This is a genomic window from Modicisalibacter tunisiensis (assembly GCF_020148005.1).
Taxonomy (GTDB): domain Bacteria; phylum Pseudomonadota; class Gammaproteobacteria; order Pseudomonadales; family Halomonadaceae; genus Modicisalibacter; species Modicisalibacter tunisiensis.
On record NZ_JAGXFD010000001.1, the window covers coordinates 67,682 to 122,249 of the forward strand.

At 68.6% G+C, this 54,568-nt stretch carries 54 protein-coding genes and 1 riboswitch (2 of these 55 cut by a window edge); of the genes, 19 read left to right on the top strand and 35 right to left on the bottom strand.

All coding sequences use genetic code 11. From position 1 onward, the window contains the following. From KGQ91_RS00305 to glyA, 6 genes are all read right to left on the bottom strand, one after another. Nucleotides 1–1,224, bottom strand: the 5' portion of a protein-coding gene (locus tag KGQ91_RS00305; protein ID WP_224419957.1) for a TolC family outer membrane protein. The gene continues 339 nt to the left of window position 1, outside the view; only the first 1,224 of its 1,563 coding nucleotides appear in the window; the start codon lies at nt 1,222–1,224; the stop codon falls past the left edge of the window. A gap of 2 nt (nt 1,225–1,226) precedes the next feature. After that, entirely contained in the window at nt 1,227–2,603 is a 1,377-nt protein-coding gene (locus KGQ91_RS00310) for an HlyD family type I secretion periplasmic adaptor subunit (protein WP_224419958.1), read from the bottom strand. A gap of 2 nt (nt 2,604–2,605) precedes the next feature. Then, on the bottom strand, nt 2,606–4,384 hold the full coding sequence (locus tag KGQ91_RS00315) for a type I secretion system permease/ATPase (protein WP_224419959.1): 1,779 nt from the start codon (nt 4,382–4,384) through the stop codon (nt 2,606–2,608). Between the two features lie 568 nt (nt 4,385–4,952). Beyond that, nucleotides 4,953–5,258, bottom strand: a complete 306-nt coding sequence (locus KGQ91_RS00320) for a nucleotidyltransferase domain-containing protein (protein ID WP_224416707.1) — start codon at nt 5,256–5,258, stop codon at nt 4,953–4,955. Next, nucleotides 5,258–5,662 carry a nucleotidyltransferase substrate binding protein gene (locus tag KGQ91_RS00325; RefSeq protein WP_163650754.1) on the bottom strand — a complete coding sequence of 135 codons (405 nt, stop codon included), beginning with the start codon at nt 5,660–5,662 and terminating at the stop codon, nt 5,258–5,260. Before KGQ91_RS00325 ends, KGQ91_RS00320 begins: the two co-directional genes overlap by 1 nt. A gap of 112 nt (nt 5,663–5,774) precedes the next feature. After that, a complete protein-coding gene (gene glyA, locus KGQ91_RS00330) occupies nt 5,775–7,037 on the bottom strand; it encodes a serine hydroxymethyltransferase (protein ID WP_224421362.1) in 1,263 nt (420 codons plus the stop codon). A 333-nt stretch (nt 7,038–7,370) separates the two neighbouring features. On the opposite strand from glyA, the gene KGQ91_RS00335 reads away from it, so the two are divergent. Together KGQ91_RS00335 and KGQ91_RS00340 are read left to right on the top strand one after the other, a co-directional pair. After that, nucleotides 7,371–7,610 carry an antitoxin gene (locus KGQ91_RS00335; protein WP_163650753.1) on the top strand — a complete coding sequence of 80 codons (240 nt, stop codon included), beginning with the start codon at nt 7,371–7,373 and terminating at the stop codon, nt 7,608–7,610. After that, entirely contained in the window at nt 7,607–8,026 is a 420-nt protein-coding gene (locus KGQ91_RS00340) for a type II toxin-antitoxin system VapC family toxin (protein ID WP_224419960.1), read from the top strand. The genes KGQ91_RS00335 and KGQ91_RS00340 overlap by 4 nt, the downstream gene beginning before the upstream one ends. 141 nt (nt 8,027–8,167) lie before the next feature. Here the strand turns inward: KGQ91_RS00340 and KGQ91_RS00345 are convergent, their stop codons facing one another. After that, entirely contained in the window at nt 8,168–10,705 is a 2,538-nt protein-coding gene (locus KGQ91_RS00345) for an ABC transporter permease (protein WP_224419961.1), read from the bottom strand. Next, a complete protein-coding gene (locus KGQ91_RS00350) occupies nt 10,702–11,430 on the bottom strand; it encodes an ABC transporter ATP-binding protein (protein ID WP_224419962.1) in 729 nt (242 codons plus the stop codon). The genes KGQ91_RS00345 and KGQ91_RS00350 overlap by 4 nt, the downstream gene beginning before the upstream one ends. A 31-nt stretch (nt 11,431–11,461) precedes the next feature. On the opposite strand from KGQ91_RS00350, the gene KGQ91_RS00355 reads away from it, so the two are divergent. Further along, nucleotides 11,462–12,118 carry an arylesterase gene (locus KGQ91_RS00355; protein ID WP_377172356.1) on the top strand — a complete coding sequence of 219 codons (657 nt, stop codon included), beginning with the start codon at nt 11,462–11,464 and terminating at the stop codon, nt 12,116–12,118. Nucleotides 12,119–12,414: 296 nt separating this feature from the next. Here the strand turns inward: KGQ91_RS00355 and KGQ91_RS00360 are convergent, their stop codons facing one another. Together KGQ91_RS00360 and KGQ91_RS00365 are read right to left on the bottom strand one after the other, a co-directional pair. Continuing rightward, nucleotides 12,415–12,903, bottom strand: a complete 489-nt coding sequence (locus KGQ91_RS00360) for an REP-associated tyrosine transposase (protein ID WP_224419963.1) — start codon at nt 12,901–12,903, stop codon at nt 12,415–12,417. 280 nt (nt 12,904–13,183) lie between these two features. Further along, a complete protein-coding gene (locus tag KGQ91_RS00365) occupies nt 13,184–14,071 on the bottom strand; it encodes a DMT family transporter (protein WP_224419964.1) in 888 nt (295 codons plus the stop codon). 119 nt (nt 14,072–14,190) lie between these two features. Here KGQ91_RS00365 and KGQ91_RS00370 point away from each other — a divergent pair, with 119 nt between their 5' ends. Further along, complete coding sequence (locus KGQ91_RS00370) at nt 14,191–15,192, top strand: zinc transporter ZntB (protein ID WP_224416701.1); 1,002 nt, start codon at nt 14,191–14,193, stop codon at nt 15,190–15,192. 227 nt (nt 15,193–15,419) lie between these two features. Here KGQ91_RS00370 and KGQ91_RS00375 read toward each other — a convergent pair whose 3' ends face one another. Next, entirely contained in the window at nt 15,420–15,689 is a 270-nt protein-coding gene (locus KGQ91_RS00375) for an Rdx family protein (protein ID WP_224419965.1), read from the bottom strand. A gap of 106 nt (nt 15,690–15,795) precedes the next feature. Here KGQ91_RS00375 and KGQ91_RS00380 point away from each other — a divergent pair, with 106 nt between their 5' ends. The 4 genes from KGQ91_RS00380 (at nt 15,796) to ettA (ending at nt 19,918) form a co-directional block, all read left to right on the top strand. Continuing rightward, nucleotides 15,796–17,112, top strand: a complete 1,317-nt coding sequence (locus tag KGQ91_RS00380; RefSeq protein WP_224419966.1) for an MFS transporter — start codon at nt 15,796–15,798, stop codon at nt 17,110–17,112. 99 nt (nt 17,113–17,211) lie between these two features. Next, nucleotides 17,212–17,646: a PAS domain-containing protein gene (locus KGQ91_RS00385; RefSeq protein ID WP_224419967.1), complete on the top strand. Its 435-nt coding sequence runs from the start codon at nt 17,212–17,214 to the stop codon at nt 17,644–17,646. Between the two features lie 134 nt (nt 17,647–17,780). Next, complete coding sequence (locus tag KGQ91_RS00390) at nt 17,781–17,981, top strand: PA3496 family putative envelope integrity protein (protein WP_224419968.1); 201 nt, start codon at nt 17,781–17,783, stop codon at nt 17,979–17,981. Between the two features lie 275 nt (nt 17,982–18,256). Further along, complete coding sequence (ettA, locus tag KGQ91_RS00395; RefSeq protein ID WP_224419969.1) at nt 18,257–19,918, top strand: energy-dependent translational throttle protein EttA; 1,662 nt, start codon at nt 18,257–18,259, stop codon at nt 19,916–19,918. An 84-nt stretch (nt 19,919–20,002) separates the two neighbouring features. Here the strand turns inward: ettA and KGQ91_RS00400 are convergent, their stop codons facing one another. From KGQ91_RS00400 to ftsB, 13 genes are all read right to left on the bottom strand, one after another. After that, entirely contained in the window at nt 20,003–20,158 is a 156-nt protein-coding gene (locus KGQ91_RS00400; protein ID WP_224419970.1) for a DUF1328 domain-containing protein, read from the bottom strand. A gap of 119 nt (nt 20,159–20,277) precedes the next feature. Then, nucleotides 20,278–21,192 (bottom strand): LpxL/LpxP family Kdo(2)-lipid IV(A) lauroyl/palmitoleoyl acyltransferase, encoded by a 915-nt coding sequence (lpxL, locus tag KGQ91_RS00405; protein WP_224419971.1) that lies wholly within the window; start codon nt 21,190–21,192, stop codon nt 20,278–20,280. A 291-nt stretch (nt 21,193–21,483) separates the two neighbouring features. After that, on the bottom strand, nt 21,484–22,584 hold the full coding sequence (gene alr / locus KGQ91_RS00410) for an alanine racemase (RefSeq protein WP_224419972.1): 1,101 nt from the start codon (nt 22,582–22,584) through the stop codon (nt 21,484–21,486). A 130-nt stretch (nt 22,585–22,714) separates the two neighbouring features. Further along, complete coding sequence (locus tag KGQ91_RS00415) at nt 22,715–24,184, bottom strand: TolC family outer membrane protein (RefSeq protein WP_224419973.1); 1,470 nt, start codon at nt 24,182–24,184, stop codon at nt 22,715–22,717. 156 nt (nt 24,185–24,340) lie between these two features. Further along, nucleotides 24,341–25,315 carry an RNA polymerase sigma factor RpoS gene (rpoS, locus tag KGQ91_RS00420; protein ID WP_224419974.1) on the bottom strand — a complete coding sequence of 325 codons (975 nt, stop codon included), beginning with the start codon at nt 25,313–25,315 and terminating at the stop codon, nt 24,341–24,343. A 156-nt stretch (nt 25,316–25,471) separates the two neighbouring features. Continuing rightward, a complete protein-coding gene (locus KGQ91_RS00425) occupies nt 25,472–26,656 on the bottom strand; it encodes a peptidoglycan DD-metalloendopeptidase family protein (protein ID WP_224419975.1) in 1,185 nt (394 codons plus the stop codon). 4 nt (nt 26,657–26,660) lie between these two features. Beyond that, on the bottom strand, nt 26,661–27,590 hold the full coding sequence (locus KGQ91_RS00430; protein WP_163649170.1) for a DUF368 domain-containing protein: 930 nt from the start codon (nt 27,588–27,590) through the stop codon (nt 26,661–26,663). A 69-nt stretch (nt 27,591–27,659) separates the two neighbouring features. Continuing rightward, on the bottom strand, nt 27,660–28,355 hold the full coding sequence (locus tag KGQ91_RS00435; RefSeq protein ID WP_224419976.1) for a protein-L-isoaspartate(D-aspartate) O-methyltransferase: 696 nt from the start codon (nt 28,353–28,355) through the stop codon (nt 27,660–27,662). Continuing rightward, the gene (gene surE / locus KGQ91_RS00440) at nt 28,312–29,067 is read right to left on the bottom strand and encodes a 5'/3'-nucleotidase SurE (RefSeq protein ID WP_224419977.1); all 756 of its coding nucleotides are present in this window, start codon (nt 29,065–29,067) and stop codon (nt 28,312–28,314) included. Before surE ends, KGQ91_RS00435 begins: the two co-directional genes overlap by 44 nt. Before the next feature lie 24 nt (nt 29,068–29,091). Further along, the gene (gene truD / locus KGQ91_RS00445; protein WP_224419978.1) at nt 29,092–30,150 is read right to left on the bottom strand and encodes a tRNA pseudouridine(13) synthase TruD; all 1,059 of its coding nucleotides are present in this window, start codon (nt 30,148–30,150) and stop codon (nt 29,092–29,094) included. Next, entirely contained in the window at nt 30,147–30,632 is a 486-nt protein-coding gene (gene ispF, locus KGQ91_RS00450) for a 2-C-methyl-D-erythritol 2,4-cyclodiphosphate synthase (RefSeq protein WP_318010294.1), read from the bottom strand. The genes truD and ispF overlap by 4 nt, the downstream gene beginning before the upstream one ends. After that, nucleotides 30,632–31,354: a 2-C-methyl-D-erythritol 4-phosphate cytidylyltransferase gene (gene ispD, locus KGQ91_RS00455; RefSeq protein ID WP_224419980.1), complete on the bottom strand. Its 723-nt coding sequence runs from the start codon at nt 31,352–31,354 to the stop codon at nt 30,632–30,634. Before ispD ends, ispF begins: the two co-directional genes overlap by 1 nt. Next, a complete protein-coding gene (ftsB, locus tag KGQ91_RS00460) occupies nt 31,351–31,686 on the bottom strand; it encodes a cell division protein FtsB (RefSeq protein WP_224419981.1) in 336 nt (111 codons plus the stop codon). The genes ispD and ftsB overlap by 4 nt, the downstream gene beginning before the upstream one ends. Nucleotides 31,687–31,792: 106 nt before the next feature. On the opposite strand from ftsB, the gene KGQ91_RS00465 reads away from it, so the two are divergent. Next, nucleotides 31,793–32,104, top strand: a complete 312-nt coding sequence (locus KGQ91_RS00465; RefSeq protein ID WP_224419982.1) for a YqfO family protein — start codon at nt 31,793–31,795, stop codon at nt 32,102–32,104. Nucleotides 32,105–32,296: 192 nt separating this feature from the next. Here the strand turns inward: KGQ91_RS00465 and KGQ91_RS00470 are convergent, their stop codons facing one another. Continuing rightward, a complete protein-coding gene (locus tag KGQ91_RS00470; protein WP_224419983.1) occupies nt 32,297–32,854 on the bottom strand; it encodes an NUDIX hydrolase in 558 nt (185 codons plus the stop codon). Between the two features lie 76 nt (nt 32,855–32,930). On the opposite strand from KGQ91_RS00470, the gene KGQ91_RS00475 reads away from it, so the two are divergent. After that, nucleotides 32,931–33,566, top strand: a complete 636-nt coding sequence (locus tag KGQ91_RS00475; RefSeq protein WP_224419984.1) for a CoA pyrophosphatase — start codon at nt 32,931–32,933, stop codon at nt 33,564–33,566. A gap of 69 nt (nt 33,567–33,635) precedes the next feature. Continuing rightward, a complete protein-coding gene (locus tag KGQ91_RS00480) occupies nt 33,636–34,274 on the top strand; it encodes a 2OG-Fe(II) oxygenase (protein WP_224416681.1) in 639 nt (212 codons plus the stop codon). Nucleotides 34,275–34,322: 48 nt separating this feature from the next. Here the strand turns inward: KGQ91_RS00480 and KGQ91_RS00485 are convergent, their stop codons facing one another. Both KGQ91_RS00485 and KGQ91_RS00490 read right to left on the bottom strand, forming a co-directional pair. Next, nucleotides 34,323–35,108: an enoyl-CoA hydratase-related protein gene (locus KGQ91_RS00485; RefSeq protein WP_224416680.1), complete on the bottom strand. Its 786-nt coding sequence runs from the start codon at nt 35,106–35,108 to the stop codon at nt 34,323–34,325. A gap of 88 nt (nt 35,109–35,196) precedes the next feature. Continuing rightward, nucleotides 35,197–36,591, bottom strand: a complete 1,395-nt coding sequence (locus KGQ91_RS00490; RefSeq protein ID WP_224416679.1) for an MFS transporter — start codon at nt 36,589–36,591, stop codon at nt 35,197–35,199. A gap of 269 nt (nt 36,592–36,860) precedes the next feature. Here KGQ91_RS00490 and KGQ91_RS00495 point away from each other — a divergent pair, with 269 nt between their 5' ends. From KGQ91_RS00495 to KGQ91_RS00515, 5 genes are all read left to right on the top strand, one after another. Continuing rightward, the gene (locus KGQ91_RS00495) at nt 36,861–37,241 is read left to right on the top strand and encodes a VOC family protein (protein ID WP_224416678.1); all 381 of its coding nucleotides are present in this window, start codon (nt 36,861–36,863) and stop codon (nt 37,239–37,241) included. 21 nt (nt 37,242–37,262) lie between these two features. After that, nucleotides 37,263–37,625: a DUF4870 family protein gene (locus tag KGQ91_RS00500; protein WP_224416677.1), complete on the top strand. Its 363-nt coding sequence runs from the start codon at nt 37,263–37,265 to the stop codon at nt 37,623–37,625. A 73-nt stretch (nt 37,626–37,698) separates the two neighbouring features. Next, on the top strand, nt 37,699–38,631 hold the full coding sequence (locus tag KGQ91_RS00505) for a lysophospholipid acyltransferase family protein (RefSeq protein WP_224416676.1): 933 nt from the start codon (nt 37,699–37,701) through the stop codon (nt 38,629–38,631). Nucleotides 38,632–38,698: 67 nt separating this feature from the next. Next, entirely contained in the window at nt 38,699–39,910 is a 1,212-nt protein-coding gene (locus tag KGQ91_RS00510) for a PQQ-dependent sugar dehydrogenase (protein ID WP_224416675.1), read from the top strand. 2 nt (nt 39,911–39,912) lie between these two features. Beyond that, the gene (locus KGQ91_RS00515) at nt 39,913–40,431 is read left to right on the top strand and encodes a methylated-DNA--[protein]-cysteine S-methyltransferase (RefSeq protein ID WP_224416674.1); all 519 of its coding nucleotides are present in this window, start codon (nt 39,913–39,915) and stop codon (nt 40,429–40,431) included. Here KGQ91_RS00515 and KGQ91_RS00520 read toward each other — a convergent pair. Then, entirely contained in the window at nt 40,422–41,348 is a 927-nt protein-coding gene (locus KGQ91_RS00520) for a DMT family transporter (protein ID WP_163649186.1), read from the bottom strand. The genes KGQ91_RS00515 and KGQ91_RS00520 overlap by 10 nt on opposite strands. A 150-nt stretch (nt 41,349–41,498) precedes the next feature. Then, nucleotides 41,499–41,619, top strand: a riboswitch (TPP riboswitch). Between the two features lie 71 nt (nt 41,620–41,690). Between KGQ91_RS00520 and thiC the strand changes: the two genes are divergently transcribed. After that, nucleotides 41,691–43,592, top strand: a complete 1,902-nt coding sequence (thiC, locus tag KGQ91_RS00525; RefSeq protein WP_224416673.1) for a phosphomethylpyrimidine synthase ThiC — start codon at nt 41,691–41,693, stop codon at nt 43,590–43,592. A gap of 221 nt (nt 43,593–43,813) precedes the next feature. Here thiC and KGQ91_RS00530 read toward each other — a convergent pair whose 3' ends face one another. Next, nucleotides 43,814–46,366 carry a heavy metal translocating P-type ATPase gene (locus KGQ91_RS00530; RefSeq protein ID WP_224419985.1) on the bottom strand — a complete coding sequence of 851 codons (2,553 nt, stop codon included), beginning with the start codon at nt 46,364–46,366 and terminating at the stop codon, nt 43,814–43,816. A gap of 156 nt (nt 46,367–46,522) precedes the next feature. Between KGQ91_RS00530 and KGQ91_RS00535 the strand changes: the two genes are divergently transcribed. Beyond that, entirely contained in the window at nt 46,523–47,575 is a 1,053-nt protein-coding gene (locus KGQ91_RS00535; RefSeq protein WP_224419986.1) for a L,D-transpeptidase family protein, read from the top strand. On the opposite strand, the gene KGQ91_RS00540 is transcribed toward KGQ91_RS00535, so the two are convergent. Then, nucleotides 47,542–48,465: a DMT family transporter gene (locus KGQ91_RS00540; protein ID WP_163649188.1), complete on the bottom strand. Its 924-nt coding sequence runs from the start codon at nt 48,463–48,465 to the stop codon at nt 47,542–47,544. The genes KGQ91_RS00535 and KGQ91_RS00540 overlap by 34 nt on opposite strands. A gap of 178 nt (nt 48,466–48,643) precedes the next feature. Between KGQ91_RS00540 and KGQ91_RS00545 the strand changes: the two genes are divergently transcribed. Continuing rightward, entirely contained in the window at nt 48,644–49,768 is a 1,125-nt protein-coding gene (locus KGQ91_RS00545; RefSeq protein ID WP_163649189.1) for an aminotransferase class V-fold PLP-dependent enzyme, read from the top strand. Nucleotides 49,769–49,888: 120 nt separating this feature from the next. Here KGQ91_RS00545 and cyoE read toward each other — a convergent pair whose 3' ends face one another. The 5 genes in view from cyoE to cyoA are tightly spaced (at most 13 nt apart) and all read right to left on the bottom strand, a layout consistent with a single transcriptional unit that may run on beyond the window. Further along, on the bottom strand, nt 49,889–50,776 hold the full coding sequence (gene cyoE / locus KGQ91_RS00550; protein WP_163649190.1) for a heme o synthase: 888 nt from the start codon (nt 50,774–50,776) through the stop codon (nt 49,889–49,891). Between the two features lie 13 nt (nt 50,777–50,789). Next, nucleotides 50,790–51,116, bottom strand: coding sequence for a cytochrome o ubiquinol oxidase subunit IV (gene cyoD, locus KGQ91_RS00555; RefSeq protein WP_163649191.1), 327 nt, complete (start codon nt 51,114–51,116; stop codon nt 50,790–50,792). Between the two features lies 1 nt (nt 51,117). After that, nucleotides 51,118–51,732 carry a cytochrome o ubiquinol oxidase subunit III gene (locus KGQ91_RS00560; RefSeq protein WP_163649192.1) on the bottom strand — a complete coding sequence of 205 codons (615 nt, stop codon included), beginning with the start codon at nt 51,730–51,732 and terminating at the stop codon, nt 51,118–51,120. A 1-nt stretch (nt 51,733) separates the two neighbouring features. After that, a complete protein-coding gene (gene cyoB / locus KGQ91_RS00565) occupies nt 51,734–53,713 on the bottom strand; it encodes a cytochrome o ubiquinol oxidase subunit I (RefSeq protein ID WP_224419987.1) in 1,980 nt (659 codons plus the stop codon). Nucleotides 53,714–53,717: 4 nt separating this feature from the next. Beyond that, nucleotides 53,718–54,568 carry the 3' portion of a ubiquinol oxidase subunit II gene (gene cyoA, locus KGQ91_RS00570; RefSeq protein WP_224419988.1) on the bottom strand. The gene runs 67 nt beyond the window's last position, so 851 of the gene's 918 nt are visible here — the last part of the coding sequence; its start codon lies beyond the right edge, outside the window; it ends in the stop codon at nt 53,718–53,720.

A 54,568-nucleotide genomic window follows, 5' to 3' on the forward strand; every position in this document is an offset into this window, starting at 1 on the left:
GCTGGCCCGGGCGGAGAGCTCGCCCTGGCGAACGCTGGCGGAGGTGTAGCCGCCCTGGTAGATCGGCACGTCGAGCTGCACGCTGGCCGAGGCGTCGCGGCTTTCGCGGAAGGGGTCGTTGGAGGAACGGTCCGAGTAGGACAGGTTGAGGTTGAGCTCGGGGTAGTGCCCGGCGGCACGCACGCCGGTCTCGGCCTCGGCGACCTTCTGCTGCTGCTTGCCCAGCTTGACCTCGACGTTGTTCGCGGTGCGCGAAAGCCAGTCGTCCGCCGTGCCCCAGTCGCTGGGCAGGTCGACCGTGGCGAGATCGCCCAGGGCCGAGCCGTCGAAGCGCGGAGACTGGCCGGTCAGGCGCTCCAGCGCGCTCAGGGCGTTGTCGAGCTCGTTTTCGGCCTGCAGCGTGTCGGAGACCGCCTGGTCGAGCCGCGAGCGGGCCTCGAGCAGGTTGATGCGGTCCCCCACCCCCAGGTCGTAGGCGCGCTGGGCCTGCTTGACCTGCAGCTCGAGCGACTTCCGCTTGGCGTCCAGCAGCCCCAGCTTGCGCGAGGCGAGGAAGGCGTCCAGATAGGACTTGGCGACGTTCAGCGCCAGGTCGCGCTCGCCCACGGCGACCTTGAGCTCGGCAGCGGCGCTCTGCGCCTCGGCCTTGCCGACCTTGCGCCAGCGCTCGAGGCTGAACAGCGGCTGGGTCAGCTGCAGCTGCCAGGTCTGGTCGCGGGTGACCCCCTTGTAACGGGCCTCGTAGTCGCTGCCGACGCGGCTGAGCTCGTTGTCGGGGTTGTAGGCCGGGTTGTCGGTGTAGTAGTTGTCCGACTGCTGGTAGATGTAGCCCGCGCTGGCCTGGACCTGCGGCTTGAGCCCGGCCTCGGCCATGGGCACGTTCTGCTGGCTGGCCTCGGCCTCGTAGCGCTGGCTGGCGAGCTTGGCGTCGTTGTCCAGCGCGGCCTTGAACAGCGCCGGCAGCGACGGCAAAGGCTCGGCGGAAGCCGCTTCGCCGGGTGCCGCGACACCGGAAGCCGTGGCCTGAGAAGCGGGATTACCCAGCATCGAGTCGGCGGGGGCGGCGTCGGTCTCGCCGCCGGTCGGCGTGGCGGCTGACGCGCCGTCCATCGCCGGCAGCCGGTCGGTCCAGTCGGCGGCGCTGCCTGCCGCCTGGGCCCAGGCCAGCTGCCCGCACAGCGGCAGGGCCAGCAGCAGCGGGCCGGTCATCTTGCGCTTGGCCATCGTCACTCCTCCTGCATGGCGCGGGCCAGCATGTCGGTGATCGGCTTGACCACGTAACTGGCGAAGGTGCGTTCCCCGGTGCGGATCATGACCTCGGCGGGCATGCCGGCGAGCAGCTGCATGTTCTCGGTCATCTCGCGCTTGCCCTCGGGGGTGACCTTGACCCGGGCCTTGTAGTAGCTGGCGCCGGTGGCCTCGTCCTGGAAGGTGTCGGCGCTGACGTTGATCACTTCGCCCTTGATGACGTTGGTCAGCCGCTGGTTGAAGGCGCTGAAGCGGATCTCGGCGTACTGCCCGGGGTAGATGTTGTCGATGTCCTTGCTGGGAATGCGCGCCTCGACGACGAAGTCGTCACCGGCGGGCACGATGTTCATGATCGGCTCGCCCGGCTTGATGACCGCGCCCACGGTGTGCACCTTCATGCCCACCACGGTGCCGGTGACCGGCGCGGTGACGGTGGTGCGCTTGACCTGGTCGGCGAGCGCGGTGATGCGCTCCTCGGCATCGGCGATGTTGGCCTGGGCCTGGCGCAGCTGCTCGCCGACTTCCTTCTGGAACTCCTGCTGCTTGACCTGCTTCTGCACCTTGTTCTCGCTGATCTGCGACTTGAGCTTGGCGATCTGCGCATGATGCTGGGCGTTCTCGCCCTGGAACTGCAGCACCTGGCGCTCCAGCTCGCGCAGGCGCTGGTTGTCGCCCAGCCCTTCCTTGAACAGCGAGCGGTAGTCGTCGGCCTCGCCCTTCAGCGACGTGATGCGCGAGCGGTTGACGCCGATCAGGTTCTGCAGGCCGTCGATCTGCTCGCGCATCTGCTGGCTCTGTTCGTCGAGCGCGGCGAGGGTGCCGTCGAGCGACTCGCGGCGCGCCTGGAACAGCGCCCGCTGCACGGCGAGCACTTCCTTGACCCTTGGGGCGTCGCTGGCGAGCAGCTCGTCGGGGAAGCTCAGGCTGTCGGCCCCCTTCTGCTCGGCCAGCAGCCGCACCTCAGCGGCGCGGTTGATCAGGTACTGCGAGCGGGCGATCTCGAGCTGCGAGCGCGCCTGAGTCTTGTCGAGCACCAGCAGGGTGTCGCCGGCCTCGACGTGATCGCCGTCCTGTACCGGGATCTTCTTGACGATGCCGCCTTCCAGGTGCTGGACGGTCTTCTTGAAGGACTCGACCGACACCGAACCGGGTGCCACCACCGAGACGGCCAGGTCGGCGGTGGCCGCCCAGCCGCCGAAGCCGCCGAAGGCGACCAGCAGGATGATCAGCCCGAGCCGCTTGTAGAAACGGTCGCTGATAGGCAGCTTGGCCCCGGGAGCAGCGCTGCCGCCCGGGTAGGTCTGCGACTGCCGGGACGGCGTGATGTCGATACTGCGTGAAATGTCGCCTGCCATGATCAGTCCTGCTCCCGGGATTGCGCGTCGTTGCCCTGCCCCTGGCCGCCCTGCACGGCGGCCAGCCGGCCGTTGCTTCTGGTGCTGCCGACCCGGGCCTTGCCGGGCTTGGCGAACTGGGCCAGTACCTGGTCACGGGGGCCGAACATGCTGACCTGGCCCTCCTTGAGCACCAGCAGCTTGTCGACGTGCTTGAGCACGCTCTGGCGGTGGCTGATCACGAACAGGGTGACGCCCTCGGCCTTGAGCTGGGCGATGGCGTCGCCCAGCGCCCGTTCGCCGCTGTCGTCGAGGTTGGAGTTGGGCTCGTCGAGCACCACCAGCACCGGGTCGCCGTAGAGGGCGCGGGCCAGGCCGACGCGCTGGCGCTGGCCACCGGAGAGCGCGCCGCTGGCGGCGCCGATGGCGGTGTCGTAGCCGTTGGGCAGTTGCAGGATCATCTCGTGGACCCCGGCCTTGCGGGCGGCGGCAACCACCTTCTCGGCGTCGACCTCGCCGAAGCGGGCGATGTTCTCGCTGATGGTGCCGTCGAACAGTTCGATGTCCTGGGGCAGATAGCCGATGTGCGGGCCGAGCTCGTCACGATTCCACTGGGTGATGTCGGCGCCGTCGAGGCGCACGCTGCCGACCTGCGGCGGCCAGATGCCCAGCAGCACCCGGGCCAGGGTCGACTTGCCGGCGGCACTGGGGCCGATGATGCCGATGTGCTCGCCGCTGGCCACCGTGAAATTGATGCCGCGGATGGTCGCCATGCGCACCCCGGGCGGTGCCGCGGCGACGGTCTCGATGGCGACGTTGCCTTCGGGCGCGGGCAGCGACATGCGGCGATTCTCGTCGGGAATCTGGGTGAGCAGTTCGTTGAGCCGCTGGTAGGCGCCCCGCGAGCTGACGAAGCCCTTCCAGCTGCCGATCATCTGGTCGATCGGCGCCAGTGCCCGGCCCATGAGGATCGAGCCGGCGATCATCATGCCCGGGGTCAGGTCGCCCTTGAGCACCAGCAGCGCGCCCAGCCCCAGGATCATCGACTGGAACAGCATGCGCAGCACCTTGGAGGCGTTGGTCAGGGCGCCGGCCCGGTCGCTGGCCCGCGACTGCTTGGCCAGGAACTCGTGGTGCTTCGCCGCCCAGCGGCCCATGATGCCGGGCAGCATGCCCATGGCGTGCAGGACTTCCGAGTTGCGCAGGTTGGAGTTGGCCAGGTTCTGGGCCTTGATGTGGTCGCTGTTGGCGTCGGCCAGAATCGACTTGGTGGCCTTCTCGTTGGCGATGGCCAGCGACAGCAGGATGATGCCGGCCACGGTGGCGAAGGCCCCCAGCCAGGGGTGGAACAGGTAGAGCACGGCCAGGTAGATGGGCACCCAGGGGGCATCGAAGAAGGCGAACAGGCCGTTGCCGGTGAGGAACTGGCGCAGGTTGGTCAGGTCGCTGAGCGGCTGGGCGGTCTGCTGGCCCTGGGTGAGCACGCTGCGCCGGAACATGGCGCTGTAGAGGCGCTCGTTGACCAGGGTATCGAGCCGGTTGCCGACGCGGATCAGGATCCGCGAGCGAACCAGCTCCAGCAGGCCCATGACGGCGAACAGGAAGACCACCACCAGGGTCAGCATGAACAGGGTGTCCTCGCTGCGCGAGGCGATGACGCGGTCGTAGACCTGCAACATGTAGAGCGGGGGGACCAGCATCAGAAGATTGATGAACATGCTGAAGAACCCCACCGTGACAAACGAGCCCCGACAGGCCTTCAGGGCGCGCTGCAGGTCGGTGGCTTCTGGACGGCTGGCCATGCGTGCACTCACTCGATCGTTGGGTGACAGGGGTGAAGATCGCTCGGACGTCCGGTGTCGCTCGGCGAGGGCGCCAAGCATAACAGATCGTGACACGCGAGCATGAGAGGAACCCCAAAATAGAACGAGGCGCCGCGATGCGGCGCCTCGATCAGGTACGGAAAACGGCGCTTGTTCGCCGCTTGGCTCAGGCCTGAACGCGCCACCGAGGCAGCGCCGTCGGGGATGAATCCCCTCCCACAAGACAGCCCAGCCACCGGCCCGCCTGAATAGCCGTGGGAGCGACTTCAGTCGCGATAAGCCAACTACCGGGTCGCCGCTGTCGGGGATGAATCCCCTCCCACAAGACAGCCCAGCCACCAGCCCGCCCGGCTTGCTGAATAGCCGTGGGAGCGACTTCAGTCGCGATAAGCCAACTACCGGGTCGCCGCCGTCGGGGATGAATCCCCTCCCACAAGGGATGCTCCAGGGGCACCGCTATCGGGGATAACTCCCTCCCTCAGGATGGGGACGCCTGCAGCGGAGAACCGGGATTTGTGTGGGAGCGACTTCAGTCGCGATGAGCCGGTCACCGGGCCACCGCATCATCGAATCGCTGCCCCACCCGCGCGATATGCTCGCGCAGGGCCTCGCTGTCGATGTCCCGATAGCGGATCACATCGAAGAGGTAGGGGGTGTTGAGCGCGTCCAGCCGGTCCAGGAGGCGCAGCACGTCACTCTCGGAAACGTCGCCGTAAAGTACCAGGTCGATATCCGAACCGGGCCGACAGGTTCCCTTGGCTCGTGATCCGTAGATCACGGTCTTCTCCAGGCCCGGGCAGGCGGCGAGGGCACCCCGGATGGCCTCGATCGTGCTCTCCGGCAGGCCGAACATCAGCGGTACCGCTCCATGGTCTGGCGAAACTGCTTCAGGGCCGGGTAATAGCGCTCGACGATCTTGCGGAACTCGGTTTCCAGAATGCTGTGACGATACGCGTGGACCGTGTGGTTGCGAGTCTCGATCATGTCCATCCACACCTGTCCGTCTTCCAGCAGGCCGACGTTGAAGGCATGACGAGCCGCACTGCGCGACCCTGTGACATTCTGAATGCCTTCGTGTTCGAGGTAGTCCTTCATGACCTTCCAGGCAAGCTCGTGAGTGAACTCGAAGCGCTGGATGACGCCTTCCTTGATGATGTCCAGCGTCGTGTCGCCATACGCCTCGACCGCCTGCTCCAATTGGGAAAAAGCATTGCCGTAGTTGTCGAAACGCTGCTGCCAGCGAATATCCTCCCCCATCGCCATCTCCTTTCCGGAAGGTCCGCAACAAGCAGGCAGGCCATGCCTCTTTCGAGGACATGGCCCGCCAGCGTCACTATCGCTTCATGCCATTACAGGCAGCGATACACTCTCAACGATACACCGGCAGCCGCGCGCAGACGGCCTCGACCCTGGCCTTGACGTCGGCCTCGGCCTGGGCGGAATCGCCCTGCTGCATGGCGTCAAGGATGTCGCAGATCCAGCCGGCCAGGTCGCGGCACTCGGTCTCGCCGAAGCCGCGGGTGGTCACCGCCGGGGTGCCGATACGCAGGCCGGAGGTGACGAACGGGCTCTGCGGGTCGCCCGGCACGGCGTTCTTGTTGACGGTGATGTGGGCGCGGCCCAGCGCGGCGTCCGCGTCCTTGCCGGTCAGCCCCTGCTTGATCAGCGAGAGCAGGAAGAGGTGATCCTCGGTGCCGCCGGAGACCACGTCGTAGCCGCGCTCGAGGAACACGCCGGCCATCGCCTGGGCGTTGGCGACCACCTGCTGCTGGTAGGTCTTGAACTCGGGCGCCATGGCCTCCTTGAAGCAGATCGCCTTGGCGGCGATGACGTGCTCCAGCGGGCCGCCCTGGATGCCCGGGAAGACCGCGGACTGCAGCTTCTTCTCGATGTCGGCGTTGCCCTCGGCGGAGAGGATCAGGCCGCCGCGCGGGCCGCGCAGGGTCTTGTGGGTGGTGGTGGTGACCACATGGGCATGGGGCAGCGGGCTCGGGTAGACGCCGGCGGCGACCAGGCCGGCGATGTGCGCCATGTCGACCAGCAGGTAGGCGCCCACCTCGTCGGCGATTTCGCGGAACCTGGCCCAGTCGATGATCTGGGAGTAGGCGGAGAAGCCGGCGATGATCATCTTCGGCTGATGCTCGCGGGCCAGCTTGGCGACGTCGTCGTAGTCGATGCGGCCGCTGTCGTCGATGCCGTACTGCACGGCGTTGTAGTGCTTGCCCGAGAAGTTGGGCCTGGCGCCGTGGGTCAGATGGCCGCCGGCATCGAGGCTCATGCCCAGCACGGTGTCGCCCGGCTTGACCAGCGCCTGGAAGACCGCACCGTTGGCCTGCGAGCCGGAGTGCGGCTGGACGTTGGCGTAGGTGGCGTTGAACAGCTCCCTGGCGTAGTCGATGGCCAGCTGCTCGACCACGTCGACGTACTCGCAGCCGCCGTAGTAGCGCTTGCCGGGATAGCCTTCCGCATACTTGTTGGTCAGCTGGCTGCCCTGAGCCTCCATGACGCGGGGGCTGGCATAGTTCTCGGAAGCGATCAGCTCGATGTGCGCTTCCTGACGCGCGCTCTCCTTCTGCATCGCATCGAACAGGGCATCATCGAAACCGGCAATCTGCATGTCACGGCTGAACATCGGCGTAGAGTCCTCGAGTCGAGAGGTGAAACGAACCGGCATGATACTCCACCCCCCGGAGGCTTTCACATGAAAGGGGGTCATGCCTGCCCGAGAATTTCTCACCTCGGGTTTAGTCAGACTGAAGCCTGGGGCATTCCTTGTGGGAGGGAATTCATCCCCGACAGCGGTGCCTCGGTGCCGGGTTTCATCGCGACTGAAGTCGCTCCCACACCAATCCCTGTTCTTCGGTGCAGTCATCCCCGACGGCGGTGGCCGATTCAGTGTCAGCCTGGCCATTGCCCTGCCGAAGACATATGCTCAGGCATAGGCCAACAAGGAGACGAGGATATCATGTCAACCGAACGCCATGTCCGCCTGTTCCGCAACGGCCGCAACCAGGCCCTGCGCATCCCGCGCGAGTTCGAGTTCGCCGGCAATGAGGCCATCATGCGCCGCGAGGGCGATACCCTGATCATCGAGCCGGTCAGGAAGCCCGGCTTGCTGAGCACCCTGAAACGGCTCGACCCCGTCGATGAGCCGCTGGGTGATGTCGATGAAGGCATGCTGCCACTCGATGATGTCGATTTATGAGCACCGGCGGCTACCTGCTGGATACCAACATCGTTTCCGCACTCGTGCGCGACCCGCATGGCCCCGTTATGGAGCGGATCGCCGCCGTGGGCGAGGAAGCCGTCGCAACCAGTATCATCGTCGCGGCGGAGTTGCGCTTCGGCGCAAGAAAGCGAGGCTCCGAGCGCCTGACACGCCAGGTGGAAATCCTGCTCGAGGTACTCGACGTGCATCCCTTCGAGCCCCCGGCCGATCGCCATTACGCCCGCCTGCGTCGGCAACTGGAACGAGCCGGGACGCCGATCGGCCCCAACGACATGCTGATCGCCGCTCAGGCATTGGCGGAACAGCGCGTCCTGGTCACCGCCAATGAGGGGGAATTTCGCCGGTTCAAAGGGCTCGAGGTAGAAAACTGGCTGGCTGAAGCCCCGCGTTGACGACGGGACGGCGCGGCAAGCCTTCTCGGGAAAGGGGATTCATCCCCGACGGCGGCGGCCCGGTGGCCGGCTCATCGCGACTGACGTCGCTCCCACAAGAAGCCGCTCCCATCATGGATAGCGTCATATGGCGTCCGGTGGTCATCCCTCCCCCAGCAGCCCCAGGCTGGTCACGGGCGCCTGGCGGCGCACGCCCCGGGACAGCCCGTGGCCGATCGCGCCGATCAGCAGCGCCCCGCCGAGGGGCAGCACCAGCCACAGCAGGCCGTGCAGGCGCGGCGGCAGGGCCAGCCAGTGGTAGAGGCCGAAGGCGGCAAGCTCGGTGAGCAACGCGGCCATCAGCCCGCTGGTCAGCCCCAGCAGGGCGAATTCCACGCCCTGCACCCGCGAGATCAGCCGGCCGCCGGCGCCGAAGACCCGCAGCAGGCCGCTTTCGTGGGCGCGCTGGGCGTGGCTGGCGGTCAGGGCGGCATAGAGCACGCTGACCCCGGCCAGCAGCACGAAGGCCAGCACCAGCTCCACCGCGCGGGTCACCTGGTCGAGCAGCTCGCGCACCCGGCCGAGGATGGCGTCGACGTTGAGCAGCGAGACGCCCGGATAGGCACGCACCAGCCTGGCCAGCACATCGCCGTGGGCGGCGGCATCGAGGTGGAAGGCGGTGAGGTAGCTGTGGCCGTAGCGCTCCAGCACCCCGGGCGGGAAGATGACGTAGAAGTTGGGGCGGAAGCTGTCCCAGTCGAGGTCGCGCAGGCTGGTGATGCGCCCGGTGACCCGCTCGCTGCCGATGGTGAAGCTCAGGGTGTCGCCGAGCCCCACGCCGAGCCGCGCGGCGAGCCCGCTTTCCAGCGAGATCGGCACCGGGCCGTCGCCACCCGCCTGTCCGGCGTCGGCGGCGAACCACTCGCCGGCCACCACGCGGTTGCCCTCGGGCACCTCGGTCTGCCAGGTCAGGTTGAGCTCGCGGCGCAGGGCGTTGTCGCCGCGGCTGTCTTCCGGCACCGCGGCCTCCGGCGAGCGCCCGTCGATGGCGGTGATCCGCCCGCGCACCATCGGGTAGAGCGCGGTGCGGGTGTCGGCGACGGCGTCGAGCAGCTCGACGAAGCCCTCGCGCTCGGCGGGCTGGATGTTGATGGCGAAGAAGTTGGGCGTGTCGGCGGGCAGCTGGGTCTGCCAGGTGGTCAGCAGATCGCCGCGCACCAGGGTGATGATCGCCATCGCCGCGAAGGTCACGGCGAAGGCCAGCAGCTGGCCGAGGCTGGCCCGGCGGCGACGCGCCAGCTGGCTGCCGCCCAGGCGCACCGCACGCACCCAGCCGCCCTGCCGCTCGCCGCCGCCGAATGCCTTCACCGCCCGCAGCATCAGCCCCAGCAGCAGCCAGCCCAGCCCCCACAGCAGCGCCAGCGCGACCAGCCCGCCGACCAGCAGCGTGGCGGCCAGCGCCGGATCGCCGGAGTAGAGCCACAGCAGCGCGCCGAACACCAGGCCGGCCACGGCCACCACCAGCCAGGCGGCGGCCGGCAGCGGGTCGAGCTCGCGGCGCAGCACCTTGAGCGCGCTGACCCGCTTCAGGCGCAGCAGGGTCGGCCCGGCGAAGCCGACCAGCACGGCCAGCGCGGTGAGCACCCCGAGCAGCAGCGGCAGCACCCCGGGCGGCGGCAGCTCCAGCGGCAGGAAGCGGGACAGCAGCGCCAGCAGCGCGGCCTGCCCGGCCATGCCCAGCAGCGCCCCGGCCACCGAGGCGGCCAGCGCCAGCCACAGCAGCTGCCAGGCGAACAGGGTCGCCAGCTTACGCTGCGAGGCGCCGAAGCAGCGCAGCAGCGCGGCGGTATCCAGGTGGCGGTCGACGTAGCGCCGCGTGGCCATCGCCACCGCCACCCCGGCCAGCAGCACCGCCGCCAGCCCGGCCAGGCTCAGGTACTTGTCGGCGCGCTCCAGGGCACTGCCCAGCTGAGGGCGGTCGTCGCGCACGTCCACCACCCGGACCCCCTGCGCCGCCAGCCGCTCGAGGGTAGCCGACACCGCCGCCACCGCGCCGGGCGGTCCCTTGGCGAGCAGCTCGTACTCGATGCGCGAGCCGGGGCGCACCAGGCCGGTGGCCTCGAGATCCGTCCGGCGCATCATCAGCCGCGGGCTGAAGGCCGAGAACCCCGCACTCTGGTCGGGCTCGCGCTCGATCAGCCCGGTCACGGCCAGCTCGCTGGCGCCGACCCGGACCGTCTCGCCGAGCGTCACGTCGAGCAGCTGCGCCAGGCGCGGGGCGATCCACACGCCGCCCGGCTCGGGGCCGCGGGCCAGCGCCTCGACGCCGTCGCCGCGATCGACCCGCACCTCGCCGTAGAGCGGATAGGCGGCATCGACCACCTTGAGGCTGGCCAGCTGGAAGGCATCACTGCGACTGACCATCGACACCATGTCGACCTGGTCGGAGAGCGTCAGGCCGGCCTCGCGCAGGCTCGCGCGCAGGGCGTCGTCGAACGGCTCGCCCTGCTCGAGCTTGATGTCGCCGCCGGTGAGCTGCCCGGCCTGGCGGGTCAGCCCCCGGTCCAGCCGGTCGAGGAAGAAGCCGATCATGGTCGTGGCGGCCACGGCCAGGGCCAGGGCGACGAACAGCGCGCGCACGTCGCCGGCCCGCAGGTCGCGGCGCAGCCCCTTGAGCGAGAGCGCCAGCCAGTGGGTCATGCCTGCACCTCGTCGGGTCGCAGCGCGATCAGTCGCCCGGCGTCCAGGCGCAGGCAGCGGTCGCAGCGCCGCGCCAGGTGCGGGTCGTGGGTGACCAGCACCAGGGTGGTGCCGGCCTCGCGGTTGAGCGCGAACAGCAGGTCGATGATCGCCCCGCCGGTGTCGCGGTCGAGGTTGCCGGTGGGCTCGTCGGCGAACACCAGTTCCGGCTCGGTGACGAAGGCCCGCGCCACGGCGACCCGCTGCTGCTCGCCGCCGGAGAGCTGCTTGGGCAGATGATCGAGCCGCTCGCCGAGGCCGACCCGGGCCAGCCACTCGCGTGCCCGCTGCGGATGATCGCGGCCCGGCACCAGCTCCAGCGGCAGCAGCACGTTCTCCAGGGCGGTCAGGGTCGGCAGCAGCTGGAAGTTCTGGAACACGAAGCCCACCCGGCCGGCTCGCAGCGCGGCGCGGCCGTCCTCGTCCAGCGCGCCCAGCGAGGCGCCGAACAGCGTCAACTCGCCGCCGCTGGGCGTGTCGAGCCCCGCCAGCAGGCCGAGCAGGGTCGACTTGCCGGCCCCGGAACTTCCCAGGATCGCCACGCTCTCACCCCGGGACACGTCGAGGTCCAGGTCGTCGAGGATCGTCAGGTTCCGTTCGCCGCTGACGACCTGCTTGGTCAGGCCGCGAGCCTGTAGAATCGAGGACTCTTCAACAGCGGATTCACGCGCCCGGGAGTTGGACATGAGACAAGCGTTTCCTGTGACTGGTCGGTTCATGCTGCTGCCCCTGCTGGTCATGTGGCTGGGGATGGCCTCGGCGTTCGCCGCCGGCTCCGGCACCACGCTGCTGGTAATGGGCGACAGCCTGAGCGCCGGCTACGGCATCGAGCGCGATCGCGGCTGGGTCGCCCTGCTCGACGCCCGCCTGCCCGACTCGGTCACGGTGGTCAACGCCAGCATCAGCGGCGAGACCACCGCCGGCGGCGCGACCCGCCTGCCCGAGCTGCTCGCACGCCACACCCCCGACATCGTGGTGATCGAGCTGGGCGGCAACGACGGGCTGCGCGGCCTGCCGCCGACCCAGATGCGCGCCAACCTGGCCAAAATGATCGAAGCCACGCGTGACAGCGGTGCCCGGGTGCTGCTGGTGGGCATCGAGGTGCCGCCCAACTACGGTCAAGCCTATGCCGAGGCGTTCCGCCAGGTCTATCACGATCTTGCCGAGCGCTACCAGGTACCGCTGGTGCCCTTCCTGCTCGACGGCGTGGCGCTGGACGACTCGCTGATGCAGGACGACGGCCTCCACCCCAACGCCGAGGCCCAGCCGCAGCTGCTCGACAACGTCTGGCCGGCGCTGGAGAAGCTGCTGCCCCAAGGCGGGGGCAAATTCAGTCGCGACGGGTCGACCGCCGGGCACCGCCGTCGGGAATAACCCCCTCCCACAGGTTGGGGATGCCTGCACCGGAGAACCGGGATTTGTGTGGGAACGACTTCAGTCGCGAGGAACCGGCCACGGGGCCACCGCCGTCGGGGATCAATCCCCTCCCACGAGACCACCGATCAGGTCGGGCAGCATGGACAAGCCGTTGTGGGAGCGACTTCAGTCGCGAGGAACCCGCCACGGGGCCACCGCCGTCGGGGATCAATCCCCTCCCACAAGACCACCGATCAGGTCGGGCAGCATGGACAAGCCGTTGTGGGAGCGACTTCAGTCGCGAGGAAAAGCCATCAAAGCCACACTGCATCCCAGTGAGGATATTGCCCCACAGTCTCGACCAGACCAGCCCGCAAGGGATTGGCAATGATATAGCGGGCCACCGTCTTCAGGTCCTCCTCGCGACGAAGCAGCCGATCATGAAAGCCAGTCTCCCAGACAGGTCCCTGACGTTGCAGGTAGTGATTGATGCTCCGGGCCGAGCGCCCCTTGAATCGCCTGACCACCTGACTCAGAGAGCGCACATCGCCCAGGGTGAACAGCCAGTGCACATGATCCGGCATGACGACGAAACTCTGCGAACACAGCCATGCTTCTTCATGCAGTTGCTGCATTTCACGAATGACCAATCGCGCTGCCCGCCAGTCCACCATCAGAAACGACCGCTGATGGGTGCAGGTGGTGACAAGGTAAGCATGCCCGGGCATGGAGCGGCGTCCTGAGCGCAATGCACGATATCCCGGTGCCGCATCCAACCATTTTCCTCCCCTGTTCAGCGCCACTCTGAGCCTCCGCCTGGATGTACAAGCTCATCAGGATGCTCATGGCCGGGACACCCATCCCGGCAACGCTCGTTTCGTGCCTGACTCATCGCGACTGAAGTCGCTCCCACAAGCATCTGCCTTCCCGATACCATTGGACTTCGCCTTGTGGGAAGGGATTACCGCCGTCAACACAGCCCCCGGTGGCCGATTCATCATGACGGGAGCCGCTCCCATCACTATTACCGCAGTCCCGCTGCTTCCGACAGCCCTGGCCTGGCGGCAAACTCGCCCTCCTCTCTCACGCCGGTTCGGCACCCGGGCTCTTCTGCAGCTGCTGGAGGCCGAGACCGGCGAGGATCAGCACCAGCCCCACCAGGGTCGAGGCGAGAATCGGCTCGCCGACCACCCAGTGCAGCAGCAGCAGCGAGACCGGCGGCGAGAGGAAGATCAGGTTGGCGACCCGGGCGGTGCGCGAGACCTGATGCACCGCCATCTGCCAGAGCACGAAGGCGAAGCCCATCTCGAACAGCCCTACGTAGACCCCGGCGCCGAGACTCCCCCAGCCGTGCCAGGCGAAGCCCGGGCCGGCGGCGACGATCCCCGTCAGCACCGGCAGGCCGACGCTGAAGTTCTGCCACTGGGCGACCAGCGGCTCGCGCTCGTCGCGGGCGTTGAGCAGCCAGTAGAGCGCCCACAGCAGGGTCGAGGCCAGCGCCAGCAGCACGCCGAGCGGGTCGGCGAAGGCGACGTCGAACACCCGGCCGCGGGTGGCGATGGTCCACACCCCGGCGTAGGCGACCAGCCCGGCCAGCACGTCGCGCGGGGTCAGCCGCTGGCCGAGGATCGGCACGGCGAGAAACGCCATGGCCAGCGCCCAGGTATAGTTGAGCGCCATGGCCTCCTGGCCGGGCAGGCGGTCGTAGGCGGCGAACAGCGTCAGGTAGTAGGCCACCGGGTTCATCAGCCCGGCCCACAGCGCGGTGCGCCAGCCGCCGCGCAGCGCGCTGCCCAGCTGACCACGACGCACCACCAGCACGCCGATCAGCAGCCACGAGACCAGCGCGGCGATCCACATCAGCTCGACCGGGGTCATCGTCGTCAGGGCCAGCTTGAAGGCGGTGGCCACGGTCGACCACAGCCCCACCGCCCCCGTGCCGTAGAGTATCGCGCGCTGATCCCGGGTCATGGTCGCTCCCTGCTTGTCTGATCCTGCGGGTACATTAGGATGATGCCGGACAGCCTAACCGGCCCGTGCCCGGCTGGCGACCGCGTTCCCCCTTCACCCCCCGACCCGCAGGAGACGCCATGGTGACCGCTTCCGCTTCCCTCGATCCGCCCGCCAACGGCAGCGCCTTCGTCAGCGCCTATCGCCTCGACGCTCGGGGCGGCGGCACGGCGCTCGACGACGCGACCCTGCGGCGGGCCTGGCATGAGGACGAGGCGCCGCTGTGGCTGCACCTGGACTTCCGCCAGGCGGATGTCACCGACTACCTGCAGACGGTGGCCGAGCTCGACGAGGCGGTGATCGAGGCGCTGCTCGAGCCCGACACCCGGCCGCGGGTCGCCCGCTTCGGCGACGGCGTGGTCACCACCCTGCGCGGGCTGGGCCTGGAGGGCGGCGCACGGCCGGAAGAGATGATCTCGCTGCGCGTGTGGGTCACGCCCCGCCGGCTGATCACCCTGCGGCGCCTGCCGCTGCGGGCGGTCAGCGTGGTGCGCCAGCGCATCGATGCCGGCGACGGCGCCCTGTCGATCCCCGACCTGCTGGCCTGGCTGGTCGAGACCCTGGTCGACCAGGTGGGCGACGTCACCCACCAGCTGGAGGACCGCATGGCCGAGCTGGAGGACGCCCAGCTCGGCGACACCAACATCGACGCCGATGACCTGACACGCATTCGTCGGCCACTGATCACGCTGCGCCGCTTCATGGGTCCGCAGCGCGACTGCCTGGCCCAGCTGGCCCAGGGGCCGACCTGGTTCGACGAGGACAGCCGGATCTCGATCCGCGAGAGCGCCAACCAGCTGTCGCGCTACGTGGAGGACTTCAACGCCATGCAGGAGCGGGCGCTGATCCTGCAGGAGCAACTGTGGAGCGAGCACAACGAACGCCTCAACCAGCGCATGTACATGCTGGCGATCATCACCACGGTGTTCCTCCCGCTGAGCTTTCTCACCGGCCTGCTGGGGGTGAACGTCGGCGGCATCCCCGGCGCCGACAGCCCCCACGGCTTCGTGGTCTTCCTGCTGATCACCCTGGGGCTGGGGGTGGCGGTGATGGTGCTGCTCAAGCGCAAGCGGTGGTGGTAACCCGCCGGTCGACAGGGTCCGCCGGGCTGTGGGAGCGACTTCAGTCGCGATGAAGCGGCCCTCGAGACCCCGCTATCGGGGATGAATCCCCTCCCACAAGACCAGCCATCAGACCGGGCAGCATGGACAAGCCGTTGTCATTGTGGGAGCGACTTCAGTCGCGATCAATCGGCCACCGGGCACCGCTATCGGGGATGAATCCCCTCCCACAAGATAACCCGGCGAGCCTAGCGATCGACATGGCCGAGGTCGCGCTCGGGATCGAGCCGGTCGCGGACCCGGCGCTTGAGCTCCTTGACGTCGGGGAAGCCGCCGTCGCGCTTGCGCTCCCAGAGCGGCTGGTCGTCGTAGAGCACCTCGAAGTGCCCGCCGTGACTGGGGGCCAGCGCCACCTCCGCCAGGTCCTCGCCGAAGGTGGAGAGCAGCTCCTGAGCGTACCAGGCGGCGCGCAGAAGCCAGTTGCATTGCGTGCAATAATGGATGCGAATCCGGGCCATGATGACCTCCATGGGTTGGGTCCGGCCCGATGATAACAAGCCCCCGTGCCCGGCGATGCCCCCGGGCAAGGGCGACAACATAGAGTAGACGACGAGGGAACGCGACATGGGTGATGCGAACGCCAGCCAGTCCCGCCTCTACGAGTGGCTGACCGGCGACGAGGACAGCCGGATGTGCCGGGACATCTCCGAGGCCGCCTGCCGGGAGCAACCGGGCAACTTCTTCCGCCACCTGCTGGCCTCGCTGGGCAACAAGCTGGCCGACGAGCTGTCCAGCGCCCGGCTGGTGCTGCCCTGGCTGCTGGGTGCCATCGGCGCGCCGGTGTGGATGGTGGGGCTGCTGGTGCCGATCCGCGAGGCCGGCGCCCTGCTGCCGCAGGTGCTGATCGCCGGCGTCGCCCGCCGCCTGCCGCAGCGCAAGTGGATCTGGGTGATCGGCGGGCTGATCCAGGCGTTCAGCGCCGCCCTGCTGGCCGCGCTGGCGCTGCTCGGCCACGGCGGCCTCGGCGGCGCGCTGGTGCTGGCGGTGCTGGTGGCGCTGTCGCTGGCCCGCGGGCTGTCGTCGATCGCCACCAAGGATGTGCTGGGCAAGACCATCGCCAAGCAGCGCCGCGGCAACCTGATGGGCTGGAGCGGCAGTGCCGCCGGCGCCGTGACGCTGGCCGCCGGCGCGGTGCTGATGCTGTTCAACGACCGGCCCGGCCAGCTGGCGCTGGCGGTGCTGCTGGCCATCGCCGCGCTGGGCTGGCTGGTCAACGCCGCCTGCGCGGCCGCGATCCGCGAGGAGCCCGGCGCCACCGAGGGCGGCGAGAGCGCCTGGCAGAGTCTCGGCGAGGGCATCGCCCGGCTGCGCCGCGACCGCGCCTTCCAGCGCTTCAACCTGGCGCGCGCCCTGCTGCTGTCGAGCGCCCTGGCCCTGCCCTACATCGCGTTGCTGGGCCAGAACCAGGGCGGCGCGCAGCTGGGCGGGCTGGGCGTGCTGATCCTGGTCTCGGGCGTCGCCGGCATGATCGCCAGCCCCGTCTGGGGCAAGCGGGCCGATGCCTCGAGCCGCCGGGTGATGCGCGATGCCGGCCTCGCCGCCGCCGTCTGCTGCCTGGCCGCCGCGGCCGTGGCCTGGGCGCCGGGCGCCTGGAGCGCGACGATCTGGCCCTACGCCCTGCTCTACGGCGCGCTGGTGATCGCCCATGCCGGCGTGCGCCTGGGCCGCAAGACCTATGTCGTGGACCTGGCCGGGGCCGAGGACCGCGCCCTCTACGTGGCCTTGTCGAACACCCTGACCGGGGTGCTGATGCTGCTGGTCGGCGGGCTGATCGGGGCGCTGGCGCAATGGATCGGCAGCGCGGCGCTGCTGCTGGTACTGGCGGGCTGCGCGCTGGCGGCGGCGTTCTGTGCTCACGGCCTGCCCGAGGTCGAGTCGTGACACGTCGTCGCGTTGCATTCCCGTCATCCACTGGTCAAGATGACGGCAAAAACGCCGTCGGGATGTCCCGCCACGGCCATCGTCAAGGACAGCCGCACCATGAAACGACCGCCGATGATCGACGCCAAGCTCCTGGAACGCATTGTCGATGCCTCCGAAGACGGCATCGTGGTCGCCGAGCAGGAGGGCGACGAGCACATCCTCATCTACGTCAACCAGGGCTTCGAGCGGCTGACGGGCTACAGCACCGACGAGATCCTCTACCGCGACTGCCGCTTCCTGCAGAATGACGACCGCGACCAGCCGGCGCTCGAGCGCATTCGCCAGGCCCTCGCCGAGAAGCGGCCGTGCCGCGAGGTGCTGCGCAACTACCGCAAGGACGGCAGCCTGTTCTACAACGAACTGTCGATCACGCCGGTCTTCGACGAGCAGGACCAGCTGACCTACTTCATCGGCGTGCAGAAGGACGTGACGCCGCTGGTCGAGGCCCTGGAGGAGCTCGAAACCCTCAAGGCCGGACGCGACGCCGGCTGACCCTGCCGGGGCACCCCGCGGCCCCGGCGATGAATTTCCCGTGACCCTCTTGTGCCGCGCGGCGAGTGACGCTATATAGCGAGCAGAACCGCCCGGGCATCTCCGCCCGCCAGCCAGGGTCATGGGAGGTCATCATGAACCGTGAATCCTTCATCGAAGAAGCGGATTACTTCGACGCCGTCAACGACGCGCATTTCTCCCGATCACGCGGCAACCGCCACGACACCCTGCGCGCCCGACGCCGGGTCGAGGCCCTGCTGGAAGAACGCCGCCTGAAGCGTGCCATCGAGGACGACTGGCTCAGCGAGCTGGACGGCGAGGAAGAGGAGGAGTAACCGCTGCCTCAGCGCGAACTGGTTCGCGCTGAACCGGCCGCCGGGCCCCGCCGTCGGGGATGAATCCCCTCCCACAAAATCCACAGTCAAGCTGACCGGCATGCTCACGGCTGTTGTGGGCGGGTTGTGGCGGGAGCGGCGTCAGCCGCAAGGAACCGGCCACCGGGCCCCGTCATCGGACACAGACTGTCTGCTGCCCGGGCCGGCTGGCCTTTCGAGGTTGCCGCCACTATCATCGATGGGCTTTACCTTCACCTCCAACCGACCGGATATCCATGGCGCAATACGTCTTCACCATGAACCGGGTGGGCAAGATCGTGCCCCCCAAGCGCGAGATCCTCAAGGATATCTCGCTGTCCTTCTTCCCCGGCGCGAAGATCGGCGTGCTCGGCCTGAACGGCGCGGGCAAGTCGACGCTGCTGCGGATCATGGCCGGGGTCGATACCGAGTACACCGGCGAAGCACGGCCCATGCCCGGCCTGAACATCGGCTACCTGCCCCAGGAGCCCGAGCTCGATGACAGCAAGACGGTGCGCGAGACCGTCGAGGAAGCCGTCAGCGAGATCAAGGACGCTCAGACGCAGCTGGACGGTGTCTACGCCGCCTACGCCGAGCCGGATGCCGACTTCGACGCCCTGGCCGCCGAGCAGGCGCGACTCGAGAACCTGATCGAGGCCGCCGACGCCCACAACCTGGAGCGCAAGCTCGAGGTCGCCGCCGAGGCGCTGCGCCTGCCGCCCTGGGAAGCCAATGTCGGCGTGCTCTCGGGGGGCGAACGCCGCCGCGTGGCGCTGTGCCGCCTGCTGCTCTCCAACCCGGACATGCTGCTGCTCGACGAGCCCACCAACCACCTGGATGCCGAGTCGGTGGCCTGGCTCGAGCGCTTCCTGCACGACTACGCGGGCACCGTGGTGGCGATCACCCACGACCGCTACTTCCTCGACAACGTCGCCGGCTGGATTCTCGAGCTCGACCGCGGTCAGGGCATTCCCTTCGAGGGCAACTACTCCGACTGGCTGGAAGCCAAGGAGAAGCGCCTGGAGCAGGAAGCCAAGCAGGAAGCCTCGCGCAACAAGGCGATCAAGCAGGAACTCGAGTGGGTGCGCAGCAACGCCAAGGGCCGTCAGGCCAAGAGCAAGGCACGCCTGAACCGCTTCGAGGAAATGCAGTCCGGCGACTTCCAGAAGCGCAACGAGACCAACGAGATCTACATTCCGCCCGGCCCGCGGCTCGGCGACAAGGTCATCGAGCTGCACGGCGTCACCAAGCGCTACGGCGACAAGCTGCTGTTCGAGGACCTGTCGTTCCAGGTCCCCAAGGGGGCGATCGTCGGCATCATCGGCGGTAACGGCGCCGGCAAGTCATCCCTGTTCCGCCTGATCAACGGCACCGAGACCCCGGACGCCGGCGAGGTGGTGGTCGGCGAGACCGTGCAGGTCGCCTACGTCGAGCAGATGCGCGACGCCCTCGACAACAAGCAGACCGTCTGGGAAGCGGTGTCCGACGGCCAGGACATCCTCAACATCAACGGCTACGAGGTGTCGTCGCGGGCCTACGTGGGTCGCTTCAACTTCAAGGGCAACGACCAGCAGAAGCGTTTGTCGGAGCTGTCCGGCGGCGAGCGCGGTCGCCTGCAGCTGGCCCAGACCCTCAAGCAGGGCGCCAACGTGCTGCTGCTCGACGAGCCCTCCAACGACCTGGACATCGAGACGCTGCGCGCCCTGGAAGAAGCCCTGCTGGCCTTCCCCGGCTGCGCGCTGGTGATCTCCCACGACCGCTGGTTCCTCGACCGCATCGCCACCCACATCCTCGCCTACGAGGGCGACTCCGAGGTGGTGTTCTTCGAGGGCAACTACAGCGACTACGAGGCGGACCATCGCAAGCGCGTGGGCAACGACACGCCCCACCGCATGAAGTACAAGCGCATCGACGCCTGACGGCAGCGTTCGCGACAGCAGACGCAGAAGGCCCGCGGAGGTTGCCCCCCGCGGGCCTTCTCGCGTGACGGACCCTGCCCGCCGCTATCGCCGGCTGCGGATGAGCGACACGATGAACAGGATCAGGAACACCACGAACAGGATCTTGGCGATGGTCGCGGCCACACCCGCGACGCCACCGAAGCCCAGCACGGCGGCGATGATGGCAATGATCAGGAAGATGATGGCGTAGTTGAGCATGCGTGTCGTCCTTGTGTCGGCGGGGTTTCCCTGTGATCGGCGGCCGTGCCACCGATCACGCGACTTGAGCGTCGTAGGGAAATGCCGAAGCGTCAAGGCAAAGGGCGAGGGCCCGGTCGTCAGTAGAAGCCCGGCTCGCCGCGCGGGCGCGTCTTGAAGCGCCGGTGCAGCCACAGGTACTGCTCGGGATGACGGCGTATCGCCGCCTCGATCACCGCGTTGATGCGCGCGGCGTCGGCGACCTCGTCGCCGCTGGGGAAGCCTTCCAGCGCCGGCAGGTATTCCAGGGTGTAGGTGCGATCGTCCGGGTTGCGGTGAAAGATCAGCGGCATCACCGGCGCCCCGGTCATCCGCGCGATCTTGGCGGTGAGCTTGATGGTCGCCGCCTCGATGCCGAAGAACGGGGCGAAGACGCTCGCCTCGCGCCCGAAGTCCTGGTCCGGCGAGTACCACACCGCATGGCCGGCCTTGATGCGCCGTACCACGCCGCGCAGGTCGTGGCGATCGATCGCCCGGCCGAAGATGTGCGAGCGCGCCCGGGTCATGAAACGCTCGAACAGCGGGTTGTCGTGGGGCCGATAGACCACGTCGGCGGGAAAATACAGCGAGTGCAGCGCGCCGCCGAGGTCCAGCGTCGAGAAGTGGATGCCGATGATCAGCGCGCCCCTGCCGCGGGCCAGCGCCTGGTGCATGTGCTCCTCGCCGCGAAAGGTCACGCGGTGGCGCAGGTGCTCCGGGTCGCGGCACCAGCCGGTGGCGGTCTCGAGGATGCCGACGCCGTTGGCGAGGAAGGTGCGCTTGACCAGTCGGGCGCGTTCGTCATCGCTCAGCTCGGGAAAGCACAGCCGCAGGTTGGTCTCGGTGATGTGACGGCGGCGCCCGGCGAACCGCCAGGCCAGCCAGCCGATCAGCCGCCCCGTGGCCAGCTTGAGCCGCCACGGCAGCCAGGCGCCCAGGCGCATCAGGCCGATGGACAGCCAGGTGGGCCAGTAGCGGGGATGGGCGAAGGACGGCGAGGAGGACGAATCGGCCATGGAAACGATAACTTCCTGCTGAGAAAAGTGCCTAGTTTACCCAGCGGCACCGGATTCGTCAGCGCGCCGGCCGGGAGGCGAGCCGGTTCGTGCTGAGCCACGTTCCTGTGGAAGCGACGTCAGTCGCGATGAACCAAGTACTTGTGGGAGCGACTTCAGTCGCGAGGAACCCGCCACGGGGCCACCGCTGTCGGGGATGAATCCCCTCCCACAAGACCACCGAACAGACCGGGCAGCATGGACAAGCCGTTGCGGGAGCGACGTCAGTCGCGACACGACACTCGCTCCATGTCAGGAGGACTGGTAATACCGCGGCACCCGCGGCAGGATGCCGGTCATCAGCGTATAGCTGATGGTGTCGCAGTAGCGGGCCACTTCATCCACCGAGAGCACGGCCCCGCTGTCGTCGCGCCCCCACAGCACCACCCGGCTGCCGATGCCGGCGCCCGGCAGGTCGGTCAGATCCACCGTGGCCATGTCCATCGAGACCTTGCCCGCCAGGCCGCAGCGCTGGCCGTCGACCAGCACCGGGGTGCCGTCGACGGCATGGCGATCGTAGCCGTCGCCGTAGCCGACGGCGATCACGCCGATCCGCGAGCGTCGCGGCGCCCGCCAGCGGCCGCCGTACCCCACCGGCTCGCCGGCGTCGATCTCGCGCACGGCGATGATCTCGGAGCGCAGCGTCATCACCGGCCGCAGATCCCGGGCGGCGTCGTTCTCGCCCTCCAGCGGGTTGCTGCCGTAGAGCATCACGCCGGGGCGGTTCCAGGCGCCGTGGGCCCGCGGCCAGGCCAGGGTCGCCGGGGAGTTGGCCAGGCACAGCGGCGCGCCGAGCCGCCCGGCCAGCGCCTCGACCTGCGCCATCTGGTGCTGGAAGTAGCCGGGATCGAGGGCGTCGGCGGTGGCGAAGTGGGTCATCAGGTGCAGGTCGGTGACCCGCTCGGGCGCCGCGCGCAGGCGCTGCCAGGCCGCCTCGGCCTGCGCCGGCGGGAAGCCCAGGCGGTGCATGCCGGTGTCCACCTTGAGCCAGGCGGGAATCGGCCGGCGCGGATGATGGGCCAGCAGCGCGTCGAGCTGCCAGTCGCTGTGCACGGCGACCCACAGGCCCAGGGCCTCGACCTGCTCGAGCTCGTCGGCGGAGAAGATGCCCTCGAGCAGGACGATCGGCCGCTGGATGCCGGCGGCCCGCAGCGTCTGCGCCTCCTCGAGGCAGGCCACGGCGAAGGCCGGCGCCAGCGGCTCGAGCGCCCGGGCGCAGGCGACCGCGCCATGGCCGTAGGCGTCGGCCTTGAGCACCGCCAGCGCCCGGCTGCCGGGCGCGAGCTCCCGGGCCAGACGGTAGTTGTGACGCAGGGCGGCGAGATCGATGTCGGCGTGCAGCGGCCGGGCCATGGGCGGGACTCCTGATGGGGCAAAAGACCTCATTATTTAGCAGCCGCCCGGGGATTTCACCCTGTATAACGCCCAAAGAAGCGGCCCCGGACAGAGGAATCGCCTGCCCGGGGCCCAGTGGCGCCTGGAATCACTCGGCCGGCGGCGTCGGCGGCGCGCCGATATCCATGATGGCGGCATCCCCGCCGTTCGCATCGGCGGGCAGGTCGAGACGCACGTTCTCGGTCTCGCTCAGCCAGTCGTTCACGGTGCGCAGCGCCTCGGTATCCAGGGTGCCCGACTCGCGGCGCAGCCCCAGCATGTCGGTGACGTAGGCGTAGCGCGACTGGGCGTAGCTGGCCAGGGCGTCGTAGAGGTTCTGCTCGGCCTGCAGCACGTCGACGATGTTGCGCGTGCCCACCTGGTAGCCGGAGCGGGTCGCCTCGAGCGCGCTGCGGTTGGAGACCACCGCCTGACGCCGCGCCTCGACGGTCTGCACGTCGTTGACCACCTGGGTGTAGAACGAGCGCACCTGCTGGGTGGTCTGGCGGCGCTGCGCCTCGAAGTCGTACTGCGAGGCCTCGAGCTTGTAGGTGTTGCTCTTCACCTGGGCGCTGGTGCTGCCGCCGTGGAAGATCGGCACGCTGGCCTGCAGGCCGATCTCGGCGCCGGAGTTGTGCCCCGAGAGATAGTCGATGTCGTTGTTCGAATAGTTGTAATCGGCGTAGGCGTCGAGGGTCGGCAGATGGCCGGCCCGCGCGATATCGACGTTGTCGCGGGCGATGTCGATCCCCTTGCGGGTCGCCAGCAGCGTGGGGTTGTTTTCCATGGCCATCGACACCCAGGCGTCACGGGTCGCGGGCTTGGGCGTCTCGATGGGAATGTCGCCGGCCAGCCCCTCGATCGAGTCGTAGCGCTTGCCGGTCAGGCGCTCGAGGGCCTCGAAGCTGACCTGCAGGTCGTTGGCGGCGGCGATGCGCTGCGCCCGGGCCAGATCGTAGGAGGCCTGCGCCTCGTGCACGTCGGTGATCGCGATCAGCCCGACCTGGAACTGCTCCTTGGCCTGCTCGAGCTGACGCCGAATGGCCTTCTCCTGGGCCACGCGGGCGGCGAGGATGTCGCGCGCCTGGAGAATCGCGAAATAGGCATCGGACACGTCGAAGAGCACCTGCTGGCGCGTCTGCTCCAGGGTCAGCGACTGCTGGTCGACCTGCTTCTCGCTGCGCTTGAGCTCATACCAGTTGGTGGCGTCGAACAGCGCCTGGGTCGCCTGAACGCTGACGCTGGCCGAGTTGTAGTTGTCGTCGCTGGGCGAACCGGTGGGCTGGGGCTGGGTGCTGGTCTGGCGCTCGAAGGTACGATTGTTGGCGACGCTGGCCTGGGCGTCGATCTGCGGCAGCAGATCGCCCCGCTGCACATCGCGGCTGGCTTCGGTGCTCTGGTAGGTGGAGCGGGACGAGGCCAGGGTGGCGTTGTTGTCGAGGGCGTCGCGGGCGATCGACCAGAGATCGGCGGCCTGGGCGGGCGAGGCGAGTGCCGCCGCCACCAGCAGCGGCAGCAGGCGCCAGCGGGCGCCGGGCACGCGCGAGCGGCGCGTGAAGAGAGCTTGTCGGGACGGCATCGGTATTATTCCTTTCACTAGAAGCAAGCCGGGACGGCATTATACATACAATGCCGCATGTTAGCTTGCGAATCAAACGCGCGAAACGCCCGCTGCAACGACGAACGCGGGCCTCGGCCCGCGTTCGTCGTCATCGTTGCCCTGTCGCCGCCGGGCTCACTCGAAGATGGCGTCCAGGGAGAGCCCCTGCTTCTCGAGCACGCGACGCAGCTTCTTCAGCGCCTCGACCTGGATCTGGCGAACCCGCTCGCGGGTCAGGCCGATCTCCTCGCCGACCTCCTCGAGGGTGGCCGCCTCGTGGCCGCGCAGACCGAAGCGGCGCACCACGACCTCCATCTGCTTGTCGGTCAGCTCCGCCAGCCAGTCCTCGACGTGCTCCTTGACGTCGACATCCACCAGCGAGGACTCCGGGCCGCTCTCGTTCTCGTCGGCCAGGGTCTCGATCAGCGGCTTGTCGCTTTCGGTGCCCAGCGGGTAGTCCACCGACGAGATGCGCTCGTTGAGGCCCAGCATCTTCTTGACCGTGGCCACCGGCTTGTCGAGAAACTCGGCGATCTCCTCGGCGGTGGCCTCGTGGTCGAGCTTCTGGGTCAGCTCACGGGCGGCGCGCAGGTAGATGTTGAGTTCCTTGACCACGTGGATCGGCAGGCGGATCGTCCGGGTCTGGTTCATCAGCGCCCGCTCGATGGTCTGACGGATCCACCAGGTGGCGTAGGTGGAGAAGCGGAAGCCGCGCTCCGGATCGAACTTCTCGACGGCACGGATCAGGCCCAGGTTGCCCTCCTCGATGAGGTCGAGCAGCGACAGCCCGCGATTGAGATAGCGGCGGGCGATCTTGACCACCAGCCGCAGGTTGGATTCGATCATGCGCTGCCGACCGGCCGGGTCCCCCTTCTGTGCCAGGCGGCCGAAATGCACCTCCTCTTCCGGGGTCAGCAGCGGCGAAAAACCGATTTCGTTGAGATAGATCTGGGTGGCATCCAGACTCTGGTGGTAGTGGTTGTCCTCGCGGCTCAGCGCCTTCTCGAACGCTGCCTCTTCCTTGGCATCCGCGGCATCGTCAATGACCTGCACCTCGTCATCCGTATCGTTGAGATCGACATCCTGAAGGTCCCGTTCAAGCATGCTCATGTCGCTACCCCGTTAGTCTGCTGCTCGGCTGTGCAGCCGTGATTCGGCTCGGTGTTGTTATTGTCGACCTGTCTCTGGGGCGACCGGATGTGCGGTCGTCCGTCCCTGTAACGGGAAGCCGCCCATGCGGCTTCCCACTCCCCTCGCCTCGGCGCCTCAGCGCGCCGGCAGGTAGTCGAGGGGATCCCGAGGCTGGCCATCCTTGCGGACCTCGAAATGCAGCTTGACGCCATCGGCATCGGAGTTGCCCATCGTGGCGATCACCTCACCCGCCTTGACGACATCATTTTCCTTCACCCTCAGGCTGTCATTGTGCGCGTAGGCACTCAGGAAATGGTCGTTGTGCTTGAGGAGGATGAGGTTGCCGTAGCCGCGTACGCCACTGCCTGCATAGACGACGATACCCGGGCCGGCAGCCTTGACAGGTTGCCCCTTTTGCCCGGCGATATCAATGCCGGCGGTGATGTTAGAGTTGTCAGAAAAACGTCCAACGATCTTGCCCTCGGTCGGCCATTGCCAGGAGATGTTCGTCACCGGCTGATAGCTGCGCTGCGCCGGTTTCGGCGCCTCGGCACCGCCCGCGACCGCCGTGCCGGCATCGGCCTGCTGGCCACTGTCAGCCTTCGCCTTATTGGCGGATGACACCTTGGCGCCTTGGCCAGTATCGCCGCCGCGGGATGACACGGCGGTGTCGGTTTTCTTGCGCGCGGACGACGACGCGGATCCGGTGGCGGCCGCCTTCGACGTCTCGGCGCTGCCGGTGTCGCGGGCCGCCGAGGCGGCCGTTGATGCCTTGTCGGCCGTTCCGGTCTTGCTTGAGCCCGCGTGCTCATAGACCGGGCCCGGAGCCTGCATGGCGCCGGAGCGGTTGCCGACGCCGGCGGCCGTGGCCAAGGCCCGGCGCTCCGGCGAGCCGTCATCCTGCGAACCGGCCGCCGCCGTACCGGAAGCCTCGCCCCCGGTGCCGGCCAGCAGCCAGTCGGGGTTCTGGGGCGATGCCGCACCGCCCGCGCCACCCGCCCCATCGTCGGGACGGGCCACCGCCGGCGCGGCACCGGTACCGCTCGAGGCGCCGGCATCGGCGGACTCGCTCAGCCGCAGGGTCTGGCCGGGCTGGATGCGATAGGGCGGCGTGATGCCGTTGAGGCGCGCCAGCTCGCGGAAATCCATGTTGTTGCGCCAGGCGATGCCGTAGAGGGTGTCGCCCGCCTCCACGGTGACGGTCTGCCGGGGCGCCTGTTCCCGGCTGGTCGACAGATCGCTGACCTGGGGCGGGGCCTCGGGGGCCGCACAGCCCGCCACCGCCAGCGACAGCATCGAAATCACAACGGCCTTGCGCATGGATTCATGACTCCTTGAAAGATGACGTGGAACGTTCCCCCACCGCCAGTACCAGCACCAGGCCGACGGCCATCAGCGCCAGGGCCGCGGCCAGCTGCGCCGGCTCGCCGGTCAGGGCGCTGTAGTCGCCGGGCAGCAGGTAGCGGTAATCCAGCGGAATCACCTGCTGGTCCGGTCCCAGCTGGTAGCTGACCATCTCGCGCCAGGGCCACAGCAGCGGCAGCGAGCCGAGGATGAAGCCCACCAGCAGCTGCAGCGTCGCCGTGTGGTAGTGGCGGAACAGCCAGGACAGCAGCCGCGACATGGTCAGCAGGCCGACCAGGCAGCCGGCGCCGAACTGGAGGATCAGGCCGGCATCCATTCCCTTGATGCCGGTCATCACCGTGCCGTAAAGCCCCATGGTCAGCAACAGGAAACTGCCCGAGACGCCGGGCAGCAGCATGGCGCTGATGGCGATCGCCCCGCCGACCATCAGTCGCAGGCTGCCCAGGCCGGACAGCGCCGGCATCAGGCTGGGCAGCCATTGCGCCAGCAGCATGCCCACCGCCAGCGGCAGCACGTGCCACAGCCGCCAGCCATCCACATGGCGCATCACCACCACGGCCGAGGCGGCGACCAGGCCGAAGAAGAAGGCGTTGAGCAGCAGCGGGTGCGCCGCCAGCAGGTAGGTGACCAGGTGCGCGACGCTGATCAGGCTGGCGGCGATCCCGGCGAGCAGCGGCAGCAGGAAGGCCAGGTTGAGGTGCGCCACCAGCCCGCGCGCACCGCCGCGGCGCCAGGCCGTCCAGGCGGTGGGGCCGAACCGGCGGATGGAGTGGATCAGCTCCTCGTAGATCCCGGTAATGAAGGCGATGGTCCCGCCGGAGACGCCCGGCACGGCGTCCGCCGCCCCCATGCCCGCGCCCTTGAAGAACAGCTTAAGCGCTCGTTTCAACGCCCGACTCCTCTGGATCAATGTCAAAAAGTGCTCGCCCGTGACAGCCACGGGATACCGGCGCCGTCGTCACTGGATGATGCCCTCCAGCAGCGGCACGAAGCGCACCCGCTCGAGGCGCTGCTGTGCATAGCCGTCGCCGCGACGCACGATGCGGGTCAGCCACTGGACGCCCTCGGCGTCGGCCAGCGGCGCGACCAGGGTTCCGCCATCGCTCAACTGCGACAACAGCGCCCCGGGAAGTTCACTCGCGCAGGCGGTCAGCAGGATGGTGTCGAAGGGCGCCGCCTCCGGCCAGCCGTGGGCGCCGTCGGTCAGCCGCAGGCGCACGTTGTGCGCGCCGAGCCGGGCCAGGCGCATCCGCGCCCGGGTCTGCAGGCTGCGGATGCGCTCCAGCGACCATACCGCATCGACCAGCCGCGACAGGATCAGGGTCTGGTAGCCGGAACCGGTGCCCACCTCCAGCACGCGTCGCGCACCGCTGGCCAGCACCAGCTCGCTCATGCGCGCGACCATCCAGGGCTGCGAGAGCGTCTGGCCGAAGCCGATGGGCAGGGAGGTATCCTCGTAGGCACGGTGGGCCAGCGCCTCGTCGACGAACAGGTGGCGCGGCTCGCGGGCCAGTGCCGCGAGCACCCGGGTATCCGTGATGCCGGCCTCGGCCAGGCGCCCCACCATGCGATCGCGGGTGCGCTGCGAGGTCATGCCGATGCCGCTGAGTTCACGCGAGTCGTGACAGCGCATCGAGCCAGCCCTGTACGTCATGCAGCGCCCCGTGGCGAGTCAGGTCGGTCTGCAACGGGGTGATCGACACGTAGCCACCCTCGACGGCGGCGAAGTCGGTGTCGGGTCCGTCATCGGCGTTCTCGCCCACCGCAGCGATCCAGTAGCGGGTACGGCCGCGCGGGTCGGTGACCGGCAGCGGGCGCTGCGCCGGGCCGCGATAGCCCAGCCGGGTGACGCGAAAGCCGCGGATCGCCTCCCAGGGCAGGTCGGGCACATTGACGTTGAGCAGGCTGCGCGGCGGCAGCGACAGCGAGTCCGCCGCCCCCACCAGGCTCGCCGCGACCCGCCCGGCGGTAGCGAAGTGGTGCGAGCCCGCCAGCGATACGGCGATCGCCGGCATGCCCAGGTTGCGGCCTTCCATGGCGGCGGCCACGGTGCCCGAGTAGAGCACGTCGTCGCCCAGGTTGCTGCCGTGGTTGATGCCCGAGATCACCAGGTCGGGTCGCTCGTCCCAGACACCGTTGACCCCCAGATAGACGCAGTCCGCCGGCGTGCCGTCGACGCTGTAGAAGCCGTTGTCGAGCGCGGTCAGCGCCAGTGGCCGGGTCAGGGTCAGCGAGTTGCTGGCGCCGCTCTTGTCGCGGTCCGGCGCCACCACGCGCACGCGGGCATGGGCCGCCAGCGCTTCATACAGCGCCTTGAGTCCCGGGGCGTGAACCCCATCGTCGTTGGAAAGCAGCAGTTTTCGCATCGCTCGGTCTCCTCGGGCCGCACGCTACAGGGTGGGATGGCACAGCAGCTCGCGCAGTACGGCGGTGGCGAAGGCCCCGCGCGGCAGGGTGAAGCCGAGCGTCGCCGTCTCGCCCTCGTGACGCAGCTCGGCCGCCACCGGACGCACCCGCAGGGCGCGCCGCGCGGTGCGTACCCCGCTCTCCGCCAGCGCCGCGCACAACCCGGCATGCGCCGCGCCCAGGCCCTGTTCGAGCGCGGCGGCCGCCTCCCGCGCCGTGGACTCCCCCGCGCCCCACAGCAACCCGGCCGGGTGCACGTCGCCCGCCGCGACGCGCCCGGCCAGTTCGGCATCCGGCGCCTCGGCCACGAACAGGCTCTGCGTGCCGTCGAGCATCAGCACCTCGCCCGGCAGTGCCCGGTCCCAGTCGCCACGGCGCACCCGCTCGGCCAGCAGCTCGTTGAACAGGTAGCTGCGCGCCGCCGAGAGCAGCATGCCCTGGCGGTCGTCGCGCTTGCGCCACCCTCGGGCGAGTATGCCACAGGCGCGCTGCAGGTTACGGCCTTCGGGGCCGAAACGCTGGGGGCCGAAGTAGTTGGGCACCCCCGCCTCGCGGATGCGTTCCCAGCGCGACGCGAAGGCGGGATGAACGACCGCCGACCCACCGAGGCGCAGGCGAAAGCGGTTGCCGCGATGCACGCCGCGCTTGAGCTTGCGCGGATGGCGGGCCTGCTCGAGCAGCGTCACCTGCGCCGCGGCCAGCCGCTCGGCCAGGTCCGTCGGGGCCTCGCGCCCCGGCAGATGCACCGACAGCCACTGCCGGGTCACCGCGAAGCGATCCTTCATGCCCGCGTAGCCGACGTCCCGCGGCGTCACCTCGCAGGCCCGAGCCACCCGGCGCGCCAGCTCGGGCGTGCCCAGGTCGCGCTTTTCCAGCCACAGCCAGAGATGCTCGCCCTCGCCTTCCGGAGCGAAGCCCAGCCACTCCTCGACCACGAAGTCCTCGGGCACGAGGCGGTACTCGCCGGCGACCGGCGGGTCGCCATGGGCCCGCGGCCAATCGGGGGGCCAGGCCGGAACGGGAATCGCATGCCTTGTGCTCACCCGGCTGCCTCCGCCGCCATCAGCAGCACCACTGCCTCGGCGGCGATGCCCTCGCCGCGACCGGTGAAGCCCAGCCGCTCGGTGGTGGTGGCCTTGACGTTGACCGCCCCGAGCGCCACGCCCAGATCGCCGGCGATGGCCTCGCGCATGGCGGGAATGTGGACGACGAGCCGGGGAGCCTGGGCGATCACCGTGGCGTCGAGGTTGGCGACGGCGTAGCCCGCCTCGCCGACCCGCGCCATCACGTCGCGCAGCAACGCCCGGCTGTCGGCGCCGGCCCAGCGGGGGTCGGTATCGGGAAAGTGCCGGCCGATGTCGCCCAGCGCGCATGCGCCCAGCAGGGCGTCGCACAGGGCGTGCAGCAGCACGTCGCCGTCCGAGTGGGCGATGACGCCGTGATCATGGGCGATGCGCACGCCGCCGATCATCACATGGTCGCCTTCGCCGAAGCGGTGAACGTCGAAACCGTGGCCGATTCGCATCATGCGGGAGTCTCTCCGGAACAGGCAGGGGCCTCCTGGGCGGCGAGAATCTGCGCCGCCAGGGCGAGGTCTTCGGGATGGGTGATCTTGAGGTTGTCGCGGCGGCCGGCGACCAGGCGCGGCGCCAGGTCCAGCGCCTCGACCGCCGAGGCCTCGTCGGTGACCGCCACGCCGGTGGCCCGGGCATGGTGCAGAGCCCGGCACAGCAGGCCGTAGCGGAATCCCTGGGGGGTCAGGGCGTGCCACAGCCCGTCGCGGGGCTCGGTGGCGACGATGCGCCCGGCGGCATCGGCACGCTTCATGGTGTCGGCCACCGGTGAGGCCAACAGCGCGCCGACCGGCTCGCCGACCAGCGCCTCGCGCAGGCGCGCGAGATCCGCCGGATGCACGCAGGGCCGCGCCACGTCATGCACCAGCACCAGATCGTCGTTCGCGGCCTCCTCGGCCAGCGCGTCCAGCGCGTTGACCACGCTGTCGGCCCGCTCGGCGCCACCCTCGACCCGCCGCCAGTCGGCGAAGGGCACCATCGTCGGCGAGAACCAGGCATCCTCGGCATCCAGGCACAGGCACAGCCGCGCCTCGGGGAAGGCACGGTGCAGGCGCGCCAGGGTACGCGCCATGACGCTGGCGCCGGCCAGCGTCAGGTACTGCTTGGGCCGCTCGGCCCCCATGCGGCGGCCGCGCCCGGCCGCCGGCACGATCAGCCATATCCGCTCGCTCATGGTCGCGCCTCCGTGTCCGTGCCGGGCCGGCTCGGCGCCGGCTCGCCGTCGGGCACCTTGACGTCGGGCACCCAGAAGAACTGTTCATCCTTGCGGATCATGCCGATATCGCTGCGCGCCCGCTCCTCGATGGCGTCCAGGCCGTTCTTGAGGTCGATCACCTCGGCCGCCAGGCGCTGGTTGCGCTCGCGCAGGGTCGCGTTTTCGTCGTCCAGGGTGTCGGCGCGCGCGCGGATGTGGGTCAGTTCGCGCACGCCCCCCTCCCCCAGCCACAGGCGGTACTGCAACAGGCCGAGCAGCGCGAGCAGCACCACGGCGAGCCACTTGAGCATCGAGGCTATCCCTTCCAGTCGAGGCAATCCGGCGCATTATGCCATCATGACCGGTGACTTGCCGACGACCGGCGGTCGCGATTCCCCCGACAGTCAGGAGCCCTGCATGTACAAGCTTGCCTTCTTCGTCCCCGTGGCGGATGCCGAGACGGTCAAGGAAGCGGTGTTCGCCACCGGCGCGGGCCGCATCGGCGACTACGAGGCGTGCTGCTTCCAGACCCGCGGCACCGGACAGTTCCGCCCGCTCGCCGGCGCCGACCCGCACATCGGCCGGGTCGGCGAGCTCGAGCACGTCGAGGAACTGAAGGTGGAACTGGTGTGCGAGGACGGCCGCATCCGCGACGCCGTGGCCGCCCTCAGGACCGCTCACCCCTACGAGGAACCGGCCTACGAGGTGTGGCGGCTGGAAGATCTATAGTCGGAAGTAAGCATTAACGCTGATCATGCTATTCAGAGGGTGTTTACAAAACAGTCGAACGACGGCAAGACAAGGCGAAATTGTCCGAGAAAGCGGACTGGGCTCGCACGCGAGTTTACGAACAGTAAATGAGCATTTCGAGGTCAATTTCAACGCAGTATTGCCGAGTGCAGACGTTTTGCAGGCTCCCTATCAGGCACTGCCGAAGTAGCGCTCCCGGTCCTCGGGGCTGATATCGCTCATGTGCAATGGATAGGCGCCGTGCCGGCGATCGCTGAAATAGTGGCGCAGGGTACGCTCGATGGTCGGGAAGGCCAGCTCGTCCCAGGGGATCTCGTCCTCGCCGAACAGCGCCACCTCGAGGCTTTCCGGCCCGGCGGCGAAGCCGCCTTCCAGGTCGGCGAGGAAGATCATGAAGACCTGATTGATGTGCGGCAGGTTGATCAGGGTATAGAGGCCGTGGATCGCCACCTCGGCACAGGCTTCCTCGCGGGTCTCGCGAGCGGCGGCCTCGAGCGTGGTCTCGGCGTTCTCCATGAAGCCGGCGGGCAGGGTCCAGTAGCCGCGCCGCGGGGCGATGGCACGCCGGCAGAGCAGGATGCGGCCGTCGTGGACCGGCAGCGTCCCGGCGACGATGCGCGGGTTCTGGTAGTGGATGCTGCCGCAGGCATCGCACAGGTAACGGGGCCGATCATCGCCCTCGGGGATGGCGAAGCGCACGGGTTCGCCGCAGTGGCTGCAGAAGTTCATGAGGTCCTCTTGCGGCAGGCGAGCATTGACGGCCCGGAGGTAGCTGGGTACAAGGAACAAAATCCGCGGAACATCCATGTTAGAGAAACTCCACGAGCGCCTGCAAGCGCACACGCCCCGTCGACTCAACCCGGCCCTCCCCCAGGCGGCCGTGCTGATCCCGCTGGTCACGCGACCGGTGCCGACCCTGCTGTTCACGCGGCGTGCCGGCCACCTGCACCAGCACGCCGGCCAGGTCGCCTTCCCGGGCGGCAAGCGCGATCCCGGTGACCCCGACCTGCTGAGCACCGCGCTGCGCGAGGCCGAGGAGGAGGTCGCCCTGCCCCCCGGGCGGGTACGCCTGCTCGGCCGGCTGAGCGACGTGCTGTCGCTGCACGGGCTGAGCGTCACCCCCTTCGTCGGCCTCATCCCCCCGGACCTGCCGCTGCGCCCGCAGCTCGACGAGCTCGACACCATCTTCGAGGTGCCGCTGTCGCTGTTTCTCGAGGACCGCCGCAGCCATACCGATGTCATCACCGTCAACGGCCAGTCCTGCTATGTGCCCAGCTACACCGCCGAGGGCCATGTCATCTGGGGGCTGTCGGCGATGATGCTGGTGGAGCTGCTCGCCGAGGGCTTCGGCTGCCCGGTCAGCCTCGACGCGCCCCCTCCCGGCAGCCGCCTGCACCACCATCCGGAACGGCGCCGCTCGGTTCCCGATATCGATGACTGAGCCGCGCAGCATGTCGCGTCGGCCCCTTCGCAACCGTTACCCTCGCCTCACGTTATGGATGCCTTGCCGATGACCCTGGATGCCGCGACGCTCAACCGCCTGATCGACGGCCTGGTCGACCACGGCCACTTCGTCGGCCCCGACGTGGTCGATGCCGGGCTGTGCCGCGCCCTGCACGACGAGCTGGACCATCTCGCTGCCCACGACGGCCTGAAGGCGGCCGGCATCGGCCGCGGCGAACAGCATCAGTTGCGCCGCGACATCCGCGGCGACGCGATTCGCTGGCTGACCCGCGACAGCCAGGCCCAGCGCGACTACCTGGCACTGATGGACGACCTGCAGCGGCAGATCAACCGCACCCTCTACCTCGGCCTGTTCGAGTTCGAAGCGCATTTCGCCCGCTACCCGCCGGGCACCTTCTACCGCACCCATGTCGACAGCTTCCAGGGGCGTGCCAACCGGGTGATCTCGACGGTGCTCTACCTCAACCCCGGCTGGCCGGACGACGGCGGCGGCGAGATGGTCATCTACGCCGACGACGCCAGCCGCGAGCTGGTTCGCATCCCGCCCGAGTCCGGCACCTTCGTCTGCTTTCTCGCCGACCGGGTGCCCCACGCGGTGCTGCCGACGCGTCACCCCCGCGCCAGCATCGCCGGCTGGTTCCGCCGCAACGCCTCGCTGGGCGGCCATGTCGACCCTGCCCGCTGAGGCCGGCAGGAAGCCGCCCGTCGCCTGCCGGCACAGCGAGGAGGCCGATTAGCCCGCGTCGCCGAAACGCGCGGGACGCTTCTCGACGAAGGCGCTCATGCCCTCGTGCTGCTCGGTGCCGGCGAAGCCCAGCGCGAACAGGCTGGTCTCCAGCGCCAGGGCACTGTCCAGCGGCTGATTCATGCCGTCGTGCACCGCCTGCTTGGCGGCGCGCACCGCCTGCGGGCCGTTGGCGCCGAGCTGCCCGGTGAGCTCGTCGACCAGGGTTTCCAGCTCCTCCCGGGGCACCACCCGGTTGACCAGCCCGATGCGCAGGGCCTCGGCGGCATCGATCCGGCGCCCGGTGGTGATCAGGTCCAGGGCCATGGCCGGGCCGACGCGTCGCGGCAGGCGCTGGGTGCCGCCGAAGCCCGGGATCACGCCCAGCCCCACCTCGGGCTGGCCGAAGACGGCATTGTCGCCGGCCACCGCCCAGTCGCAGGCCAGCGCCAGCTCGCAGCCCCCGCCCAGGCAATAGCCGTTGACCAGTGCCACCACCGGCACCGGCAGCCGCTCCAGGCGCTTCAGGGTGGCCAGGGCGTTGACGGCGAAGCGGCGAGCCTGGTCGGGGGTCTTGTCGCGCATCTCGGCGATGTCCGCCCCGGCCACGAAGGCCTTGTCACCGGCCCCGGTGATCAGCACCGCCCGCAGGTCGCCGCGCGCCTCCAGGGCGGCCAGGACGGCATCCAGCTCGCCGAGCAGCTCGCTGTTCAGGGCGTTGAGCGCCCGGGGCCGATTCAGGGTCAGCCGGACCACGCCGGCGGTGTCCTCCTGCAGGACCAGTGCCTCTTCCATCACCCTCTCCTCATCAGTCGCATGATCCCTGGAGAATAGGTGCCCGGCTTTCGCTCCCGCCATTACCGAAAAGCCGCAAGCGGCCGGGTCACTCGCTGTCCGCATGGCTGACTCGCGGCCGCGTGGCGGTCGCCGCGTCGTGCGCCTCCGACGCGTCCGCCTCCGGCTCGGCCACGCTGACGGCGTCCGGCTCGGCGACCGGCACATCGGGCACCAGCCCGGAAAGATCCTCGATGTGCTCGTGCTCGATCGCCCCCTGCACCAGCGCCTCGGTCACGTTGAGCTCGGCACCCACCACCGTCTGCGGGGGATTGGGCGTGAACGGCGCCATCGGCACCGGGGCGGGCCGTCGGCTGCGTCGCCAGGTGAAGAACAGGGCCAGGAAGGCGCCCACCCCGGCCAGCGCGGCGAACAGCCCGGCGTCGCCCGTGCCGGCGATCACCGCGGTGATCAGCGGCGGGCTGACCACCGAGCCCAGGGCGTTGATCAGCAGCAGGCCCTGGCTCATGCGCACCAGCGCCCCGGCCGGCGCCCGGTCCGCGGCATGACTGACGGCGACCGGGTACAGGGCGAAGATCCCGCCGCCCAGCAGGAACAGCAGTCCCGCCAGCCCAAGAGGCTGCGTGGCCAGCGAGATCACCCCCAGCGACAGCGCCAGGCAGGCCAGGCCGATCAGGATCAGCACCAGCTGGCGATCATGGCGATCCGACCAGCGGCCGATCGGGTACTGCAGCAGCATGCCGCCGAGCACCACCACCGCCATCATGAGGCCGATACGTTCCACCGCCAGGCCGCTGCGCTGCAGGTACAGCGGCAGCAGCGAATAGACTGCCGCCACCGCCACTCCCGAACCGAAGCACCCCATCACGCCGGTCGGCGTCAGCCGGATCAGCCGCAGCGGCGGCAGCGGCTCGGCATGCTCGATCAGCGGCGAGACCCGCGGGATCACCGCCATGGGCAGCACCGACAGCGAGGCCAGCAGGCCGACGATCATGAAGGGCGCCTGTATCCCCGCGCCCTCGGCGGCCCCCAGCAGCAGCTGGCCGACCACGCCGGCCCCGTACAGCGCGATCATGTACATCGCCAGCAGCCGACCGCGCACCCGAGGGTCCGCGGCGGTCAGCAGCCAGCTCTCGATGACCAGATAGACCCCCACCGTCGCCCAGCCGCCGATCAGGCGCAGCCCGAACCACCAGTACGGATTCAGCCACAGCCCGGCGAGCAGTACCGTGACCGCCACCAGCGAGGCGAAGCCGGCATAGGCGCGGATATGGCCGATGCGCAGCAGCAGCCGGTCGTTGAGCATGGCACCGATCGCCAGGCCGATGAAGTAGGCCGACGATACCCAGCCGATGGTCGGCGCCGAGGCGCCGGCGGCGTCCAGCCGCAGGGTGATCAGGGTGGCCAGAAAGCCATTGCCGATGCCCAGGATGAATAGCCCCAGCAGGGGAGCCAGGGCCATGGCCAGCAACTGTGATGACATGCGCGATGCCTCGAGCGCGAATGGGAGCCAGTCGGGAATGGGCGCCCGCACCATGCCGACGGGGGAGTCGGGCCGAGCACCGCGCGCGACTATACGTGGGTATGGACCCGGCGCAAAGCGTTTTCCAGGCGTGGCCGCGCGTCGGTTCCGCTTGCGCCGACAAGGCCGGACGGGACAGGATATCTCAGGCGCTCTGCCGACCGATCATCGATCGTGCGGCGTGTCGGCCGTTGCGGCCACATGCACGCACTGCCACGGGGGAAGACATCATGCTAGCGGGCCTGGATCATCTGGTCGTCGTGGTCACCGACATATCCCGAGCCGTGGACTTCTACACCCGCGTGCTGGGCCTGGAGGTGCGCTACCGCGATATCGAGCGGGTCGACCTGATGCTGGGCGACCTCGCCCTGCGTCTGCATCAGGTGGATACCACCATCACGCCGCGTGCCGGCTGCCCCACGCCCGGCAGCCTGGACATCTGCTTTCGCAGCCTGCTACCGCTGGAGTCGGTGCAGGCCCATCTCGAGGCGCTCGACATCGAGCTCGAGGCCGGCCCCGTGGCGCGTCAGGGGGCGTCCGGGCCGATCGTGTCGCTGTACCTGCGCGATCCGGACAACAACCTGATCGAGCTCTGCCGCCCCGAACGCTGACCCCGACCCACAAGGAGCCTCATGATGGCCCGTGACCCCGTCGCCGACACCCCGCACTCCTCGGATACCACCATGCCGCTGGTGGTCTACATCCTGCTGCTGGCCGGCTTCGTGGTGGGCATCACGCCGTTGATCGGCGTGGTGATCGCCTACGTCTACCGCGGCAAGGGGCCGGCGTGGCGCGATGCCCACTACCGCTACCAGATCCGCACCTTCTGGATCGGCCTGCTCTACAGCCTCGTCGCCGTCGCGCTGTCGCTGCTCGGCATCGGCCTGCTGGCGATGATCGTGCTGGCCGCCTGGCTGATCGTGCGCTGCGTGAAGGGCATGATGGCCCTGCAGGAACGCCGGCCGCCGGCCCGGGTCACCACCTGGGCCTGGTAGATCGCCGGGCGGCTGATACTCGCCCGGTATCCGCGCTATACTGCCCCGCTTTGTGAGCCGTGATAGCCGTTCCATGAGCGAGACATCCCGTTCGAGCCTTCTCAAGGCCCGCGCCATCCAGGCCCTGTGGCACCTGCTGTCGCACGGGTCGCCGGCCACCCTGTGGCGCCTGGCCCGCTGCCTGGGACCGCTGGTGCACCGCTTCAGCCCCCGTGAGCGCCAGGTGACCGAGGCCAACCTGCAGGTCGCGTTTCCCGACCAGGAGGCGTCGACGCGCCGCCGCCTCGCCCGCGACAGCCTGCGCCACTCCTCGGCGACGATGCTCGAGCTGGGGCTGGCCTGGATGGCGCCGCCGGCCCGGGTCGAGCGGACGATCCGCGCCGTCCACGGTCGCGAGCTGCTGGATGCGGCGCGCGCCGAGGGGCGCGGCGTGATCGTCCTGGCGCCGCACTTCGGCAACTGGGAAGTCCTCAACTTCTGGCTGTCCAGCCACTTTCCCTTCACCGCCATGTATGAACCCCCCAAGCTCGACGCGCTCGACCCGGTCATCCGTGCCGGCCGCGAACGCATGGGGGCCTCGCTGGTGCCCACCAACCCGCGCGGCGTCGCCGCCCTGCTCAAGGCGCTCAAGCGCTGCGAGGCGGTGGGCATCCTGCCCGACCAGGAACCGGACTGGCGCGGCGGCGTCTTCGCCGACTTCTACGGCCGCCCTGCCTACACCGCCACCCTGCTGCCCAAGCTGGTGGCGCGCACCCGGGCTCGGGTGGTCACCGGGGTCGCCCGACGCACCGCCGGCGAGGGCTTCGAGATCCACTTCCTGGATGCCGACGCCCGCGTCTATGACGCCGACGAGACCCTCGCCGCCCGCGGTGTCAACGCCAGCGTCGAGGCGGTCATCGCGCTCGACCCCGCCCAGTACCAGTGGGAATACAAGCGCTATCGCAAGACCCCCCAGGAACAGCAGGACGACCCCGACCATCGTCGCTATCGGCTCTATCATCGCTGACTCGCTGCCCCCGGTGACGGGCAGCGGCTACACTGGCGAGACGCATCCACGCTTCCGGAGGTTGTGCATGGCGGCCCGGCTCCCCGCTCGCATCCGGCGCGGCGCGCTGTTCGCCGCGCTGCTGATGGCCCCCCTTGTAACCACACTCGCCGAGGCACAGCCCGCGGCCCGGGAGACGCTCGCCGTGACCGGCACCCCTCGACGCCTCGAGGCGCCGGCCGGCGTGCACATCGACAAGCGGGTCGCGCTCGACTATCCCCGCCTGATCAGCCTGGGGCAGGACGGCGAGATGTTCATCGGCAGCAAGGCCGGCATCGTCTATCGGCTGAGGCCGCCCTATGACAGGGCGCAGGAACTGGTCCGCCTCGACGACTACCCGCACAGCGCCGTGCGTCGCGGCGACGCCCTCTACGTGGCCACCACCGACGCCCTGCTGCGTGCCGACTATCACACGGGGGCAGCCCTCACCGCCGCCGACTTCCGCGAGGTGGCGGCGATCCCCGGGGGCGGCGGCCACAACTCGCGCTCGCTGAGCCTCGGTCCCGACGGCCGGCTCTATGTCTCGCTGGGCATCCAGGGCAACTGCTCGAACCAGTACCTGGGCAGCGGCTACGGGCCCGACCGGCGGCGCGGCGGCGTGATGGTGCTCGACGAGAGCGGCGCCGAGCCCGTCTGGCGGCCCTACGTCAGCGGCCTGCGCAATCCCGTCGGCCTGGCCTGGCGCGACGACGCCACCCTCTACGCCAGCAACAACGGCCCCGACCACTGGGGCTTCGAGCGTCCCCGCGAGGTGCTGGTGCGCGCCGAGCCGGGGCGTTTCTTCGGCATGCCCTGGTTCCAGTGGATCGATAACAAGGTGACGCGCGACGACTGCATCGGTGTCGCTCCGCCGAAACCGGCAAGCGAAGTCACGCCACCGGTCGCCACCTTCCCGGCGCGCAGCGCCCCGATGGGGCTGGCCTTCCTGCCCGACGGCCACCCGCTCGGCGTCGACCTGATCGTCGCACTTCACGGCAGCTGGGCCACCGCTCCCACCGGCGGCGCGGGCGGCGATCCGGCGACGCGCCGTGAACCGGCGCTGATGGGCGTGCGTCTGGACAAGACCGGCCGCCACGGCGAGGCGGTGCCGCTGGTCACCGGCTTCCAGGACGCCGCGGGCCGGCGCTGGGCCCGCCCGGTGGGCGTCGCGGTGGGGCCCGACGGCGCCGTCTACTTCACCAGCGATAGCGGCGAGACCGGGCTCTACCGGCTGACCGTCGACACCTCAGGGGAGAATTGACCATGCTCAGGCAATCCCGCATGCACTCGCCGCTCGGCGAGATGCTGCTGCGCGCCGAGGGCGACGCCCTTACCGGGGTCTATTTCGTCGGCCAGCGCCACTATCCCAACGACATTCTCGGCGACATCGACGACGCGGCCACCGGCGACGCCCCCCTGCTTGCCGAGGCCGGGGCCCAGCTCGATGCCTATTTCGCCGGGCGCCTCGAGCGCTTCTCGCTGCCGCTCGCGCCGTCGGGCAGCGACTTCCAGCAGCGCGTCTGGCAAGCCCTCGCCACCATTCCCTACGGCGAACGCGCAACCTACGGCGAACTCGCCCACCGGCTGGGGCTGGCGCCCGGCGCGGCCCGCGCGGTGGGTACCGCCGTCGGACGCAACCCGCTGACCATCGTGGTGCCCTGCCACCGGGTGGTCGGCAGCAAGGGCGCCCTGACCGGCTACGCCGGGGGGCTGGAACGCAAGCGCGCGCTGCTCGACCTCGAGGCCGGGCAGCGCGTCGAACCCGGTGTGGCTCAAGCCTGATCGCCGGCACCCGGCGCTGCACCTGCCCGCCGTGGTGCCGGCTTGAAGAGGATCAGCCACAGCGCCACGGCGATCAGCGCGCCGCCGATGCCGTGGGCCAGGGTCACCCGCTCGCCGAGGAACAAGGCCCCCCAGAGCACGCCGAACGCCGGCACCAGCATGGTCACCGTCAGTGGCTTGACCGGCCCCAGCTCCTGCAGCAGGCGGAAGTAGAGCAGATAGGCCAGCGCCGTGCAGGCCAGCCCCAGCGCCAGCATTGCGCCCCAGACGTCGGGTTGTACCCAGGTCGACAGCGACGGCCGGGTCGCGACCTCGGTCACCATCAACGGCGCCAGCGCCAGGCTCGCGCCGAGCTGGGTGCCCAGCGCCAGCAACCGCGAATCCAGCCCGCCCCGCTCGGCGATGAAGCGCTTGACCAGAAAGCCCGACAGCCCGTAGCAGCCCGCCGCCACCAGGCAGGCCAGCGCACCGCCCGCAAGCTGCCAGCTCAAGGGTACCGGGCCGGCCTGCACCAGCACGCCGACGCCCACCACGCCCAGAGAGACGCCAATCAGCCGCTCGCGGGTCATTGCCTCGGAAAAGAAGGCCGCGCCGATCATCACCCCCATCAGGGGCGTGGTGGCGTTGAACATCGCCGAATAGCCGGCCGGGAGCACTTGGGCGGCGAGACAGAACATCGCGAAGGGCACCCCGGAGTTGACCACACCGATCAGCAGCGTGGCCCGCCCCCTGCCCTGGAAGCGCCACGGCACACGCAACACCGCGAGAATCGCCATCAGCCCCAGCGCCCCCAGCAGCACACGGAAGAAGGCGGTGGAGAAGGCGCCCAGTGCCGGTGCAGCGATGCGCATGAACAGAAAGCTCGCACCCCATAGGGCGGAAAGCAGCAACAGGCGAAGCGAGGCATCCAGTGGCATGGCGGGTTCCCGGCGTAGTGATCGAATCGACGCTTATATTACCCGCAATGCCGCGCCGCGACCGGTCGCTTTCGGCCAACGAAGCCTCACCGCAGCCGCTTGACCCGCCGCCCGCCCTGCACCAGACTGCTCCGGCGCGTGAATTGCGCGCAACGCTTGACGGGGTGCCGGTGGAACCGGCTGAGATCACCCTATGCCCGCGGGCATCACGGTGGATCCCGATGAACCTGATCCGGCTAGTACCGGCGTAGGGATCAAGCGAAGGATCCGCCTGGCCGCCACTATTCCAGGCTCCTTCCCGCCTACGCTGTGCGCCGCCCAGACCGTGTGGAGCACAAGAGCATGTCCAACGATACCTCCCTGACCCGCCACGCCCTGGCCGAGACCGCGCGTGTCGACGCCGCCGCCATCCGCCCGCTGCCCGGCTCGCGCAAGGTCTATATCGAGGGCTCGCGGCCCGATATCCGCGTCCCTTTCCGCGAGATCGGCCTGTCGCCGACCCGCACCTCCGGCGCCGACGAGGAGAACCCGCCGCTGCTGGTCTACGACACCTCCGGCCCCTACACCGACCCGGAGGCCGCCATCGACCTGCGCAAGGGGCTCCCCGAGCTGCGTCGCGCCTGGATCGAGGCCCGCGACGACACCGAGTACCTCGACGGCCCGACCTCCGAGTACGGCCGCCGCCGAGCCAACGACCCGCGCCTGGCCAACCTGCGCTTCGATCTCCAGCGCACCCCGCGCCGCGCCCGGGACGGCAGGAACGTCACCCAGCTGCACTATGCGCGTCAGGGTATCATCACCCCCGAGATGGAATTCATCGCCATTCGCGAGAATCAGCGGCGCCAGGCGCTGGGCACGGACGAGGTCGAGCGCATCCTCGGCCACCAGCACCCGGGCGAGACCTTCGGCGCCCGCCTGCCGGAAGAGATCACCCCCGAGTTCGTGCGCGACGAGGTCGCCGCCGGCCGGGCGATCATCCCCGCCAACATCAACCACCCGGAGTCCGAGCCGATGATCATCGGCCGCAATTTCCTGGTGAAGATCAACGGCAATCTCGGCAACTCGGCGGTGACCTCCTCCATCGAGGACGAGGTCGACAAGATGACCTGGGGCATCCGCTGGGGCGCGGACACCATCATGGATCTGTCCACCGGGCAGAACATCCACGAGACCCGCGAGTGGATCATCCGCAACGCCCCGGTGCCGATCGGCACCGTGCCCATCTACCAGGCGCTGGAGAAGGTCGGGGGCGTGGCCGAGAACCTGACCTGGGAGATCTTCCGCGACACCCTGATCGAGCAGGCCGAGCAGGGCGTGGACTACTTCACCATCCATGCCGGCGTGCTGCTGCGCTATGTGCCGCTGACCGCCAGGCGCACCACCGGCATCGTCTCGCGCGGCGGCTCGATCATGGCCAAGTGGTGCCTCTATCATCACCGCGAGAGCTTCCTCTACGAGCACTTCGAGGAGATCTGCGAGATCTGCAAGCGCTACGACGTCGCCTTCTCGCTGGGCGACGGCCTGCGCCCGGGCTCGGTGGCGGACGCCAACGACGCGGCCCAGTTCGCCGAGCTCGAGACGCTGGGCGAGCTGACCCGCATCGCCTGGAAGCACGACGTCCAGGTGATGATCGAGGGCCCCGGCCACGTGCCCATGCACCTGATCAAGGAGAACATGGACAAGCAGCTTGCCGAGTGCGACGAGGCGCCCTTCTACACCCTGGGGCCGCTGACCACCGACATCGCGCCGGGCTACGACCACATCACCTCCGGCATCGGCGCGGCGATGATCGGCTGGTACGGCTGCGCCATGCTCTGCTACGTCACGCCCAAGGAGCACCTGGGCCTGCCCAACAAGGACGACGTCAAGACCGGCATCATCACCTACAAGATCGCCGCCCACGCCGCCGACCTGGCCAAGGGCCACCCGGCCGCCCAGCGTCGCGACAACGCCCTGTCCAAGGCGCGCTTCGAGTTCCGCTGGGAGGACCAGTTCAACCTGGGGCTGGACCCCGACACCGCCCGCGAGTACCACGACGAGACCCTGCCCAAGGACTCCGCCAAGGTGGCCCACTTCTGCTCGATGTGCGGGCCCAAGTTCTGCTCGATGAAGATCAGCCAGGAGGTCCGCGACTACGCGAAGGACAAGGGCCTCGAGGGCGATCGCGAGGCGGTCGAGCGCGGCATGGCGGAACAGGCCGAGAAGTTCCGCGAGCAGGGCGCCGAGCTGTACAGGGAAGTGTAAGCTTCCGTTATAGCGTCATTGATGACTAAACGTCTCTTCACACAAGGCGAGCACAGTACGGTGCTGATCCGGCGACCGGTCTACGAGGGGGCGCTGTAAATCCATCCCTGGACGCTACCGGCGCCGTCCCTGGCGCCGGACCCCCTCTCCGACCTGTCCCCGGCGCACCTCGACGGAAACTCGAACACAGCCTTGGCTCGCCACTAACGACAACCGCCTATTCACACTTCCACCGGCGATCCACTCGCCGGTGCTTCCCTCTGAGCCGGCTGCGATGCCTCTGCGCCGACGCGCGCCCGCAGCAGGCGCAACGCATTGAGCGTGACCAGCACGGTCGCCCCGGTATCGGCGAGGATCGCCAGCCACAGCCCGGTGATGCCCAGCACGGTGGTGACCAGGAAGATTCCCTTCAGGCCCAGCGCGATGGCGATGTTCTGACGGATGTTGGCCATGGTCTCGCGGGCCAGGCCGATCATCGCCGCCACGTCGCCCACCCGGTTGCGCAGCAGCGCGCCGTCGGCGGTCTCCAGCGCCACGTCGGTGCCCGAGCCCATCGCCACGCCGACGTGCGAGGCGGCCAGCGCCGGGGCATCGTTGATGCCGTCGCCGACCATCATCACCCGCTCGCGCGCGGCCAGCTCGCGGATCATTGTCACCTTGTCGTCGGGCAGCAGCCCGGCACGATGCTCGAGCCCCATGTCGCCGGCGATTGCCGCCGCCGTGCGCGGATTGTCGCCGGTGAGCATCAGCGAGCGTACCCCCATGGCATCGAGCGCACGCACCCCCTCGATGGCGTCGCGGCGGGGCTCGTCGCGCAGGGCGATCAGACCGACCGCCACGGCGTCATCGAGCACCACCACCGCGGTCTTGCCGGCCTGCTCGCACTCGGCGATGCGCGCACTCAGCGTCTCCGGCAGCGCGACCTGCTCGGCGGCACACCGCGGCGAGACAACCTGCACACGCCGTCCTGCCAGCCGCGCCGCCATGCCCTGCCCGGCGATGGCCGTCGCCTCGCTCGCCCGGGTCAATGACAGCCCGCGTTCCTGTGCGTGCCGGAGAATCGCCTCGGCCAGCGGGTGGCTGGAATCCTGCTCGACACTCGCGGCCAGTGCGGCGACGGCGTCGCTCCCGTTCCGTTCGTCGACGGCCACGATGTCGGTGACCACCGGCCGCCCGGCGGTCAGGGTTCCGGTCTTGTCGAAGGCCACCACCTCGGCCCGGGCGGCGGTCTCGATCACCGCCCCGCCCTTGAGCAGCAGGCCGTGACGCGTGCCCACCGACAGCGCCGAGGCGATCGACGCCGGCACCGAGATCACCAGCGCGCAGGGGCAGCCGATCAGCAGCAGCGCCAGGGCGCGATAGGTCCACTCGCCCCAGGCCCCGCCGACGGCCAGCGGCGGAATCACGGCGACCAGCACCGCGATGCCCACCACCACCGGCATGTAGACGCGGCTGAAGCGGTCGATGAAGCGTTCGGTGGGCGCACGGGCCTCCTGGGCTTCCTCCACCAGGCGGATGATCCGCGCGATGGTGTTGTCCTCGGGCGGGCGGGTCACGCGGATGCGCAGCACGGCATCGCGGTTGATCGACCCGGCATAGACGCTGGCCTCCGCCCCCTTGGCCACCGGTACCGACTCGCCGGTCACCGGCGATTCGTCGATCGCCGAGTCGCCCTCGAGGATCTCGCCATCGGCGGGAATCCGGTCGCCGGGGCGTACCACCACCACCTGGCCGACCTTGAGCTGCGCCGCATCCACCGAGCGGGTCTCGCCGGAGTCGGTCTCGAGCCGGGCGCGGCGGGGCACCAGGTCAGCCAGCGAACGGATGCCCGCCCGGGCCCGGTCGGCGGCCACGCCCTCGAGGATCTCGCCGATCGAGAACAGGAAGATCACCAGCGCCGCCTCCCCGGCGGCACCGATGACCAGGGCGCCGCCGGCGGCGAGGGTCATCAGCATCTCGATGGTGAACGGCATGCCGACCCGCGCCGCGGTCAGCGCGCGCCGGGCGATCGGCACCAGCCCTACCAGACAGGCGGCGAAGAAGCCCCAGTAGGCCACCGTGTCATCGGTAGCCAGTCGCAACAGCGTCGCGGCGGCCAGCGCCCCGCCACTGGCCAGCACCAGCCGCCCCTTGCCGGTGGCGTACCAGCGCGGGCGCGACGCTTCGACCGCTCCGGCCTCGCTGGCCGAGGTCTCGCTGCGCGGTGTCGCCGTGTAACCCAGCTGGCGCACCGTGGTCGTGACCGTCTCGGCCGAGGTCCGGGCCTCGTCCAGCGACAGCGAGAGGGTCTCGTTGATCACCGAGACGCGAATGTCGCCGACCCCGGGCAGTTTCTCCAGCGCGCCGCGAATCGTCGCCGCGCAGCTCGGGCAGTCCATGCCGCCCACCGACCATACCCGCTGCCCCTCGCCGGGTGCCGCTGCGGCCTCGTCCGCGTCAGGTTCATGGCCACCGCAACAGCCGCCGGCAGCGTGATCATGGTCATGTCCCGAGCCGCCGTCACCGCCATGTTCGGCACCCTGGCACCCCGTTTGGGACGCGATGCGGCGGATGCCGTAGCCCAGCCGCTCGACGGTCGACTCGACCGTTTCCGGACTCGCCTGCTCGCCTTCCAGCTCGAGGGACAGGCGTTCCTTGATCACCGAGACCTGCACGTCGCTCACCCCTTTCAGGCGCTCCAGGGCACCGCGAATCTTGCCCGCGCAACTCGGACAGTCCATGCCCTCGATGCGCCACTGGTGATGATGGGTCGTCGATTGCTTCACTGCAGCCATTCGCAAGCGCCCTCGTGTCGTCGGCGGTATCCTGATGTCAGGAGGCTATTGTCTGTAGTTGCTACAGACTCAAGCCCCGACCGTCATGGACCCCGACGACGCCTTGCGGTAGCTTAGGCGGCTCGTGATTCCACGGTTCCAAGGAAGAGACAGTCGATGCAATCCCAGCGATTTCGGCGGATCGCCGCGGCCCTGATGGGGAGCGCCCTGCTCCTGTGCGGCGTCGCGACGGCCCGGGCGGCCGAGGATGCGCCCCCCGTCGGCCACTACCCGTTGCCCGAAGCGAGCGACATCGTCGGACACCCCCGGGTGGTCACGGCCAGCCATGACGATACCGTGGTGGATATCGGCCTGAACCACGGCATCGGCTTCGATGCCATGCGCCTGGCCAACCCGACGCTCAACATGTGGCTGCCCGGCGAGGGTACCGAGGTGGTGGTGCCGACCCGCTTCATCCTGCCGCCCGGCCCCCGCGAGGGCGTGGTGATCAACCTCGCCGAGAAGCGCCTCTACTACTATCCGCCGACCGGCGAGGACGAGCCCGCCCGGGTGGAAACCTATCCCGTCGGCGTGGGGCGCATGGACTGGCAGACGCCGCTGGGCACCACCACCATCACCACCAAGATCGAGAATCCGGCCTGGTACCCGCCGCAGAGCATCCGCGAGGAACGCGCCAGGACCGGCAAGCCGGCGCTGCCGCGGGTGGTGCCGGCCGGCCCGGACAACCCGCTCGGCGACTACGCCATGCTGCTCGACATCCCCGGCTACATGATCCACGGCACCAACCGGCCGCGCGGCGTGGGCATGCAGGTCTCCCACGGCTGCATCCGCATGCTGCCCCGGGACATCGACAACCTGGTGCATCGCCTCCCCGACGGCACCCAGGTTCGTATCATCAATCAACCGGTCAAGCTTGGCTGGGACAACGGCCTTCTGTACGCCCAGATCTATCCGCCCGCCGAGGGCGAGAGCCAGGCACAGGAAGTCAGCGATGCCCTGGCGGCGGTAAACAAGGCGGTCAAGGGCAAGGATTTTCTGGTGGACTACGCGCACCTGATGGCGGAGCTGAAGTCACCCAGCGGCCGGGTCACGCCGCTGCTGCTCGAGGGCCGCCCCTTCCCGCTGCCCGAACCGGTACCGACCTTCCTCGACCGGGTCGACGCCGTGCAAGGCCTCTACGATCGCCTGCCCGGCGCTCTCGCCGGCTGAGAGCTGGATCGCCGGGCGCGCGTGGTCAACAGTACCCCGGCGATCACCACCAGGCTGCCGAGGATCTGGGCGGGCAGGATCACCTCGCCCAGCAGCCACCAGGCGCCGAGCATGGTGAACACCGGCAGCAGGTTGAGAAAGACCGCCGCCTGCGACGGCCCGACATCGGCGATGGCGCTGTTGTAGAGCAGCAGCGCCACCACCGACGGGAAGACGCCGAGATAGGCCAGCCCCAGCCACTGTTCGCCGGTCAGTACCAGCGGTTCCGGGCGCAGCAGGTTCTCGATCCAGGCGATCGGCCCCATCACCGCCGTGGCGATGACCAGCATCACCAGCAGCCCGCCATAGCGCGGGAACTTGGCCATGTGCGACTTGACCAGCAGCGAGTAGCCGACCCACACCAGCACCGCCAGCAGCATTACCGCATCACCGCCGTTGACCCCGGCCAGGCCAGCGCCGGCCGCACTGCCCAGGGTGATCACCGCCACCGCGCCCGCCAGCGACAGCACCACCCCCACCCATTGCGCCGTTCGCGGGCGCTCGCCCATCAGCAGCACGCTGAACAGCAGCGTCACCACCGGGATCAGGCTCTCGAGAATCGACACGTTGGTGGGCGACGTATGGCCCAGGGCCACGTAGATCAGGGCGTTGAAGAAGGCCACCCCGGTCAGCGACAGGCCCACCAGCGGCTTCCAGTGACGGCGGAACAATGGCCAGTCACGCCGGGCCTGATGGGCACCGATGGGCAGCATGAGGCACAGGGCGATCGAGACCCGGCCGAAGGACAGGGTGAAGGGCGGCAGGTCGCTGAGCGCCTTGCCCACCAGGATATTGCCGGCAAAGATCACCACGGTCAGCAGCAGAAACAGATAGGGTCGCAGCGTCGTCACTCGGCTCTCCGGGCAGTCATCGTCGAACGCTTACGGTAACGCGGCGCACGCCGGGAAGGAATCACGCCCGGCGACGGCAAAAACCCCCGTGCCGCTCTGGTCGAAACCCCTGTCACCGAATACCCTGAATGCCTTCCCGCGTTTGTGTCGATTGTGGACTCTATTTAGGAGACGAAAGATGCCCGGCCTGCTTCCCGATGTCGATCCCGATGGCCTGCTCGAATATTCGGTGGTCTACACGGACCGTGCCCTGAATCACATGTCACAGGCCTTCCAGAATGTGATGCGCGACCTGTCGCGCTCCCTGAAGGCCGTCTACAAGGCCGAGGCGGTGGCCATCGTGCCCGGCAGCGGCACCTTCGGCATGGAGGCGGTGGCCCGCCAGTTCGCCACCGGCAAGCGCTGCCTGGTGCTCCGCAACGGCTGGTTCAGCTACCGCTGGACCCAGATCTTCGAGATGGGCGACATCCCCGCCGACAGCCAGGTGCTCAAGGCCCGGCGCCAGGACGACGGGGCCCGCGCGCCCTTCGCCCCGGCACCGATCGACGAGGTGGTGGCGCAAATCCATGCCGACAGGCCCGATCTGGTGTTCGCCCCCCACGTCGAGACCGCCAGCGGCATGCTGCTGCCCGACGACTACCTTCGCCGGGTCGCCGAGGCCGTCCACGCGGTCGGCGGGCTGCTGGTGCTCGACTGCATCGCCTCCGGCACCCTGTGGGTGGACATGCAGGCCACCGGCGTGGACATCCTGATCAGCGCCCCGCAGAAGGGCTGGAGCGCCTCGCCCTGCTGCGGCCTGGTGATGCTCGGCGCCGAGGCCCGCCGGCGCATCGAGGCCACCACCAGCACCAGCTTCGCCGCCGACCTGCGCAAGTGGCTGTCGATCATGGAGGCCTACGAGAACGGCGGCCACGCCTACCACGCGACCATGCCCACCGACGGCCTGACCCGGCTGCGCGACGTGATGGCCGAGGCCGAGGGCTACGGCCTCGAGCGGCTGCGCGACGCCCAGTGGGAGCTCGGCAATCGCGTGCGGGCGCTGCTCGTCGAGCGCGGCTTGCCCAGCGTGGCGGCCGAGGGCTTCCAGGCGCCGGGCGTGGTGGTCAGCTACACCGACGACGCCGGCCTCGCCGGGCGCTTCATGGCCGCCGGCCTGCAGGTCGCCGCCGGGGTGCCGCTGATGTGCGACGAGGGCGAGGACTTCCGGACCTTCCGCATCGGCCTGTTCGGCCTCGACAAGCTCTATGACGTCGAGCGCAGCGTGGCCACGCTGGAAAAGGCGCTGGACAGCCTGTCAGGGTAACGCGAGATGAGCAGGGGGCGCGACACCGCCCCCGTCGACCGGATCACGAGAGACAAGGATAAAAAAAGCCACACGCACGAGCGTGTGGCTTTTTCATGAATCGGCCGGGCATCGGCCGAATCAGCGCAGCGAGGTCCACAGCACCGGCGAGTCGGGCAGCTGGAAGTCGATCGACATCATCACGCTCAGAGCGGTGATGGTGAAGATCGAGAAGACGAAGACCTTCTTCGCCCAGGCCTCGTCGTTGCCGGACCGATAGCCGGCCAGCGCCATGTACAGCCAGTAGCCGCCCATCGCCGCGGCGATGATGAAGTAGCCGTACCCGGCATAGCCGGCCAGGCTCAGCATCAGCGTCGCCCCCAGGAAGGCCAGGATGTAGCCGATGATGTGGTGCTTGGCGGTCTTCACCCCCTTGAGCACCGGCAGCACCGGAATCGAGGCCGCCCGGTAATCCTTGAAGCGGAAGATGGCGATGGCGTAGGAGTGCGGCATCTGCCAGAGGCAGAAGATCAGCAGCAGGGTCAGCGCGCCGAGGTCGAACTGGTTGCTCACGGCCACATAGCCGACCACGGGTGGTGCCGCGCCGGACAGGCTGCCCACCAGGGTGCCGTAGACCGAATGGCGCTTGAGATAGAGGCTGTAGAGCCCGACATAGACGCCGAACCCGATGGCCGCGAACAGCACGGCCAGCAGGTTGGTTCCCCAATACAGGACCGAGAAGCCGGCGACCCCCAGCAGGGTCGCGAACACCAGCGTCGCCCGCGGCGAGACCAGCCCCTGGACGAGAACCCGGTCGCGGGTCCTCTCCATCAGGCGGTCGATGTCGCGATCAATGTAGTTGTTGAACGCGCACCCCGAGGCGATGACCAGTGCCAGCCCGACCACCGTGGCGAGAAGGAGGAGCGGGTCCACCTCCCCGCGGGCGGCGAGAAAGAACCCGCCGGCCACGGAGATCAGGTTGCCGAAGATGATCCCCGGCTTGGTCAGGGACAGATAGCGTTTGATCATCACGATCAGCCGCTCACATCATGTTGAGCATGAGGTTGTGCATGATCCAGATCGAGCCACCGACGATCAGCACCAGGATGATGCCCGCGAAGATGATGGCATTGAAGTTCCAGCCATCCTCGGACTTGGTATCCAGGTGCATGAACATGACCAGCTGAACGAGTACCTGCAGCACCGCCATGATCAGGATCGTCACGACCGTGGTCGAGGTGCTGAACCCGCCGCTCATCACCACGCCGAACGGGATCACCGTCAGCACGATCGACAGGATCAGGCCGGCCACGTAGGACTTGACGCTGCCGTGGCTGGCACCACCGGGTGCGTTGTGAGAACCACTCATATCACAGAACCCCCATCAGGTAGACGATGGTGAACACGCAGATCCAGACGATGTCCAGGAAGTGCCAGAACAGGCTCAGGCACATGATCCGCGGGCGAGTCACGTCGGTCAGCCCCTTGGTGGACACCTGGAAGATCATCACCAGGATCCAGATCAGGCCGAAGGTCACGTGGGTACCGTGGGTGCCGACCAGGGTGAAGAACGACGACAGGAAGGCACTGCGATCCGGGCCGAAGCCTTCCACGACCAGGTTATGGAACTCGTAGATCTCCATCCCCACGAAGCCGGCGCCCAGCAGGAAGGTGATCACCAGCCAGTTGCGCACCTGCTCGGTACGGTCGTCGTTCATGGCCAGCACGGCCATGCCGTAGGTGAAACTACTGAACAGCAGCAGGAAGGTCTCGACCAGCACGAACGGCAGTTCGAAGATCTCCTCGGGCGTCGGACCGCCCGCCGTGTTCGGCGAGAGCACGGCATAGGCGGCGAACAGTGACCCGAAGATGATCAGGTCACTCATCAGGTAGATCCAGAAACCGAAGACCTTGATGGCGCCGGTATCGTGGTGCTCATGCTCGGGAGCATGAGCGCTGTGGTTGGTGAGAGTATCGGTAGCCATATTACGCCTGCATCTCCAGCCGTTTGTGGTGCTCGCGTTCGATGCGCTCGACCTCCGCCGCGGGGACGTGGTAGTCGATATCGTCATTGAAGATGCGCATCAGGAAGGTCACGAACATCCCTGCGGCACTCAATGCGGCCAGCCACCAGATGTGCCAGATCAGGGCGAAGCCGAAGACGATACTGATGATGCCCATGATCGGACCCGCCGCGGTGTTCTTCGGCATGTGCACGTCGTGATACTGCGTCGGTGCCTGCGCGGCGAAGCCTTCCTGCTTCTTCATCTCCCAGAACTGGTCGATGGAGTTGACTTCCGGCAGATGCGCGAAGTTGTAGTACGGGGGCGGAGAGGACACGGCCCACTCCAGGGTACGGGCATCCCACGGGTCACCGGTGACATCGGCATTCTTCTCGCGATCACGGATACTGACGATCAGCTGGATCACGGTGCAGAGAATGCCCAGCAGGATGATGACGGCACCCACCCAGGCGACGATCATCAGCGGCTGCCAGCTGGCGTTCTCGTAGGACTGCATGCGCCGCATGGCCCCGTAGAAGCTCAGCACGTACAGCGGCATGAAGGCCATGTAGAAGCCGATCAGCCAGCACCAGAAGCTGCGCTTGCCCCACTTCTCGTCCAGCTTGAAACCGAACGCCTTGGGGAACCAGTAGGCATAGCCCGCCATCATGCCGAACACCACGCCGCCGATGATCACGTTGTGGAAGTGCGCGATCACGAACAGGCTGTTGTGCAGCACGAAGTTGGCGCCCGGGACGGCCAGCATCACGCCGGTCATGCCACCCAGGGTAAAGGTGATGATGAAGCCGAGGGTCCACAGCACCGGCGAGGTGAACTGCACCCGGCCGCGGTACATGGTGAACAGCCAGTTGAAGATCTTCACGCCCGTGGGTATCGCGATGATCATCGTGGCGATGCCGAAGAAGGCGTTGACGTTGGCGCCGGCGCCCATGGTGAAGAAGTGGTGCAGCCAGACCATGAACGACAGGATGGTGATCGCCACCGTCGCCCAGACCATGGTGTTGTAGCCGAACAGGCGCTTCTTGGAGAAGGTCGCGATGACCTCGGAGAAGACACCGAAGGCCGGCAGGATCAGGATGTACACCTCGGGGTGACCCCAGGCCCAGATCATGTTGACGTACATCATCTGGTTGCCGCCCAGGTCATTCGTGAAGAAGTGCATGCCCAGGTAGCGATCCAGCGTCAGCAGCGCGATGGTCGCGGTCAGGATCGGGAAGGAGGCGATGATCAGCACGTTGGTGCACAGCGCCGTCCAGGTGAAGATCGGCATGCGGAACAGCTTCATGCCCTTGGTGCGCATCTTCAGGATGGTGACGAAGAAGTTGATACCGGTCAGCGTGGTGCCGATCCCCGATATCTGCAGCGCCCATATCCAGTAGTCGACCCCGACGCCGGGACTGTAGGCCGTCTCCGACAGCGGCGCATAGGCCAGCCAGCCGGTCTTGGCGAACTCGCCGACCACCAGGGAGACGTTGACCAGCACGACACCCGCCGCGAACAGCCAGAAGCTCAGGTTGTTCATGAACGGGAAGGCCACGTCGCGGGCACCGATCTGCAGCGGTACTACCAGGTTCATCAGGCCGATGACCATGGGCATGGCGACGAAGAAGATCATGATCACGCCGTGGGCGGAAAAGATCTGGTCATAGTGCTCGGGCGGCAGATAGCCTTCGGAGCCGCCGGCGGCGATGGCCTGCTGGCTGCGCATCATGATCGCGTCGGCAAAGCCGCGGACCAGCATCACCAGGGCCACCAGGAAATACATGATGCCGAGCTTCTTGTGGTCGATGGAGGTGATCCACTCCGACCATAGATAGCCCCACTTGCGATAATAGGTGAGGAGGCCGACAACGGCGGCGCCGACGATCCCGATGACCGCCGCCGTCACCATGATGATCGGCTCGTGATAGGGTATCGCTTCTAAGCTGAGTTTTCCGAACATAACGTTACTCCGCTGCCTCCGCGCTCATGGCCACTTCGTCATGCTCTTCGGCATGCGCGCCTTGACCACCATCTCCATAACGGAAGCTGTCGATGATGTCTTTGTACAGACTCGGCGAGACGTTCGAGTAGTACTTAACCGGCACGTCCTCGCTCGGCTCGGCCAGCTGACGATAGCTGTCGGGGAACGACAGGGTGTCGTCGTTGGCGTTGCGGACCTTGTCGACCCAGGCCTGGAAGTCCTGCTCGGACGTGACATGCGCGTCGAAGGTCATCTCGGCGAAGCCGGCGCCACTGAAGTTGGTGGAGCGCCCCGGATAGGTGCCCGTCTTGTCGGCGATCAGGTGAACATCGTTGTCCATGCCGGCCATGGCATAGATCTGGCTGCCCAGCGTGGGGATCATGAAGGAGTTCATCACCGAACCGGAGGACACGCGGAAGTGCACCGGCGTATCCACCGGGAAGGCCACTTCATTGACGGTCGCGATGCCCTGTTCCGGATAGATGAACAGCCACTTCCAGTCGAGCGAGACGGCCTGGATCTCCAGGGTGTCTTCCTTGTCGGCCAGCGGCTTGTGCGGATCGAGCGAGTGCGACGTCTGCCAGGTGAGGATCGCCAGGAAGAAGATGATGACGCAGGGTATGAGCCACACCACCACTTCGATCTTGTTGGAGTGCGACCAGTCCGGTGCGTACTTGGCCATCAGGTTGCTGTGCCGATACCGCCAGGCGAACAGCAGCGTCATGACGATGACCGGAATCACGACGATCAGCATGAGACCGAACGCCGTCAGGATCAGCGACTTGAGCTCGCTGCCGACCTCCCCCTTGGGGGCCATCAATGCCGATCCGCAGC

What these genes read in the sequence shown, in the direction of transcription:
- KGQ91_RS00390 (WP_224419968.1), top strand. Translation starts at nt 17,781, where the DNA reads ATGAACCGTGAATCCTTCATCGAAGAAGCGGATTACTTCGACGCCGTC.
- KGQ91_RS00400 (WP_224419970.1), bottom strand. Translation starts at nt 20,158, where the DNA reads ATGCTCAACTACGCCATCATCTTCCTGATCATTGCCATCATCGCCGCC.
- KGQ91_RS00560 (WP_163649192.1), bottom strand. Translation starts at nt 51,732, where the DNA reads ATGGCTACCGATACTCTCACCAACCACAGCGCTCATGCTCCCGAGCAT.
- KGQ91_RS00520 (WP_163649186.1), bottom strand. Translation starts at nt 41,348, where the DNA reads ATGCCACTGGATGCCTCGCTTCGCCTGTTGCTGCTTTCCGCCCTATGG.
- KGQ91_RS00365 (WP_224419964.1), bottom strand. Translation starts at nt 14,071, where the DNA reads ATGACCCGGGATCAGCGCGCGATACTCTACGGCACGGGGGCGGTGGGG.
- KGQ91_RS00500 (WP_224416677.1), top strand. Translation starts at nt 37,263, where the DNA reads ATGATGGCCCGTGACCCCGTCGCCGACACCCCGCACTCCTCGGATACC.
- KGQ91_RS00375 (WP_224419965.1), bottom strand. Translation starts at nt 15,689, where the DNA reads ATGGCCCGGATTCGCATCCATTATTGCACGCAATGCAACTGGCTTCTG.
- KGQ91_RS00385 (WP_224419967.1), top strand. Translation starts at nt 17,212, where the DNA reads ATGAAACGACCGCCGATGATCGACGCCAAGCTCCTGGAACGCATTGTC.
- cyoB (WP_224419987.1), bottom strand. Translation starts at nt 53,713, where the DNA reads ATGTTCGGAAAACTCAGCTTAGAAGCGATACCCTATCACGAGCCGATC.
- KGQ91_RS00315 (WP_224419959.1), bottom strand. Translation starts at nt 4,384, where the DNA reads ATGGCCAGCCGTCCAGAAGCCACCGACCTGCAGCGCGCCCTGAAGGCC.
- KGQ91_RS00435 (WP_224419976.1), bottom strand. Translation starts at nt 28,355, where the DNA reads ATGACGTACAGGGCTGGCTCGATGCGCTGTCACGACTCGCGTGAACTC.
- glyA (WP_224421362.1), bottom strand. Translation starts at nt 7,037, where the DNA reads ATGTTCAGCCGTGACATGCAGATTGCCGGTTTCGATGATGCCCTGTTC.
- KGQ91_RS00355 (WP_377172356.1), top strand. Translation starts at nt 11,462, where the DNA reads ATGCTGCTGCCCCTGCTGGTCATGTGGCTGGGGATGGCCTCGGCGTTC.
- KGQ91_RS00425 (WP_224419975.1), bottom strand. Translation starts at nt 26,656, where the DNA reads ATGCGCAAGGCCGTTGTGATTTCGATGCTGTCGCTGGCGGTGGCGGGC.
- ispF (WP_318010294.1), bottom strand. Translation starts at nt 30,632, where the DNA reads ATGCGAATCGGCCACGGTTTCGACGTTCACCGCTTCGGCGAAGGCGAC.
- KGQ91_RS00320 (WP_224416707.1), bottom strand. Translation starts at nt 5,258, where the DNA reads ATGTTCGGCCTGCCGGAGAGCACGATCGAGGCCATCCGGGGTGCCCTC.
- KGQ91_RS00340 (WP_224419960.1), top strand. Translation starts at nt 7,607, where the DNA reads ATGAGCACCGGCGGCTACCTGCTGGATACCAACATCGTTTCCGCACTC.
- KGQ91_RS00345 (WP_224419961.1), bottom strand. Translation starts at nt 10,705, where the DNA reads ATGACCCACTGGCTGGCGCTCTCGCTCAAGGGGCTGCGCCGCGACCTG.
- KGQ91_RS00490 (WP_224416679.1), bottom strand. Translation starts at nt 36,591, where the DNA reads ATGTCATCACAGTTGCTGGCCATGGCCCTGGCTCCCCTGCTGGGGCTA.
- KGQ91_RS00515 (WP_224416674.1), top strand. Translation starts at nt 39,913, where the DNA reads ATGCTCAGGCAATCCCGCATGCACTCGCCGCTCGGCGAGATGCTGCTG.
- ettA (WP_224419969.1), top strand. Translation starts at nt 18,257, where the DNA reads ATGGCGCAATACGTCTTCACCATGAACCGGGTGGGCAAGATCGTGCCC.
- KGQ91_RS00465 (WP_224419982.1), top strand. Translation starts at nt 31,793, where the DNA reads ATGTACAAGCTTGCCTTCTTCGTCCCCGTGGCGGATGCCGAGACGGTC.
- KGQ91_RS00545 (WP_163649189.1), top strand. Translation starts at nt 48,644, where the DNA reads ATGCCCGGCCTGCTTCCCGATGTCGATCCCGATGGCCTGCTCGAATAT.
- ispD (WP_224419980.1), bottom strand. Translation starts at nt 31,354, where the DNA reads ATGAGCGAGCGGATATGGCTGATCGTGCCGGCGGCCGGGCGCGGCCGC.
- KGQ91_RS00530 (WP_224419985.1), bottom strand. Translation starts at nt 46,366, where the DNA reads ATGGCTGCAGTGAAGCAATCGACGACCCATCATCACCAGTGGCGCATC.
- KGQ91_RS00470 (WP_224419983.1), bottom strand. Translation starts at nt 32,854, where the DNA reads ATGAACTTCTGCAGCCACTGCGGCGAACCCGTGCGCTTCGCCATCCCC.
- cyoD (WP_163649191.1), bottom strand. Translation starts at nt 51,116, where the DNA reads ATGAGTGGTTCTCACAACGCACCCGGTGGTGCCAGCCACGGCAGCGTC.
- KGQ91_RS00350 (WP_224419962.1), bottom strand. Translation starts at nt 11,430, where the DNA reads ATGTCCAACTCCCGGGCGCGTGAATCCGCTGTTGAAGAGTCCTCGATT.
- surE (WP_224419977.1), bottom strand. Translation starts at nt 29,067, where the DNA reads ATGCGAAAACTGCTGCTTTCCAACGACGATGGGGTTCACGCCCCGGGA.
- alr (WP_224419972.1), bottom strand. Translation starts at nt 22,584, where the DNA reads ATGGCCCGGCCGCTGCACGCCGACATCGATCTCGCCGCCCTGCGTCAC.
- KGQ91_RS00415 (WP_224419973.1), bottom strand. Translation starts at nt 24,184, where the DNA reads ATGCCGTCCCGACAAGCTCTCTTCACGCGCCGCTCGCGCGTGCCCGGC.
- lpxL (WP_224419971.1), bottom strand. Translation starts at nt 21,192, where the DNA reads ATGGCCGATTCGTCCTCCTCGCCGTCCTTCGCCCATCCCCGCTACTGG.
- KGQ91_RS00475 (WP_224419984.1), top strand. Translation starts at nt 32,931, where the DNA reads ATGTTAGAGAAACTCCACGAGCGCCTGCAAGCGCACACGCCCCGTCGA.
- KGQ91_RS00370 (WP_224416701.1), top strand. Translation starts at nt 14,191, where the DNA reads ATGGTGACCGCTTCCGCTTCCCTCGATCCGCCCGCCAACGGCAGCGCC.
- KGQ91_RS00480 (WP_224416681.1), top strand. Translation starts at nt 33,636, where the DNA reads ATGACCCTGGATGCCGCGACGCTCAACCGCCTGATCGACGGCCTGGTC.
- KGQ91_RS00510 (WP_224416675.1), top strand. Translation starts at nt 38,699, where the DNA reads ATGGCGGCCCGGCTCCCCGCTCGCATCCGGCGCGGCGCGCTGTTCGCC.
- KGQ91_RS00485 (WP_224416680.1), bottom strand. Translation starts at nt 35,108, where the DNA reads ATGGAAGAGGCACTGGTCCTGCAGGAGGACACCGCCGGCGTGGTCCGG.
- KGQ91_RS00535 (WP_224419986.1), top strand. Translation starts at nt 46,523, where the DNA reads ATGCAATCCCAGCGATTTCGGCGGATCGCCGCGGCCCTGATGGGGAGC.
- KGQ91_RS00380 (WP_224419966.1), top strand. Translation starts at nt 15,796, where the DNA reads ATGGGTGATGCGAACGCCAGCCAGTCCCGCCTCTACGAGTGGCTGACC.
- KGQ91_RS00325 (WP_163650754.1), bottom strand. Translation starts at nt 5,662, where the DNA reads ATGGGGGAGGATATTCGCTGGCAGCAGCGTTTCGACAACTACGGCAAT.
- thiC (WP_224416673.1), top strand. Translation starts at nt 41,691, where the DNA reads ATGTCCAACGATACCTCCCTGACCCGCCACGCCCTGGCCGAGACCGCG.
- cyoE (WP_163649190.1), bottom strand. Translation starts at nt 50,776, where the DNA reads ATGATCAAACGCTATCTGTCCCTGACCAAGCCGGGGATCATCTTCGGC.
- KGQ91_RS00495 (WP_224416678.1), top strand. Translation starts at nt 36,861, where the DNA reads ATGCTAGCGGGCCTGGATCATCTGGTCGTCGTGGTCACCGACATATCC.
- ftsB (WP_224419981.1), bottom strand. Translation starts at nt 31,686, where the DNA reads ATGCTCAAGTGGCTCGCCGTGGTGCTGCTCGCGCTGCTCGGCCTGTTG.
- KGQ91_RS00310 (WP_224419958.1), bottom strand. Translation starts at nt 2,603, where the DNA reads ATGGCAGGCGACATTTCACGCAGTATCGACATCACGCCGTCCCGGCAG.
- KGQ91_RS00335 (WP_163650753.1), top strand. Translation starts at nt 7,371, where the DNA reads ATGTCAACCGAACGCCATGTCCGCCTGTTCCGCAACGGCCGCAACCAG.
- KGQ91_RS00505 (WP_224416676.1), top strand. Translation starts at nt 37,699, where the DNA reads ATGAGCGAGACATCCCGTTCGAGCCTTCTCAAGGCCCGCGCCATCCAG.
- rpoS (WP_224419974.1), bottom strand. Translation starts at nt 25,315, where the DNA reads ATGAGCATGCTTGAACGGGACCTTCAGGATGTCGATCTCAACGATACG.